This is a genomic window from Stenotrophomonas sp. 2619, assembly GCF_040548725.1.
GTDB classification, from domain to species: Bacteria; Pseudomonadota; Gammaproteobacteria; order Xanthomonadales; family Xanthomonadaceae; genus Stenotrophomonas; species Stenotrophomonas maltophilia_AP.
In genome coordinates this window covers 57,672-115,342 of sequence record NZ_JBEPSF010000002.1, presented here as the reverse complement: position 1 = coordinate 115,342, position 57,671 = coordinate 57,672, and the positions used below count along the sequence as shown (strand labels likewise).

Here is a 57,671-nt window from a genome sequence, read left to right as displayed (position 1 = left end):
CATGCTCTCGCCCACGCTGATCTTGCCGATCGCGGTACCGATGAACAGCACCGAGCCCACCGGCGGCGTCACCAGGCCCAGGCCACCGGTCAGCACCAGCACCAGGCCGAAGTGGATCGGATCGATGCCATAGGCCTTGGCCACCGGCAGGAAAATCGGCGTGCAGATCAGGATCATCGGTGCCAGGTCCATGAAGGTGCCCAGCAGCAACAGCATCACCACGATCATCAGCAGCACCATGAACTGGCTGTGCGCGAAGGACTGCAGGAAGTCCACCGCCGCCGCCGGCACTTCCAGGTACGCCAGCAGCCAGCCGAATACCGCCGCGGTGGCGATCACGAACAGGATCACGCCGGTGCTGCGCGCCGCATGGGTCACCGTGCCCATGAACTCGCGCCAGTTGAGCTGGCGGTACAGCACGGTGGTCACCAGCAGCGCGTAGACCACGGCGATGGCCGCGCTTTCCACCGCGGTGAAGATACCGGCGCGGATACCGATGAAGATCAGCGCCACCAGGCCCAGGCCGGGCAGGGCCGACACCAGCCGCAGCAGCACCGCACGCCAGCCGGGGAAGATTTCCACGCCATAGCCGCGACGGCGCGCGACCACGTAACCGGTGATCATCAGCGCCACGGTCATCAATAGCGCCGGTACGATGCCGGCCGCGAACAGGTCGGCGATCGACAGCCCGCCTCCGGCCGCGGCCGAAAACAGGATCAGGTTGTGCGACGGCGGCACCAGCAGCGCCACCAGCGCGGCGGTGATGCTCACGTTGACCGCGAAGTCGCGGTCGTAGCCGCGCTTGACCATCTGCGGGATCATCGTGCCGCCCACTGCCGAGACGTCGGCGATGGCCGAACCGGACACGCCACCGAAGAACAGCGAGGACAGGATCGACACCTGGCCCAGGCCACCGCGCATGCGCCCCACCAGCGAGGAGGCCAGCGAGATCAGGCGCTCGGAGATGCCGCCGCGCATCATGATTTCACCGGCGAAGATGAACAGCGGGATGGCGATCAGCGAGGCCGAGCCGGTACCGGCCGAGATCTGCTGGACCAGCACCAGGGTAGGCAGGTCCAGGTACCACAGCGTGGCCAGGGCGGCCGCGGCCAACGCGTAGGCCACTGGCACGCCCAGCAGCAGCAGTACCGCAAAAACGGTAAACAGGATCGTGATACCCATGGCTCAGCGGTCTCCCTCGGCAACGGTGTCGGCGTCGACGGGCAGCACGGCCTGCACCATCTGGTTCACGGCGAAGATCGCCATCAGTGCGCCGCCAATGGACAGCGGCAGGTAGTTGATGCTCTGCGGCAGGTTGGCGCCGGCGGTCTTGATGTCCAGGCCGTCCAGCAGCAGCACCGCGGCCCACCAGGCAATCACCGCACCAAGCACGGCCACCACCATCGCGGCGAACACGTCCACCGCGCGGCGCAGGCCCGGGCCCATGTGCGCGGCCAGCAGGAAGAAGCCGAAGTGGCGGCGGGTATGCACGCCGGTGGCCGCGCCCAGGCTCATCGCGGTGGCCAGCAGCAGCAGCGTGACCGGCTCGGTCCAGCTGGGCGAATCGTTGATGACGTAGCGCGCGAACACCTGCCAGCCCTGCACCACCACCAGCCCGAGCAGGGCGATGACGGCGATATGGATGGCCACGTCGGCGATCACGTTGAGCACGCGCTGCGGCGCGCTGACGATGACGGGGGTTTCGGAAGTCGGGTCGGACATCGCGTCGGGGCCTCAGGCGAAGTCGCGGATGCGACGGGTAAGCGCGGCCAGCGCCGGCTGCTGCAGGTACTGCTGCAGCAGCGGGTCGGCGGCCTTGCGGAAGGCCGGCATGTCCACGGCGTTGAATGTGATGCCGAAGTCGGCCACGGCCTGCCGGGCGGTGTTCTCCGAGGCATCCCACTGCTCGCGCATCACCGTGACCGATTCACGCGCGGTCTCGATCACCAGCGCGCGGTCGGCCGGGGTGAGCGCCTCCAGGCTCTGCCGCGACATCAGCAGCACGTCCGGCGCGTAGGAATGGTCGCTCTGCGACCAGTAATGGGCGGCCTCGAAATGACGGCTGGAATGGAAGCTGCGCATGTTGTTTTCCGCACCGTCGATCATGTGCGTTTCCATGCCCGAGAAGGTGTCGCCCAGCGACATCGGGGTCGGGTTGGCGCCCAGCAGGCGCATCAGCTGGATGAAGATGTCCGAGGACGCCACGCGCAGCTTCAGGCCGTGCAGGTCCTTGGGCTCCACGATGGGGTGCTTGGTGTTGTAGAAGCAGCGCGCGCCGGAATCGTAGATGGCCAGGCCGACCAGGTCGCGGGTCTCGAAGCCCTTCAGCACCGCGTCGGCGATGCCGCCGTCCAGCGCGCGACGCATGTGCGCCACCGACTCGAACACGTAAGGCAGGCACAGTGCCTGGGTCAGCGGAAAGGCGTTGTTGAGCGCACCGGAGTAGACCCGGGTGATGTCGATGGCACCGAAGCGCGCCATGTCGATCGCCTCGGACTCACGACCGAGCTGGCCGGAGTGGTACTGGCGCAGCTTCAGGCGGCCGCCGGTCTTGTGCTCCAGCTGCTGGCCGATCCACTTCACCGCGGTCACGGTGGGGTAGTCGGCGACGTGGACGTCGGTGGCGGTCAGCAGCTGCGCACCGGCCGGCGCGTTGCTGGTTGACCGCGAACAGGCTGCCAGCGCAGGCACGGCAAGCGCGCCCAGACCGGTGCCAAGGAAATTTCTGCGAGTGAACATCTGCGCCCTCCCAAGCGGACTGTCCATGGCTGCGCGGTTACCCGGCAGCGATGGCCCTGCAGGTAATGTCGCCGTAACCGGCGAAACGGATCAGTGCCTGTTGGCCTACGGCAATGTCGTGGATGCCGGTGGCGTTGCCGCTGGCGATCAGGTCGCCGGCCTTCAACGGCCGGCCGCGCTGCGCCGACCGGCCCAGGGCGAAGGCATAGGCGGTACGCAGGCCACCGGGCAGCAGGGTGGCACCGCCGGTACCGACCACCTCGCCGTCGATGCGGGTTTCCGCACGCAGGTCGGCATCGTCCAGCCGGGTCCAGTCGGCGATCTCGGTACCCAGCACCAGGCCGTTGTTGTTGCCGAAATCGGACACCACCACGCGCGGGCCGAGTTTGTTGATGGTGGCCAGCGGGCTGCTGGCCACTTCCACGCCGATGAACAGCCTGGCGGCCAGCGCCTCGGCTTCTTCGGGCGTCCAGTGCAGCTTGTCGGCCGGGGCGTCTTCCTGCAGCTGGATCACGTACTCGGCCTCGACCGCGCCGAAGCCGCCGACGAACACCGGAATGTCCACTGTTCCACCGGTAGCATTTTGCAGATTGCGCGAGAAAATCGGGCCCAGCAGACGGTCATCGCCCGAGGCATCGCGGCGCTCGGCGGCGATGTAGCCCACTTTCCAGCCCACCACCTGGTCGTCCCACAGCGCGATGGCGTGGTCCTGCACCTGGTAGGCGGTCACCAGGTCGGCGGGGATCGTGCCCGGGAAATCCGGCAGGGATCGGCCGTGTTGGCGGGCGCCGACGAAGTGGCGGGCGATCTCACCCAAACCGTGGTCTGGCAGGTCCTGTTTGCCGTTGTCGTTGCTCAAGCGGGTCTCCCGGAGAAATGGTGCACTGCCAATCGACAGTGGCTGGATGAGCTGTATATGGTAAACCGGTGTCATTGGCAATGTGCAGCGCATCAGAGGCGCCATCGTCAGGCACGATCCGGGGTGTACCCCAACTGGAAAGGACCGATGCGAATGCGCCGCCCCCTGTTGCTGCCGTTGTTGATGGTGCTGTTGCTTGCCAGTTCGCTGGCCCTGGCCCGCGCGGCCGAACGCCCGGTGCCGGCGACCGAACCGGTGGCCGGTGCGCCGGACCGCATCGATCTGTGGCCGCAGGGACAGGTCCCCGGCGAGACCGGCCCGGCCAGCGTGCCCAACGTGATCGAACGCAGCACCGACCCCGCGCTGCCGGACCGCTACATCGACAACGTCAGCGCGCCCTACCTGGTGGTCTACCGGCCAGCGCGCCCCAATGGCAGCGCGCTGCTGGTGGTGCCCGGTGGCGGGTACCAGCGCATCGTGCTGGACAAGGAAGGTACCGCCCTGGTGCCGGCGTTCGTCGCGCAGGGCGGGGTGACCCTGTTCGTGCTGCGTTACCGGCTGCCCGCCGGTCGCAGCGATCGCCAAGCGGCGCTGGCCGATGCACAGCGCGCGATGCGGGTGATCCGCGCCGGGGCCGCGCGCTGGCAGCTGGATCCGGCGCGCATCGGGGTGATGGGGTTCTCGGCCGGCGGGCATGTCGCCGCGCGGCTGAGCAACGGCTTCGATACGCCGGTGTACCCGCATCGCGATGCCACCGATGCGCTCAGCGCACGCCCGGATGTCGCGCTGCTGATCTACCCGGTGATCGACATGGGCGCCCATGCCCATACCGGCTCGCGTGCGCGCCTGCTCGGCCCGCACCCCGACAGCGCGCTGCAGCAGCAGTTCTCGATGCAGGACCAGGTCCGCGCCGATACCCCACCTACGTTCCTGGTGCATGCACAGGACGACAACGTGGTGTCGGTGCACAACAGCCTGGTCTATTACCAGGCGCTGCTGCGGGCCGGCGTGTCCACCGAAATGCACCTGTTCCCGCAGGGCGGCCACGGCTTCGGCGTGCGCATCCCGCCCGGTTTGACCGTTGCGCAGTGGCCGGAACTGGCCCTGCGCTGGATCCCTTCGCGCCACACGGAGCCCGCGCGCCATGAGTGAGTCCCCCGCCGACCTGCAGCGTCGACGTTTCCTGCGCGACAGCGCGCGCTATGCCCTGATGCTGGGTGCCACCAGCCTGCCGTTGTTGCCGGCCTTTGCCGGTGTACCCGGCCCGCGCCACGATGCCGCGCCGCTGGCGCGTGTGCGCAGTGGACGGTTGCGCGGCCAGCTCGAGCAGGGCGTGAATGTGTTCCGCGGCATTCCCTACGGTGCCGACACCGCGCCCCGGCGCTTCCAGCCGGCGCTGCCCGAGCTGGCCTGGCGCGGTGTGCGCGATGCGCTGGACTACGGCAATGCCGCCCCGCAGACCGGCACGGAAGGGCCGGGCAGCGAAGATTGCCTGTACCTCAACGTGTGGACCCCGGCGCTGCGCGACGGCGGCAAGCGGCCCATCGTGTTCTACATCCACGGCGGCGCGTACAACAACGGCTCCGGCAGTGACCCGCTGTACGACGGCAGCGCACTGTGCCGGCGCGGCGACGTGGTGGTGGTCACGGTCAACCATCGGCTCAACGTGTTCGGTTATCTATATCTGGCGCAGCTGGGCGATGCGCGCTTTGCCGACTCGGGCAACGTCGGCCAGCTCGACCTGGTGCAGGCACTGCACTGGCTACGCCAGCATGCCGCCGAGTTCGGGGGCGATGCCGGCAACATCACCGTGGTCGGGCAGTCCGGCGGCGGCGCCAAGATCGCCACGCTGATGGCCATGCCGGCCGCGCGCGGCCTGTTCCAGCGCGCTTGGACCATGAGCGGGCAACAGGTCACCGCCGCCGGCCCGCGTGCGGCCACCCAGCGCGCGCAGATCGCGCTGCAGGCGGTGGGCGCGGCTGATGCCGAGGCGCTGCGCACGATGCCAATGGAAGCGCTGCTGGCCGCTACCCGTGCGCGCGATCCGTCGCGGGTGGAGAACAGCAGCCTGTACGTGGGTCCGGTGCTGGACGGTCGTTCGTTGCCGGTGCATCCGTTCTGGCCGGAGGCGCCGGCACAGTCCGCCGGTATCCCGATGGTGATTGGCAACACCCACGATGAAACCCGCGCCTTCCTCGGCAACGACCCGGCCAACTTCGCCCTCACCTGGGACACGCTGCCGGCCAAGCTGGAAAAAGAGCAGTACGTGGACCTGCTGCCGTCGGTGGTGATTGACGGGTACCGCCGCCTGTATCCGCACTACACGCCCACGGAGGTGTTCTTTGCGGCCACCACCGCCGGTCGTTCGTGGCGCGGTGCGGTGGAGGAACTGGAGGCGCGTGCGCGCCAGGGCGCGCCCACCTGGGCCTATCAACTTGATTGGGGCTCGCCGCTGGACGGCGGCAAATTCGGTGCGTTCCACACCCTGGATATTCCGTTGGTGCTGGACACCACCGACCGCCCCGGCTCGCGCACCGGTGACGGCGAGGACGCCACGCGCGTGGCCGCCACCATGAGCGAGGCCTTGATCGCCTTCGCCCGCCATGGCGATCCGAATCATGGCGGACTGCCACGCTGGCAGACCTACTCGCTCGCCCGCCGCGAAACGATGCTGTTCGATACCACCTCGCAGCAGGCCAACGATCCGCGCGGTGGCGAGCGTCGTCTGTACCAGCAGGCGCCCTTCATCCAGCGCGGTACGTTCTGATGCGCGCGTCGGCCTGGCTGCTGGGAAGCCTGTGGTTGGGTGCATTGGGCGCGGCACACGCCGCCGGTGATCCGGCGGTGCTGGATCGCCCGCCACCGACCCCGATCCGCGCCAGCAAGATCGTGCTGGTCGGCGATTCCACCACGGCCGTGCAGGGCGGCTGGGGGCCGGCGTTCTGCGCACGCCACGTGACCTCGTTCCTGACCTGCACCAACCTGGCCCGCGGCGGGCGCAGCACCTACAACTACCGCGCCGAGGGTTCCTGGGCGTTAGCCCAGGCCGAGATGCGCACACCGGGCTACGCGCGCACCTGGGTGCTGGTGCAGTTCGGCCACAACGACCAGCCCGGCAAGCCGGGCCGCTCCACCGACCTGCAGCGCGAGTTCCCGGACAACCTGCGCCGCTACGTGCGCGAGATCCGCGCGGCGGGCGCGCAACCAGTGCTGCTGACCCCATTGACCCGCCGCCAGTTCGCCGACGGCGTGCTGATCGACGACCTGGCGCCCTGGGCCGAGGCCGTGCGCAGCGTGGCGCGCGAGATGGACGTGCCGCTGGTCGACCTGCACGCGCGCAGCCGTGCGGTGGTGCAGGCGCTGGGCCCGGTGGCGGCCATGCCGCTGGCGCAGGCGGCGGCGGCCCCGGCGCAGGTCAGCGCGGCGCTGGGCGGCACCACGGTGGGGGCGGCGCCCGTTGCGGGGGCACCGACCGCACAGGACAACGCCGTTACCGAGCCGATGGGCCAGGCCAAGGTCGCGTTCGATTACACCCACCTGGGCCCGGAGGGCGCGGCGCTGTTTGCCACGCTGGTGACCGAGGAACTGGCCCGGCAGGTGCCGGCCTTGCGGCCGCTGCTGATCCCCTGATGGATAGGCATATCCCACGATTTTCTTCGAATGGATGGGTATTTCGGTGATCGTGGGGCGATTGGATGTGATTCAGATCAAACACGACATTCACCGCGATGGCCTAGACTCAGGGCATGCAAGACCAACGCAATCTTTTCCCGCCGTTCCATGGCCGTGATCGACTGATCTCGGCCATCGATCACGCGGTGCAGCACGAGAGCCCGCAGCAGATCGCCGCCACCCTGCGCAGTGCGCTGCGCGAGGCCATCGCCGACAGCCGCATCCAGCTGCCGGCCTGCGTGCACCACCCCATCGAAGACCACTACGCCCGCCGCGAGCTGTACCGCAGCGCGGCGCACGGCTACAGCATCGTGGCAATGAGCTGGGGGCCGGGGCAGGGCACGCCGCTGCATGACCACAGCGGGCTGTGGTGCGTGGAGGGGGTGTGGCTGGGCCAGCTGGAAATCACCCAGTACCGGCTGCTCGAACGCGACGGCGAGCGCTTCCGCTTCCGCGCCGAACCGGCGGTACTGGGCGACTGCGGCAGTGCCGGCAGCCTGATCCCGCCGCACGAGTACCACACCATCCGCAATACCAGCGATAAAGACCTGGCCATTTCGGTGCATGTGTACGAAGGCGAGATGACCCGCAGCGCGATCTTCGAACCCGCAGCGGGCGACTGGTACCAGCGCCGCGTGCAGGTGATGGAAACCGACGCGGCCTAGTGCCGCGCTCGACCCGCGGCCTGCGCCGCGCGCATCATCCGGTTCCCGCCTTTCGATGTGCCGCCATGCGTTCGTTTCCGTTCCAGCAGGTCAATGTGTTCAGCCAGGATCCCCTGCGGGGCAATCCGCTGGCCGTGGTGCTCGATGCCGAGGGCATCGACGACGCGCGCATGGCCGCGTTCGCGCACTGGACCAACCTGAGCGAAACCACCTTCCTGCTGCCGCCCACCGATCCGCAGGCGGATTACCGCGTGCGCATCTTCACCACACTGGAAGAGCTGCCGTTTGCCGGGCATCCCACCCTGGGCAGCTGCCATGCCTGGCTGGCCCACGGCGGCGTACCCAAGAGCGAGGAGATCGTGCAGGAGTGCGGGATCGGGCTGGTGCGGATCCGCCGCAGCGACGCCGGCCTGGCCTTCCTGGCGCCGCCGTTGCTGCGCGGTGAGGCGTTGGCGGCGGACCTGCGCGAGCGGGTGCGGCGTGGCTTGGGCGTGGCGGCCGAGGACGTGGTGGACGCACGCTGGGCGGACAACGGCACCGGCTGGCTCGCGCTGCGCCTACGCGATCGTGCCGCGGTGCTGGCGGTCCAACCGGACTATGCGCAGCTGATGGGCCTGAAGGTGGGCGTATTCGGGCCGTGGCTGTCCAGCGAAGGCAGCGAGGCCCAGTACGAGAGCCGCGCCTTCATTGCCGGCGATGGCGCACCGGAGGACCCGGCCACGGGTAGCCTCAATGCCGGCATCGCGCGCTGGCTGCTGGCCACCGGCGAAGCGCCGGACCGCTATGTGATCAGCCAGGGCACGGCGATCGGGCGTGCCGGGCGGCTGCGCGTGGAGCGGGTGGGCGATGCGCTGTGGATCGGGGGCGACTGCGTGACCTGCATCGAGGGCAGGGTCACGCTGTAAGCCATCGCAGCCATGCAGGGCACGGGCACTACCGATCCAGCGTCACCACGTTGTTGCGCTGGGTCACCTCGGCCGTGCCGTCGGCCTGCATCACGCGCACCCGCCAGCCGCTACGGTTGCCGGCCGGCAACGGCAGGCGCACCGTGGCGGTCTTCGGCAGCAGGTCGGTCGGTGCAGCCAGCGCGGGAATGTCCGCCCGTGCCAGTTCGCGGCCCTTGGCATCCTCCAGCACCGCCACGCCCGCGCCCGTGGCCACGTGGCCCAGGCTGTGCACGGTCACGTGCAGTTGTTGCCCGTCCACGCGCACATCGCCGCGGCCGATGCCGAGGTCGGCGCGCTGTTCGACCGGCGTGCCGGCCTGCACCAACGCGAACTCGAACACCTGGCTCTGGCCCGGTGCGAAGCGCAGCGTGGTCGAGGCACTGCGTTCCAGGGTGAGGTCATGCGTGGTCGCCTTGCCGTCGATGGTGTCGTCGCCGTCGCGGTCCACGCCGCTGGTCATCCGCCATTGCCCGGCGGTGACGTTCCAGGTGCTCATCTCCGCGTCCACCGCGCGCGTGCCCAGGTTGTAGGCGATCACCTTGAAGCGGTCCGGCGAAGGCGCGTGCACCAGCAGCGCCACCTGTTCGGCCGCGTCGGGCTGGGCGAAGCGCCAGCTCACGGTGTGGCCCGGCCAGCTCTGGTTGCGCTTGAGCGCGATGCCGCCCAGCCGCGCACGCTGCAGGAATTCGCTGGGCGCCTCGACACGGTCGGACCACCAGTGGCCCTCGGTGTTCATGTACTCCCGCTGCGCCTTGGCCTGGATGCCATCGGCGTGCAGCGCCGCCAGGTACCTTTTGTCGCCGGTGGCCTGCCACGCCATCAGGCTGGAGAAGCCGGTATTGCCGGCGTCGGCGTCGCTGATGAAACGTGGGTTCCACTCGGCGCCGCGCCCCAGTGCGTCCACGTAGTTCTCGCCCAGGTTGGACAGCGCCCCCGGGCCACCGCGCTCAACGCGGTAGTCCAGCGCCTTGAGGTATTTGTCATCGCCGGTCCAGCGCCATGCCGCCCAGAAGGTGTGCATGATGTCGCCGCTGCCCGAGCCGTTGTTGAGCTCGCCGCCACGGGTCTTGCCGGTGGCCCAGTGGATCTCGTTCGGCAGCGCCCAGCGGCCCTTGTCGTCGGTGTAGGCGTGGGCCAGGTAGCTGTCGGCCAGCCCGGTGACCAGCTTGCGGCCGGTCGGGTCGGCGTTGTACTGGCCCATCAGGAAGGCCGGGTGCAGCACCGGGAAGGAGTACGGCTTCTGCCACTGCCAGTTCGGTTCGCGGTAGACCTTGTTGCCGCCGAACCAGTTGCTGGAGAACAGCAGGTGGCCCTGCGGGTTGGGCAGGATGATGCGCTCGTCGAAGGCCTTCACCGTTTCCATCAGGCGCTCGACGGTGAGCGGGTCGCCCCAGTTGAGGTAGAGCATCGCGCTGTTGGTGTTGATGCCTTCCTCGTAGGCATGCAGCTCGTCGGTCTCGATGGTGCTCAAGCCGTTGCTGAACATGCCATTGCGGTACACCGCGTCGGACAGTGCGGTGAGCGAGGCGTTGAGCTTGTCCGGCTGCACACCCACCAGCGCCAGCCCCGGCCACTGCTGGGTCAGGTCGGAGTCGTCGGAGATGCCGCCGCCGAAGTCGCCATAGGCGATCTGGCGGTTGTCGATCCACCAGTCGATGAAGCGGCGCACGTATTTGAGGTCTTCGGTCTGCGCGAACGCCCACTGCGGCACGCCCTTGGGCGCCTGCGGCTGGGTGAACGGCGGTTTGCCCTGGCTGTTGTAGCTGATGTAGTTCCAGTACAGGCGGCCGTTGACGTGGTCCGGATCAACCCGCAGCAGGTCGCTCAGGTCGGCGTAGACGCGCGCGTACAGGCGCTGCCGCTTGGACGTGGTGTGTTCTTCCACCAGGAAGCCCCAGTTGTCGCGCGCCTGGTTGAAGCGGTCGGCGATGTGTTCCTTCTTCGCCTCCTCGCGGTCCTTGTAGACCATGCGGATCTCCGCTCCGTCCAGCGAGGCGGCGTTGAAGCCGGGCGCGGCCGAGGCGATGGAGATCCACAGGCTGTCGGCAGTGAGAATGCGGTCGCGCAGGTCCAGCCACAGGGTGCGCTTCTGACCCGGTTTCACCGACACCGACACGTCGATCATGTCGCGCGCCGGCCAGATCGGGTCCTTGATGCGGATGTTGAGCGGGATCAGCCCATCGTGGGTGGCGGGCAGGTCCAGCGCGGGCAGGTCGATGGCCACGCCATCCAGGCCGTCGTGCATGTTCTCCCAGCTATGCGCCCAGCTGCGGATCAGCGGCTGCGCGGCCGGTGCATCGCTGACGCCGGAGGGAATCAGCACGTGCACGATCGGCAGCGGTTGCGCGGGCAGCGTGTCGGCGCTGCGCCTGCGTGCGCCGGCGCCCTTGGGCAACGCCATTACCGTGCTGCGTTCGGCGGCCGGGTAGCGGCCGTCGATGTAGTCGCGCAGCGCGGCGAGGTTGGTGTAGTCCGGCAGCGCCTGGCTGTCGATGAGGTAGCGCTGCGTGACCGTGCCTTCCGGCTCGGCCGCGTCGCTGACCTGGTAGGCCCAGATTTCCTGGATCGGGGTTTCCTGTTCGGTGTTGCGGAAGTGCAGTACACCGCCGGTCTGTGCGGCAATGGTGTTCACGCTGCGCACCACGCCCTGCGGGCGCTGGAACAGGGTCTGCGGCGGCTGGCCATCGGCGCTGTGGCTGAGCCCGCCGAAGGCGGCGCCACGCACTTCGATGCGGTTGACGGTTTCACCGGCTGGCAGGGTCAGGTCCAGCTGCTGGCCGCCCTCGACGTAGGTGTTCCAGTCGGGCAGCTGGAAGTAATCGTTGCGGCCGGGCAGGCGCGAGCGGTTGTACACGCCCGGCCAGGTGGTTTCGGCGATGCCGTCGGTGGCCTTCCACATCCACTGTTTGTGGTCCTTGGTATCGGCAAACTCCACCTTGCGGATCGTCGTGGTCGCGGCGGTCAGCGCCGGCGGCGGGCTGGCATCCCAGCCATGGCGGTGGCGCCAGGCGCGCATCGGGTCCGGCGCGGCTACCGCTGTGGTGGGGGCGGCATTGCGCGCCAGCGCGGCCATGCCGGCTGGATCGAGCAGGCGGTCGTAGACGCGGATCTCGTCAACGTCGCTGCCGCGCAGGAAGTTGTAGCGGCTCTGTACCTGATAGGGCGCCATCACGCGGGCCGCCAGGCCGAGCTGGTCGAGCGCGGCGTCATAGTCGGCGGTGGTCTCCTGGCGGGCGACCTCCTTGCCATCCACGTACAGGCGCACGCCGTGGTTTTCGTCCCAGCCGAAGGCGATGTGCTGCCACTGCTGCGGCGAGGGGTTCTGGTCGAGCGTGAACGACACGCGCGTGCGCGCCAGGTTGGCATCGGTGACGAAGGCATCGAAGCCGTGGCCGTTCCAGTCGATGCGCAGCCAGGCCATGTCCCAGCTGCTGTGGTCGGCATAGCCGACCCGGAAGATCACGAACGGCGCGTCACCCACCGCGTAGCGGGAGCGCCAGAAGAAGCCGAGCGTGCCGCGCTGGGCCTGGATGTTGCCCGGCGCGTTCCACGACAGTACGCCGTCGTCGGCCCATTCGATGGCGCTGCCGTGCGCCCCGTTCGGCACCCGCTTCACCTTGTCCACGAAGTTCGGTACCGGGTCACCCGCGGCGGTGTCGGCCTGCAGGCCCTGGTCGGCCGAGACGTGGAACAGCAGCTGTGGGGCGGCCTGCGCCCAGGCGGTGCCGCTGCCGGCAAGCAGCAGCGCCAGCAGGCTGGCCGACAGGCGGGACGGACGGAGCGAGGGGGCGACAGGGCGATGCATGGGACCTTCCTTTCGACAGCAGAAACAGTACAGCGGAACCACCGGCGGAGCGTCAGCCGCTCACGGTGGCCTCCCGCCCCGGCACCGCGCCCGCCATCCCGGAGAGAAGGACGGGGACGGACGCGGTACAGGTGGCGGAAGGCGCGGCACGGTCAGAACTTGTAGCGCAGGCCGAGGTAATACTGGCGGCCGGTGTGGGTGTAGCGGTCCGGCAACGACAGCGCCGAATCGACGTAGCGCTCATCGGCGGTGTCGAGCAGGTTGATCGCTTCGAAGGTCAGCGAGAGGTTCTTGTTGACCTTGTAGGACATGTTGAAGTCCACGTTCTCCACGCTGTACTTGCCCTGCACGTCGGCAGTGGCGAGCGGGTTGCCGTCCAGGTCCCACACGTTTTCCTGCGACAGGATGGTGCTGATGTACGCGTCGCGGTAGCTGGTGGACACCCGGGCGCTGAAGCGGCCGTCGTCGTAGTACAGGGTGGCGTTGTACGAGTTCGGCGACAGGTTCAGCAGGTCGTTCTCGGTGTAGGTGGTGACGATGGTGCTGCCGGTGCCCGAGCTGAACATGTACTTGATCTTCGACTCGACGTGCGTGTAGTTGAGCTGCACGCCGAAGTTGCGCCAGAAGCCGGGCAGGAAGCTGAAGGGCTGCTGGTAGGACACTTCATAGCCCTTGAGCGGGCCGCCCGGGGTATTGAAGTAGCTCTGCACGTTGAACACGGTGTCCGCGCTGAAGCCGGTGGGCAGCAGATCCAGCGAATAGCCCATGTCAGCCCAGGTGGTCATCAGGCGGGTGCGCTGCACGTAACTGTCGATGTCCTTGTAGAACACCGCCGCCGACAGCAGCGCGCCCTCGTCGAAGTACCACTCCGCGCTGAGGTCGTAGTTGGTCGAGCGGAACGGGTCCAGCTTGGGGTTGCCCAGGTTGATCGAGTACGCGCGGTCATCGTCGAAGTACGCGGTGGGCCCGCCGCTGACGCTTGGGGACAGGTTGGACAGGGTCGGGCGGGCCATGGTCTTGGCCGCGCCGAAGCGCAGCACGACGGTGTCGGTCAGGTCCCAGGCCAGATTCAGCGAGGGCAGCCAGTCGTCGTACTTGTGGCCCACACGGGTGGCCACCTGCAGGCGCTCGCCGGGATCGGCGGTGGCGCTGGCCACGCCGAAGAACGGCGCGCAGGCCGAGGACAGGTCGTTGGCACTGGCGGCCGTGCATGGCGCATAGCCATCGGCGGTAATGCGGGTCTGCACGTAGCGCACGCCAAGGTTGCCGCGGAACGCACGACCCAGCAGGTCGGTGTTGAAGTCCAGCTGCAGGTAGCTGCCGTAACTCTTTTCGTTGACGTCGAAATTGTTGTTGGACGCGCCGAAGTGGCCGACGCTGGCCAGCCGGTAGTCACCGCCCAGGGTGCCGGTGTTGCAGTTGCAGTAGATGTCCAGCAGGTTGGCGATCTGCTTGAAGTCCGGCACCAGCCACGCGTTGGGCAGGCTGCCGTCCATGCCCTTGCCGAACCCGCTCAGCGAGCTGCTGAGGTCACCCACGGTGACGCCGTCCGGCAGCGCCTGCGACAACCGGCCGTAACTGATGTTGCGGTACTCCTGCGTGCTCATGTCGTAGTCCTTGTAGGCCAGACCGCCGCGCAGGGTGAAGGTGGGATTGATGAGGAAGGTGAGGTCCACCTTGGCCGTGTCGAAGGCGTTGTCGACGTACTGCGGGTTCAGCCGCACTTCGCTGATGTTGCCGCCGCGTGCGGTGCCGTTGGCGTTGACCGGCGTGCTGCCGTAGCCCAGCCACTGCCAGTTGTCCACGGCGCTCAGGTCGAACGGGAAGGACATCGCCGGCACCTTGCCGTTGCGCATGTCCAGCACGAAGCCGTCCAGGTTGCTGTTGTCGAAGCTGACCATCGAGAACACCGGCCGTTCGTAGTTCGACGCGGAATGACCCACCACCGCGTCCAGCCGCACCGCGTCGTTGAAGCGGTGTTCCAGGTTCAGGCTGAACTGCTTGAACTCTGTACTTTCTTCGATCGCGGTGGATTCGGTGCGGAAGTCCACGTTGTCGAACACGCCGTAGGTGAGGCGGTTCTGCGCATCGGCCTGCGCCTCGCGCACCACGATCTGGGTCTTGCCGCCGTACTGCGCGGTGCGGTGCAGGTTGGCGCCGATGGAGTCTTCGCGCACGTCCTTGTCGAGCTTGGAATACAACATGTCCAGGTTCAACTGGGTGTCATCGCTGACCTTGAACTGCAGCGCGCCGGTCACGCCCAGGCGTTCGATCTCGTGTTCGGTGCGCACATAGCGCGGGTAGCGCGGGATCCACGCGTTGGTCGCGGTTTCGTAGGCGGCGATGGTGTCCGCCGTGGCGGCGGGCCGGTCCAGGCCGGGGCCGCAGTGGGTGGCATCGATCCCGTAGCTGCCCCAGCCGTTGCTGCGCGCCTGGTTGGCCGCGCTGCCCACGCCGGCGGCGGTTTCATTGGCCAGCGGGTTGCGCGGGGTCTGCGGGTCGTAGCCGGCCGGGCTGCAGAAGCCGTACGTGCCGTTGTTGGCCGCGGTGCTCTGGTTGGAGTTGCGGTAGTTGCCGTGCTCCCAGCGGACCGGGTTGTAGCCTTCTTCAAAGATGGTGCGCTTGCTGTAGGCCACCGACATCAGCGCACCGAAGCGACCGTCGGCCCAGGTGTTGCTGATCAGCCCGGAGATGCGCGGGTCTTTGTTCTTGGACAGCTCGTTGTAGCCGTACTGGCCGCCGAGCGATGCCTGGAAACCCTCGAAGTCGAACGGGCGCGAACCGCGCAGGTCGACGGTGGCGCCCAGCGAGCCTTCGTCGGTCTGCGCCGACTGGGTCTTGCTGATCTTGACCCGGCTGAACAGCTCGGAGGCGAAGGTGTTGAAGTCGAAGCCGCGGCTGCGGTTGACCCCGGTGGTGCCGCTGCCGGCGGTGGACAGCGCTTCCAGCCCGTTGATGCGCACGCGGGTGAAGTCCGAGCCCAGGCCGCGCACGGAGATCTGCTGGCCTTCGCCGCCTTCGCGGTCGATCGACACACCGGCAATGCGCTGCATCGACTCGGCCAGGTTCAGATCGGGAAATTTGCCGATGTCTTCGGCGTAGATCGCATCGACCTGCTCGACGCTGTAGCGCTTCTCATCCAGCGACTGCTGCAGGCTTTCGCGGTAGGTGGCCTTGACCTCGACCTTGTCCAGGTCGACCGCATCGAGTGCAGCCGCCGCTTCGGGCGTCTGCTGGGCTGCGGCGATGCCGGCGGTGCCCTGCAGCGCGAACGCAATGGCCAGCGCAAGCAAGGTAACCGGTGTCTTTTTACGGGGGAACGATCGATCCATCGTGTGTTTCCTTCCAGGGTGCGCCGCCATGCGAGCGTGATGGTGATGAGTCATGGACGTCCGGCCTCCCCCGGAGCGTCTGTCGCGCATGTGCCGCTGTGACACCGTTGGTCATCCGAAACGTAACAAACCCTTCACGCGGCGGCATCTTGCGCCGCAGCAGCGAGGCTGCATGCGATCAGGGCGTGGATGGCAACGACGGCGGCGCGCGCAGCCGGCGGCGTGATCGCTCACGCCGCCGCTGGGTCCTGCCGGTGAATCAGAACTTGTAGCGCACGCCGAGCAGGAACTGGCGGCCACTTTCGGTGTACTGCAGCGGCAGCTCGCCGGTGCTCGGCGAGTACACCCACTCGTCGGACGCCTCGTTGGTGAGGTTGATGCCTTCCAGGCTCAGTTCCAGCTGGTCGCTGATGCGGTAGCGCAGGGAGGCGTCCAGCACGGTGGTGCCGGTCATGCCGTGGTAACCGTTCTCGTTGAAGCCGGTTTCCTGGCCCGGGGCCTGGGTGAGGTAGTCGCTGCGGTTGGTTGCCGATACCCGGCCCGACCACACCTCACCTTCGTAGAACAGCGTGGCGTTCCAGGCGTTCTTCGAGGTACCGGTAAGCTGGTTCTTCATCACCGGCACACCGGCGCCGTTGACGTACTGGATGCTGGTGTCCACCCAGGTGTAGTTCAACTGCACGCCCAGGTTGGACCACTTGCCCGGCAGGAAGGTGAAGGGCTGGGTGTAGTTGGCCTCGACGCCGTACAGTTCGCCGCCCGGGGTGTTGAGCGGAATGGTGAAGGTGAAGTCATCGTTGACCGACGCACCGGTGCCGTCGAGCAGGCTGGCCGGCAGGCCGCTGCTGGAGTACGGACGTACTTCGCGGGTGGTCTGCACGAACGATTCGATGTCCTTGTAGAACAGGCCGATGCCGGCCATGGCGCCTTCGTTGAAGTACCACTCGAAGCTCATGTCCACGTTGGTGGCGCGGAACGGATCCAGGTTCGGGTTGCCACCGGCCACGGTCCGTGCGCCACCCGCCACCGCCACGGTGACGCCCGGCGTCAGGTTGCCCAGCCCGGGACGGCTCATCACCTTGGCCGCGCCCAGGCGGATCAGGAAGTCCGGGGCGACTTCCGCCACCAGGTTGAACGAGGGCAGGGTGTCGTTGTACTTGCGGTTGGTGGTGGCCTGTACCAGCGCGCCGGCCACGGTGGCCGCGCCACTGGAGGTCTGCTCGGTCTGCACGTAGCGCACGCCGAAGTTGCCCGACAGCGGAATGGACCCCAGGTCGGTGGAGAACTCCCCCATCAGCCAGATGCCGCGGTCCTTCTCTTCCACGCTGCGGCTGTTGTTGGCGCGGGGCGCAACGGCGAAGGTGCCGGTGTTGCTGTAGATGTCCAGCGCGTCGGCAATGGCATCCAGGTTGGGCACCACCCAGTTGGACGGCGAACCGGAGATGCCCTTCAGACCGGCCTGGCTGGTCAGGTCCGGCGACACGATGCGGGTGCCGTCGGCAAAGGTTGGCACGGCCACTTCGCTGTTGCGACGCAGCTCCACCGTGCTGAAGGTGTAGTTCTTGGCCAGCACGCCGCCCTTGAGGCGGAAACCGGGGCTGATGTTCCAGTTGAAGTTGACTTCGGCGGTGTCGAAATCGTTGTCCACGTACTGCGGGCGCAGACGGATTTCGGCCAGCTCCCAGCCGTTGGGATCGGTCGGGTTGATCCCGTAGTTCAGGATCGGCGCACGGCTGTTGCCACGGTAGTCGTAGCTGTACCCGTCAACGTCGTACTTGTCCATGATGATGGTGGTCTGCACGGGGTTTTCGTGCGCCGAGCGCGAGGCGCCCACCCTGCCGTTGATCGAGAACGCGTCGCTGAAACGATGATCGAAGTTGAGGCTGGCCTGCTTGAACTCGGTGCTCCACTCGTCGTGGCGGTTCTCGGTGCGGATGTCGACGTTGTCGAACTCACCGTAGACCAGCGCGTTGTTGCGGATCTCGCCGTTGCGCACCACCATCGCCGGCTTGCCGTCGCGCTCGGGGCGCCGCGGAGTGCCGGTATCACGGTTGCGGCTGAAGGAAATGGCTTCGATGTAGTGCTCGTCGCGGGTGGCGTCGATCTTGGAATACAGCGCGTCCAGCGAGATCTCGGTGGCGTCACTGGGCTTCCACTGCAGCGAGCCGGTGATGCCCAGACGTTCCTGCTGGTGTTCCAGCTGCACATAGCGCGGGAAGCGCGGGTGGTAGACGTCGGCACTGCGCGCGGCCGGGAAGGCCGGGCTGAGGGCGAAGTTACCGTTGCTGGGGCCATTGGCCCAGCGCCCGGTGTTGGAGCCTTCTTCCAGCGCCTGGCGCTCGGAATAGGCCACCGACAGCAACGCACCGAAGGTGCCATCGGCAAAGGTGTTGGAGATCAGGGCCGCCAGTCGCGGGTCGGCCTTTTCGGCCATGGCGTTGTAGCCGGCCTGGCCGCTGGCGGCGAAGGTGAAGCCGTCGTAGTCGAACGGGCGCGCGGTGCGCAGGTCCACGGTGGCGCCCAGCGACCCTTCCTCGACGTCGGCCGAGGCGGTCTTGCGCACCACCATCTGCGAGAACAGGTCCGAGGCGAACACGTTGAAGTCGAAACCGCGGCCGCGGTTGGTGCCGCCGCTCTGGTCGCCGGCGCCGACGGTGGTCAGCGCTTCCATGCCGTTGATGCGCACGCGGGTGAAGTCCGGCCCCAGGCCACGCACGGAAATGTTGCGACCTTCACCGGCTTCACGGGTGATGACCACGCCCGGAATGCGCTGCAGCGACTCGGCCAGGTTGAGGTCCGGGAACTTGCCGATATCCTCGGCGACGATGGCATCCACCACGCCGGCTTCGCCGCGCTTGATGTCCAGCGCCTTCTCGACGCTGGCGCGGTAGCCGGTCACGGTGACGGTGTCCAGGTCGGTAGGGGCTTCCTGGGCCAGCGCGGTACCACTCAGCGCCAGGCCGATCGACAGGGCAAGCAAGGTAACCGGTGTCTTTTTCTGGATGTTTCGAGATTGCATGTTTTCCCTCTCCCAAGGTGCTACATGAAACAGCTATCCGGCGACATGTCAGTGCAATGACACCGCTGGTCAGGGCGGACGTTAACAGCCCGTTCCAGAAGGAGCATCTTGCAGCGCAACAGATTTTCAATGTCCCCCGGAGGCTTGCGGGACAATGCTTTCGACATTCGGCGCGGTAGACGCACGGCCGTCCATGGCTAGAATGACACCGCTAGCCATTCCATCCGGGTGCCGCCCACGCGCCCTCGCTTTCACAAGGATCCACCGCCATGAGTCGTGTTGTCTGTTTCGGAGAGTTGCTGCTGCGCATGAGCGCACCGGGCCGCGAGCTGCTGCTGCAGAGCGCGCAGCTGGCGGTGCATCCTGGCGGCGCGGAGGCCAACGTGGGGGTGTCGCTGGCCCACCTGGGCCATGCGGTGGCGATGGTCAGCACGTTGCCGGACAACCCGTTGGGCCGGTTCGTCAGCGGCGAGCTGCGCCGGCATGGCGTGGACACCGGCCACGTGCAGGTCCGGCCCGGTCGCATGGGCCTGTACTTCCTCACCACCGGCGCGGTGCAGCGCGCCAGTGAAGTGGTCTACGACCGCGCCGACTCGGCGTTCGCCAGCGGCACCGCCGCCGACTACGACTGGGACGCGCTGCTGGAGGGCGCCGACTGGCTGCACCTGTCCGGGGTCAGCCCGGCGCTGAATCCGGCCATGGCCCAGGCCACGCTGGCTGCGGCACAGGCGGCCTGCGCGCGTGGCGTACGGGTGTCCTTCGATGGCAACTTCCGGCCGTCGCTGTGGGCACGCTGGCAGGGCGATGCGCCGGCCATCCTGCGCGCGCTGTTCGCCTGCGCCGACGTGCTGTTTGCCGACTACCGCGACATCGGCGTGGTGCTGGGCGGAGAGTTTCCGCACCCGGACCCCGCCGATCGCGTGGACGCTGCGGCCGCGCAGGCCTTCGCCGCGTTCCCGCGGCTGCAGTGGATGGCCTGCACCCAGCGCACCCCGCACAGCGTGGACAACCACGCGCTGGGCGCGATGCTGCTCGGCCGCGACGGCACGCGCGCGGTGGCCCCGACCCGCGAAATGGTGGGCATCGTGGACCGCATCGGCGGTGGCGATGCCTTCGCCGCCGGCATCCTGCATGGCATGATGCGCGGCTTCGCACCGGAGGCGATCGTGCGCTTCGGCCTGGCTGCGGCCTGCCTCAAGCACTCGATCCCGGGCGACTTCAACCCTGTCAGCGAGGCTGACGTGATGGCCCTGACGGGCGAGGAGCGATTCGATGTCCGGCGCTGATCCACGTGTACGTGCAGTCCTGAAACTGGCCCCGGTGATTCCGGTGTTCACCCCGGAGAACATCGACGATGCCGTTGACGTGGCGCGCGCCCTGTTCAACGGCGGCCTGCCGGTGATCGAGGTGACCCTGCGCACCCCCGTGGCGATGGAGGCGATCAAGGCCATGGTCGAGGCCGTGCCCGATGCCGTGGTGGGCGCCGGCACCGTGCTGACCGCCGCGCAGATGGAGCAGGTCAAGCAGGTGGGCGGCCGGTTTGCGGTGTCACCCGGTGCTACCCCGCGCCTGTACGCCGCTGCGCGCGACACCGACCTGCCGTTCCTGCCTGGCGTGGCCACCTCCTCGGAGCTGATGCTGGGCCTGGAGCACGGCCTGGATACCTTCAAGTTCTTCCCGGCGGTGCAGGCCGGTGGCGCAGCGATGCTGTCGGCGTGGAACGGGCCGTTCGGTGACGTGCGCTTCTGCCCCACGGGCGGGATCAGCGCGCAGACCGCCTCGCAGTTCCTGCACTTGCCCAACGTGTTGTGCGTGGGCGGGTCATGGCTGACCACGCGCGCCTTGCTGCAGGCCAGGGATTGGGCTGGCATCGAACAGCTGGCGCAGCAGGCGTCGGTGCTGGCCGGATAGGCCAACCATGGCACCACCTGTGCGATTTCCGCACAGGTGGTGTCTGCGCGCGCGGCTGTTTGCGAGGCAACCGCGCTCCTACAGTGGCCCCTCCTCAACCGAGCCGGGAACCACACCATGATCCTGACCCATCGCCTTGCCCTTGCCGCCCTGATCACCCTCACCGGCAACGCCTGCGCCGCCAGCCCGACGCCCCCCACTACCGGTGCCGATCCACTGGTATCGCTGCCTTCGGACCAGCTGCACTGGCAGGACGTGCCGGGCACGCAGGGCGCGGTCCGCTACGCCAACACCCAGGGCAACATCCTCAGCGACGGCGAGGGCTTCTATTCGGCATTCGTGCGTTTCAAGGCCGGCACCGACAACGGCCTGCACACGCACAGCCAGACCCTGCCCACCGTCGTGCTCAGCGGCACGTTCTACGCGCGCATCGACGGAAAGGAAGTGCTCTACCCGGCCGGGTCCTACTACAGCCTGCCGGCCAACCTGGTGCATGAGAGCGGCTGCAAGGCCGGCACCGACTGCCTGCTGTTCCAGTACCAGGCCAACAACTTCGACCTGGTCCCGGCCTCGCGCTGACGCTCAGCGGGCCGGACGCCCCAGCCTGCGGTACAGGGTGCTGCGGCTGATCCCCAACCGCCGCGCCGCCTGCGCCACGTTGCCACCGGCATTGGCCAGGGCGGCGCGCATCGCGGCTTCGGCGATGGTGTCGAGGGCGCCGGCATCGGCGGGCGGGGCGGGAGCCTGTGCGCTCAGCGGCACGCGCAGGTAGGTCGGCAAGGCATCACGGGCGATCACCTCGCCCGGTTCACTCAAGGCCACCAGCGTGCGCAGGCACGCGCACAGCTGACGCAGATTGCCCGGCCAGACATACGCAGCCAGCGCGGCGAACGCGTCGTCGGCCAGCGAGCGGCCCTGGCCCAGCCGCTGCCACAGGCCGCGCAGCAGCTCGGCCCGATCAGGATGGTCACGCAGCGCCGGCAGTGGCACCGCATGGTCGGCGATGCGGTAGTACAGGTCGCTGCGGAAGTCGCCCGCCTGCATGGCCAGGTCCAGGTCGCGGTGGGTGGCACAGATCAGCGCGAAATCCAGCTGCACCGGCTTGCCGCCGCCCAGCGGCGACAGCGTGCGTTCCTGCAGCACGCGCAGCAGCCGCGGCTGCAGGGCCAACGGCATGTCGCCGATCTCGTCCAGGAACAGCACGCCGCCCTGCGCCTGGCGCAGCAGGCCGGTACTGCCCTGGCGCCGCGCACCGGTGAACGCGCCCTCTTCATAGCCAAACAGCTCGGCCTCGATGAGGCCCTCCGGCAAGGCCGCGCAGTTGACCGCGACGAAGGGTTTGTCGGCGCGCAGGCTGCGCCGGTGCAGTTCGCGGGCGAAGACCTCCTTGCCCGTGCCCGTTTCACCCTGCAGCAGCACCGGCAACTGCGCATCCAGCACGCGGCAGGCGCGTTCCAGCGCGCGCTGCTGGGCCGCATCGAACAGTGGCGTGGCATCGGCCACCGTGGCCGCCGGCCGGCGTGACCCCAACGGCAGCGCGGCGGCCCGCGTCTCCGCACGGCCCCGCACCGGGGCGCGCTGGCCGTCGCCCAGCCGCCCGTACAGCGCGCGTCCCTGGCGGTCGATCAGCGCGCCGTCGTCATGCAGGCGCGCCAACGGCCCATCGAACAGCGCGGCATAGGGCGCATGGCCGATGTCGGCATGCTCCAGCCCGAACAGCGCAAGGCCGGTGCGGTTGGCAGCCACCAGGCGGCCGCCGCGGAAGCCCAGGATGCCTTCGCGCGGGGTGCCCAGCAGGGTGGCGTCGTGGTGCAGCCGCACCAGCTCGCAGTCGGCCAGGCCCGCGTCGAAGTAGCGGTGCTCGATGTGCGCCACCGCCTGCCGCGCCAGTACCCGCGCGTGCAGGTGCTGCAATCGGGCATCGCCGGAGATGTCCAGCACGCCCACGCGCTGGCCGTAAGGGTCGAAGATCGGCGTGGCCGAGCAGGTCAGGATGCCGTGCGGGGCGAAGTAGTGCTCGCCGCCGCGCACTTCCACCGAACGCCCTTCGACCATCGCGGTGCCGATGGCGTTGGTACCCACCGTGGTCTCGTCCCAGCGCACGCCCGGCATCAACGCTACGCGGCCGGCCTTGTCGAGGAAGCCCGGGCTGCCTTCGGCATCCAGGATCCAGCCGTCTTCATCGGTGAGCAGCACGATGCTGCCGGCGGCGGCGATGTCGGCGGCCAGACCGTCCAGCTCGGGGCGGGCCAGCCGCCACAGCTTCTGCTGACGCTCGCGCAGTTCGCGCAGGCGTGCGTCCGGCAACGGCTCCACGTCCGGCTGCGCATCCACCGACAACCCACCCCGCAGGCAGCGCTGCCACGACTGCAGGATGGTGTCGGGCACGATGCCGATCGGCGTCGCGCCGCGCTCGAAGAACGAGCGACGCGCATTGCCGACGCGGTGCAGGAGCGGCTGCTGGGACACCTGTTTCTCCAGTGTCGCATTCTGCGACAGTTGTAGCGGGACCTGTTTCGATAAACAGCACAGCCGGCGTTACCGCGCAATGACCTTCGCTGCTGCACCGCCGCAGATCACGGTCATGCCGCGTGGCTGGCTGCGGTCGGACGGCGTGCCGCAGCGCAGCAGGCCAGAGTTGGCATCGTCCTTGCGGCAGGGAAGGACCCTTACGGGCCTTTCCCTATCTGCTGGAGATGCACCCCGATGAACGCCGTCACGTCCGCCAAGCCGCACGCCACCGACCCGCAGTCCATCTTCAAGCCGCGCTATGGCAACTTCATCGGCGGCCAGTGGGTGGCGCCCCGCAGCGGCCAGTACTTCGAGAACACCACGCCGGTCACCGGCAAGGTCTTCACCGAGGTAGCCCGCTCCAACGCCGAGGACATCGAAGCGGCACTGGACGCGGCGCATGCCGCCAAGCGCGCCTGGGCCGAAACCTCCACCACTGAACGCGCCAACCTCCTCAACAAGATCGCCGACCGCATCGAGGAGAACCTCGAGCTGCTCGCGCATGCCGAGACGTGGGACAACGGCAAGCCGATCCGCGAAACGCTCAACGCCGACATCCCGCTGATGGCCGACCACTTCCGCTACTTCGCCGGCGCGGTGCGCGCGCAGGAAGGCAGCCTGTCGGAGATCGACAAGGACACCATCGCCTACCACTTCCACGAGCCGCTCGGCGTGGTCGGGCAGATCATTCCGTGGAACTTCCCGATGCTGATGGCCGCCTGGAAGCTGGCGCCGGCGCTGGCGGCCGGCAACTGCGTGGTGCTCAAGCCGGCTGAACAGACCCCCGCCTCGATTCTGGTGCTGATGGAGGTGATCGGCGACCTGCTCCCGGCCGGCGTGCTCAACGTGGTCAATGGTTTCGGCGTGGAGGCGGGCAAGCCGCTGGCGTCCAACCCGCGCATCGCCAAGATCGCCTTCACCGGTGAAACCACCACCGGCCGGCTGATCATGCAGTACGCCAGCCAGAACCTGATTCCGGTGACGTTGGAACTGGGGGGCAAGTCGCCCAACATCTTCTTCGCCGATGTGATGGCCGAGGACGACGATTTCCTGGACAAGGCCATCGAAGGCTTCGTGCTGTTCGCCTTCAACCAGGGCGAAGTGTGTACCTGTCCGTCGCGCGCGCTGATCCAGGAATCGATCTACGACAGGTTCATGGAGCGCGCGCTCAAGCGCGTGGCCGCGATCAAGCAGGGCAACCCGCTGGACCCCAACACGATGGTCGGCGCGCAGGCGTCGTCCGAGCAGTTGGAAAAGATCCTGTCCTACTTCGACATCGGCAGGCAGGAAGGCGCGCAGGTGCTGATCGGCGGCGAGCAGGCCAGCCTCGATGGCGACCTGGCCGGGGGCTTCTACGTGAAGCCCACCGTGTTCAAGGGCCACAACAAGATGCGCGTGTTCCAGGAAGAAATCTTCGGGCCGGTGGTGTCGGTGACCACCTTCAAGACCGAGGAAGAAGCGCTGGAGATCGCCAACGACACGCTGTACGGCCTGGGTGCGGGTGTGTGGAGCCGCGATGCCTCGCGTCTGTACCGCATGGGCCGCGGCATCCAGGCCGGTCGAGTGTGGACCAACTGCTATCACGCCTATCCGGCGCATGCCGCGTTCGGTGGCTACAAGCAGTCCGGCATCGGCCGCGAGAACCACAAGATGATGCTCGACCACTACCAGCAGACCAAGAACCTGCTGGTGAGCTACTCGCCGAAGAAGCTGGGCTTCTTCTGAGCCCGCGCCCTGCTTGATCACGATCAAGGCGCCGGCATGAGGCCGGCGCCACAGTGCTGTCATTGGCAATCCACGGAGATCCACGCATGAACAAGACCATGAAGGCCGCTGTCGTCCGCGAATTCGGCAAGCCGTTGCGCATCGAGGAAGTGGAGGTACCGCGGCCCGGCCCCGGCGACATCCTGGTGAAGATCGAGGCCTGTGGTGTCTGCCACACCGACCTGCATGCGGTGGAGGGCGACTGGCCGGTCAAGCCCAACCCGCCGTTCATTCCCGGGCACGAAGGGGTGGGCCACGTGGTCGCGGTGGGTGCGGGTGTCAGCCATATCCGCGAAGGCGACCGCGTCGGCATCCCGTGGCTGTACTCGGCCTGCGGCCATTGCGAGCACTGCATGGGCGGCTGGGAAACGCTGTGCGAAGCGCAGCAGAACACCGGCTACTCGGTCAACGGCGGCTTCGCCGAGTACGCGTTGGCCAATGCCAACTACGTGGGCCTGCTGCCCAAGGGCGTGGGCTTCATCGAGGTCGCGCCGATCCTGTGCGCCGGCGTGACGGTGTACAAGGGCCTGAAGGTTACCGACACCCGTCCTGGCCAGTGGGTGGTGATCTCCGGCATCGGTGGGCTGGGCCACATGGCGGTGCAGTACGCCAAGGCGATGGGCTTGAACGTGGCCGCCGTGGACATCGACGACGGCAAGCTCGCCCTGGCCGAGCGCCTCGGTGCCACGATCACCGTCAACGCGCGCACTACCGACCCGGCTGCGTTCCTGAAGAAGGAAATCGGCGGCGCGCACGGTGCGTTGGTCACGGCGGTATCGCCGAAGGCGTTCGAACAGGCGCTGGGCATGGTCCGCCGCGGTGGCACGGTGTCGTTGAACGGGCTGCCGCCGGGCAACTTCCCGCTGGACATCTTCGGCATGGTGCTCAACGGCATCACCGTGCGCGGCTCGATCGTCGGCACCCGCCTGGACCTGCAGGAATCGCTGGAATTCGCCGAGCAGGGCAAGGTCGCCGCCACGGTCACCAGCGATTCGCTGGAGAACATCAACGACATCTTCGCGCGCATGCACGCCGGCAAAATCGAAGGCCGCGTGGTGCTGGACCTCAACGCCTGACGCACAAGGCAGGCCGCACCCCGCACCGGTAGTGCCGGCCGCTGGCCGGCGCCCAGGACCCCCCAACGATGAACACCCCACCACCCCAGGTAACCGCCACCCTGGCCGCGCTACAGCTGATCCACACGCTGCACGCCCGCCACGGACCGCTGTTGTTCCACCAGTCCGGCGGCTGCTGCGACGGCTCTTCGCCGATGTGCTTCGCCCAGGGCGATTTCATCGTGGGCGACCGCGACGTGCAGCTGGGCGAGATCGGCGGTGCGCCGTTCTACATCAGCGCGCCGCAGTTCGCGTACTGGAAGCACACCCAGCTGATCATCGACGTGGTGCCGGGGCGCGGCGGCATGTTCTCGCTGGAAAACGGCGAGGGCGTGCGCTGCCTGGTGCGCTCGCGGCTGTTCAGCGATGACGAGTTCGCGCAGCTGAAGGAAGCCGGCAAGGTCTGAGCCCGCGCACGCGTCCATAATGGGCACCGTCCCGTTGCCCTGGATCGCCATGTCCGCGTTGTCGCTTGCCAAGACCGTCGTGCTGTCCGTGCTGTGCGTGGTGGTGGCGCTGTTCGTGCTGGGCATGGTCAGCGGTGCCGCCGGCTGGATCGCGCCGTGGATCGGCCTGGGCGATGGTGGGCAGCCGCGCCTGGCCTGGGACCTGGGCTGGACCATCCTCGGCGGGCTGGCCGCCACCGCGTTCGCCGCGCGCTACGCGCCGACGCTGCCTTACGTTCACGGCGGCGTGGTGTGGGCGGTGATCACCGCCGCCTCGGCCTACGCCGCCTGGGACCTGGGCAGCGACTTCCCGTTCTGGTTCGTGCTGGTGCTGCTGCTCTCGCTGCCGCTGCAGGCCGTCGGCATCTGGCTGGGCGCGCGCTATCGCCCGCAGTAGGGCGACCGGCCGTTGGCGCGCGCCTTGCGGCGTCACGCCCCCGGCAGCACCTGCTTCACCGCGTCGATCCCGTCCCACGGATCCTGCTTCAGGCGCTGTGCCCGCTGCAGCGCCTTGGCCATGGGGAACGCATCGGCGGCAGTGATGCGGCCCAGCTCTTCCCAGCGCAGCGGCACCGCCACGCCTGCACCCGGTCGCGCGCGCAGCGACCACGAACTGACACTGGTGGCGCCCCGCGCGTTGCGCAGCCAGTCGATGAAGATCACCCCGGTGCGCTTGGCCTTGCTCATCGTGGCCACGTAGCGGTCCGGCGCATGTTCGGCCATGGCCTGCGCGAACGCCTCGCAGAAGTCCTTGGCCTGGGCCCAGTCGGCCTTGGGCTGCAACGGCACCACCACATGCACGCCCTTGCCCCCGGACAACCGCACGAAGCTCTGCAGGCCGGTGTCCAGCAGCCGGTCGCGCACATCGCGTGCGGCCGACTTCACCTGCGCCCAACTCACCCCGTCGCCGGGGTCCAGGTCGAACACCAGCCGGTCCGGATGCTCCGGATCGGCCACGGTGGCGCCCCAAGGATGCAGCTCCAGGGTGTTCATCTGCACCAGTTGCAGCAGCCCGGCCACGTCCTCGATGTACAGGTAGTCTTCGCGCCCGCTCTTCTGTTCCAGCGGTATCGCGCGCACCGCCTCGCCCAGCCCGGTACCGTGGTGTTTCTGGAAGAAGCAGGGCTTGTCCACGCCGTCCGGGCAACGCAGCACCGACAGCGGCCGCCGCGCCACTTCAGGCAGCACCCAGCGCGCCATCTGCCGGTAGTAGTCAGCCACCTCGCCCTTGGTAATCTTCGCCTTGGCGAACACCACCCGCTCGGGATGGCTGATGCTGACGCCATCGGGGGCGTCGCCTGCCGTCTGTGCACCGGCCTTGGCCTTGCGCGTTGTCTTGTTCATGCCCCTGGCCTTCTCCGTCGCCTGGCCTGCCGCGCCCAGGTCGCCGGCAGACTTGTCCTCGCGCAGCCGCTTGAAGCTGGCCTGGCGCAGCAGCCCTTCCTTGGCCCAGCCGCGGAACGCCACCTCGGCCACCAGCACCGGTTTCACCCAGTGCACGCTGCGCGCCTTGAACGGCACGTGCGCGGGCAGTTCCACCCCCGCGTCGGCTACGGCCAGCGGCTTCAGCTGCCGGGTGAGCGCGCCCAGCAGCGCATCATCGAACCCGGTGCCAACCCGCCCCACGTAGCGCAGGCCGCCCTTGTCCGGGGTGGCCATCAACAGCGAGCCGAAGCCGCTGCGCGCGCCCTTGGGGTCGGTGTAGCCCACGATCAGGAATTCGTCGGTGCTCTCGTGCTTGATCTTGATCCACGCCGGCGAGCGCGCGTTGACGTAGGGCGCGTCCACGCGCTTGCTGATGATGCCCTCGAACCCGGCCTCACCACTGGCGGTAAACACCGCCGGTCCATGGTCAAGCACGTGGTCGCTGTAGGCCAGCGTGCCCGGCCCCGGACCGATCAGCTCCTTGAGCAATGCCTTGCGCTGCAGCAGCGCGCAGCGGCTGATATCCACCCCGGCGATGCCGGGCATGTCGAACACCACGTAGCGCAGCGGCTGTTTGGCGGTGCCGTCGATGACCTTCTGCAAGGCGGTGAAATCGCTGCGGCCCTGCGCATCAAGCACCACCAGTTCGCCGTCCAGGCGCAGGTCGCGCACCGGCAACGCGGCGATGGCCTGCACCACTTCGGGAAAATCGTCGGTCCAGTTCAGGCCGCCACGCGAGCGCAGCGCTACCACCCCGTCGTTGACCTCGGCCAGCAGGCGGTAGCCGTCCCATTTGATCTCGTGCAGCCAGCCGTCGCCGTCCGGTGCGGTTGCGCGGTGGTCGGTGAGCTGGGGCTTGAAGCCGGGCGGGTAAGGGGCGTCGCGCGCGCCATCCAGCGCCAGCGCGCGGGTGCGCCAGCGCGCATCGGCCTTGCGCGCGGGCGTGGCCGTGCGTTTGCCGGCCTTGGCGGCGGCGGGTGCGCGCTTGGTCGCTGCCGCACGCGTGCGGGCGGCGCCACGTGGCGGCGGTGTGTCCAGCATGTCATCGGCCTCTGCGTCGCGTGCCTGCGCATCGTCGCGCTTGATCAGCAGCCACTGGTGCTGCTTGCCCTTCATCGCCGTGCGCACCAGCTTCCAGCCGCCGTTGAGGCGCTCACCGTGCAGCACGAAGTCGAGCTTGCCGGCGGCAATCGCCTCCAGCGGGTCGCCGTCGCAGGCCCAGGTGCCATGGTCGTACACGTCCACATGCCCGGCGCCGTAGTGACCGGCAGGAATATCGCCTTCGAAACCCGCATAGGACAGCGGGTGGTCCTCCACCTCCACCGCCAGGCGCTTTTCGCCCGCGCGCAGCGACGGCCCTTTGGGTACCGCCCAGCTCTTGAGCACGCCATCGGCTTCCAGCCGGAAATCGTAGTGGCGCGAACTGGCATGGTGCAGCTGCACCACGAAGATCGGGCGCCGCGCCGGCGCACCGCGGCGGTCGGCGTCCGGCTCGGGGGTGCCGTCGAAACGACGCTTGCGGCGGTATTCCTGCAGCGACATCGGCGTTTACCCGGCCTTGCGCGCAGGGGTGGCGCGCTTGGTCGGGGATTTCTTCGCGGCCTTGGCCACCTTGGCGGCTGCCTTCGCCGGTGCCTTGGCTTTCTTCGCCACCGCCTTCTTCGGTGCCGCCGTCACCGCGGTCTTCCTGGCCGGTGTGCGCTTCTTGGCGTCCAGGCTCTTCTGCAGCAGCGACATGAAGTCGACCACGTTGGTGGCGTCGTCCTCGCGCGGCGTCGGCTCTTCGTCCACCTTGGTGGTGCCGCCCTTGGCCTTGATCCGCTTCTTCAACAGCGTCTGCAGCCGCTCGCGGAATTCGTCGTGGTAATCATCGGGTTTCCACTCGCCGGACATCGACTCGATCAGCTGTTCGGCCATGGCCGTTTCCTTGCTGTTGATCCGGTAGTCGGCCAGTGACCCGGCGGGCAATTTATAGTCTTCCGGGTCCACCAGTTCCTGTGGATAACGCAGGATCATCAGCACCAGCGCGTCGCCGTGCGGCATCACCGCGCACAGGTACTCGCGGGTGCGCACCACCACCCGGGCAATGCCCACCTTGTCGGTCTTCCGCAGGGTTTCGCGCAGCAGTACATAGCCCTTCTCGGCCTTCTTGGCCGGCACCAGCAGGTAGGGCTTCTCGTAGTAGCGCGGGTCGATCGTGCTGGCATCGACGAAGGTCTCCACCTCGACCGCCTCATGGCTTTCCGGGGCCGCCGAGCGGATGTCGTCCTCCTCCAGCACCACGTAGCTGCCCTTGTCGTACTCGTAGGCCTTGACGATGTCCTTCCACGGCACTTCTTCACCGGTGTCGGCGTTGACCCGCTCGAAGCGGATCGGCTTGCGGTCGCGTGAATCGAGCATACGGAACTGCAGGTCGACCTTGCGCTCGCCGGACATCAGCGACACCGGGACATTGAGCAGGCCGAACGAGAGGGTACCGGTCCAGATCGGTCGGGCCATGGCGGGGCCACTCCAACGCTACAGGGGGAGGGCAGCTGTACCGCGACACACGTGAAACGCCCGTGTCCGCGCCGTGCAGGGGCCCTTTACGGGCTACTGCAGCAGGCCGTGCACCGCCGCCGGTGGCATGTGGTCCAGCGCCAGCCAGGCATCCTCGACGATGCCGCGGGCCTGCCCCCAGCCCAGCCGCGACTGCCCGCGCATCTGTTCCCAGTGCTCGGCCAGCTCGCCGTCGGTGTCGTCGTCGTTGCCGCGTGGCCAGGCCGCATAGTGCGTGGTCAGGGCGAACGCATACGCCGGGTACAGATCACGCCAGCTGCGGTGGCCATGCCCGCGGCGGCGCTCGTAGTCGTTGCGCATGTACTGCAGGTAGTCCTGCGCCACCGCCTGGGCTTCCTCGGTGCGCTCGCGGCGCACGCGGCGCGTGTTGCGGGTCGGCTGCAGGTAGGCGTTGAACAGCGCGGGGACGGCGCGACGGTCCAGGCGGGGCATGGCACGACTCCGGCGGTACGGGGCAGGCAGGAATAGTCCCGCCGCCGTTAGCCAGCCGTGACAGATCCGTTCACGGCAGGCGATTCGCAGGGACTTCACCCGCCAAGCGCTGTAGTGGAGTTCCCCCCGTTCCGGAGTGATTCCCATGCCACGCGATCCTCTGCGCGAAGCCAGCACCCCGGTGCCTGGCGAACAGCACGCCAAACATGACAACCAGGACGCCGAAGACCGCGGCGCCGGGATGTCTCCCCCGACCGAAGCGGACCACCTGCCGGTGGTCTCCGGCCCCAGCCACGGCTACCGCGACCGCAAGGACCCCACCGGCGTGCCGCACCCGGGCGGGCGGGAAAACCAGGAACAGCGCCAGGCGCGCAAGGAACACGCCAGCGACAACCAGGATGAAGCCCTGGACGAAACCTTCCCGGCCAGCGACCCGACCTCGCCGTTCGTGCCGGCCAAGATCCCGCGGTAAGCGTCAAGCGGTGGCCGGTGACCGCCAAGCGGCCATCGGCCCGCTGATCACGGCGCCCACTGCCACTGCAGGCCCACGCCCACCCGACGGTCCGGGCCGGGCTCGAAGTACCGCTGGTTGCCGTCGTTGACGATCACCGAGCCGATGTAGCGCTGGTCCAGCACGTTGTCGATGCGCGCGAAGGCCCGCAGCGTGCCCTGCGCAGTCTTCCAGCGCCGCGCCGCTTCCAGATTCAGCAGTGCATACCCGGCCGCCTTCTCGGTGGCCAGGTCGTTCACCACCGTGTCGCTGGAGGCCACCAGTTCGGCGGCCCACTGCCACGGCCCGGGCGTGTACTGCATCCGCGCGTTCCACTGCTGCCGGGGTACGCCGGGCAGGCGCGCGCCGGCCGGCACCGTGTTGCAGCCGGCCGTACCGCAGAGCGGGTACGCATCGCGCACCGTGGCTTCGATCCAGGTGTAGGCCACGGCCAGCTCGGTCTGTGCGCCCAGGGGCTGCACGTAGCTGGCTTCGGCGCCCTGCCGCCGGGTACGGCCGATGTTGCGGTAGGTGGCACGCCCGCCGCTGTTGCTGGCCACCGCCAGTTCGTCATCGGTGTCCGCCCGGAACAGGGCCGCCTCCAGCCGCGCGCCGCTCTGTGCGTGCCATTTGCTGCCCACTTCCAGGTTGCGGCTGCGCGCGGCCGACAGGTCCAGCGCCAGCCCGGCCTGGCCATCGGCGCGGTAGCCCAGCTCGTTGAACGTGGGCGTTTCAAAGCCCCGCCCCGCCGAGGCGTACAGCCGCCAGGCATCACTGGCGCGGAACACCACCCCGGCCACCGGCGTGGTGGCTTCATAGCGGCGCGCACCGCTGTCATCGGGGTTGCGGGCGGTGATGTAGTGGTCGTTGGAGCGGAACCGCACGGTGCTGTGGCGCAGGCCCAGCAGCAGCGACCAGCGCGGAGCCCATTGCCACCACGCCTGGGCGAACTGATCAAGGTTCTCGACCCGGTCGGCCTGGTCGCGGCGCAGGCGGCCCTTGACGCCCAGCTCGTCGCCCACGAAGTTCTCGTAACCGCGGCGATCCTGCAGCTGACGGTCGGCATTGGCGCCGATCACCAGGTCCAGCGGCCGCCCGGCCCAGTCGCCGTGCCAGCTCCAGCGCGCGTCCACGCCGCCGTAATCGCCGTCCAGGTCGATCACCCCGCCGGCATGCAGCGGGCTGGCCTGCGGCCCGGGGGGAATGGCCAGGTACTGTTCCACGCTGCGTTGCCCGGCATAGCCCATCGCCCGCCAGGTATGGGCGCCGTCGGTGCGGGTGAAGACCAGCCCGGCCTGGGCCTGGCGCACCGATTTGCGGGTGTTGTACTGGGTGGCCACGGCGGTGGCCTGGCGCGGATCGGCATTGACCTGGGCCCGGCTCAGGCCGAGCGGGTCCTGCGCGTCGGGCGAATCGAAGTAGTTCAGCACCAGGTCCAGCTGGCCGCCGCCCACATCGGTGCCCAGCCGCGCATTGACCGACTCGCGGCGGGCCGCGCTGTGGTCGCGCCAGCCATCGGTGCGGAAGTGGTTGGCGGCCACGTTGTAGCGGATCGGTCCCTGCTGGCCGCGCAGCTGCGCGCCGGCGCTGAGGGTGTTGTCGCTGCCCGTGTCCAGGCGCAGTCGCCACGGGTCGCCCGGCGCGCCGTCGGCGCTGAACACCTGCACCACGCCACCGGAAGAGTTGCCGTACAGCGCCGAGAACGGCCCGCGCAGCACGTCCACCCGCTGCGCCGAGAGCAGGCTCGCATGGGAAAGTTGGCCCTGGCCGTCGGGCATGGTGGCCGGCACGCCGTCCACCAGCACGCGTACCCCGCGCACCCCGAAGGTGGACCGTGCGCCGAAGCCCCGGATCGACAGCTGGGTGTCCTGTGCATAGTTCTGGCGGTCGCGCGCCACCACGCCGGGGATGCCGCCCAGCGCTTCGGAGATCTGGGCCAGGGTTCCATTGGCATCGTCATCCAGCCAGACCGTGCTGATCGAGGCCGGCAGGTCCGCATCGTCTACCTGCTGCACGCGCGCCGCCTGCACCTGAACCGTGGGCAGGCGCTCGATCGGCGGGGTTTCGGCCGGGGCAGGCGCGGCCTGTGCCGGGTTCGGCAGCAGCGCCGCCGAAAGCAGCGCGGAGGGGACGACAAACGCGGAAAAACGCAGCATACGGGCAGGGGTCCTCAGCGGCAGGGCACGCCGCACGCCATGGTACGGAAGATGACGTGACGGCGGCTGCCGCGCCCACGGCGCGGCTTTGTTAGGATGGCTTGGTTTTGGCTGATTCTGCCGCAACCTGCGTCGCGCCAACCTCCCCCCTTCCGTCATCCGAATGAGTACCGCCGTGTCCTTCTTTGCAAATGTGGAACTGGTCCCAGGCGACCCGATCCTGGGCCTGACCGAGGCTTACAACGCCGACAGCCGCTCGACCAAGGTCAACCTGGGCGTGGGCATCTACTACGACGAAAGCGGCCGCATTCCGCTGCTCCGCGCCGTCAAACAGATCGAACAGCAGCTTGCCGATGAAGCCAAACCGCGCGGCTACCTGCCGATCGACGGCCTGCCGGCCTACAACCAGGCCACCCGCGAACTGGTGTTCGGCAAGGACTCGCCGCTGCTGGCCGCCGGCCGCGTGGCCACCTCGCAGACCATCGGTGGCAGCGGTGCGCTGCGCGTGGGTGCCGACCTGCTGCACCGCCTGCTGCCGCACGCCACCATCGCCATCAGCAATCCCAGCTGGGAAAACCACCGCGCGGTGTTCGGCGCCGCCGGTTTCGAGGTCGTGGAATACAGCTACTTCGACCCGACCACCCACGGCGTGGATTTCGACGCCATGCTGGCCGATCTGGGCAAGCTGCAGCCGGGTACCGTGGTGCTGCTGCACGCCTGCTGCCACAACCCGACCGGCGCCGACCTCACCGTCGCGCAGTGGAAGCAGGTGGCCGAGCTGTTGAAGGACCGCCAGCTGTTCCCGTTCATCGACATGGCCTACCAGGGCTTTGACAAGGGCATCAGCGAAGACGGCGCCGCGGTGCGCATCATCGCCGAGGCCGGCATCGACAGCTTCGTGGTCGCCAACTCGTACTCCAAGTCGTTCTCGCTGTATGGCGAACGCATTGGCGCGCTGTCGGTGGTGGCCCCGGACGCGGCCTCGGCCAAGGCCGTGCAGTCGCAGGTCAAGCGCATCATCCGCACCATCTATTCCAGCCCGTCCAACCACGGCGCTGCGCTGGTGGCCGGCGTGCTCAACAGCGTTGAGCTGCGCCAGGTGTGGGAAGCGGACCTGACCGAGATGCGCGAGCGCATCCACGCCCTGCGCCACGGCCTGGTGGAGAACCTGGTCGCCGCCGGCGCGCCGCAGTTCGCCTTCATCAACGACCAGGCCGGCATGTTCTCGTACTCGGGCCTGACCCGCCCGCAGGTGGACCGCCTGCGCGACGAGTTCGGCATCTACGCCGTCGGCACCGGCCGCATCTGCGTGGCCGCGCTGAACCAGGGCAACCTGGCGTACGTGGCCAAGGCCGTGGCGACCGTCGCCAAGGGCTGATCGGCGCGCGCTGCAGCACCCCAGGAACGGCCGCCCAGTGCGGCCGTTCCTGTGTCCGGGTCCCTGCGGCCTGTGCGGCCCTGACTTCCTGACCTGACGCGCTGTCCTGCGCCTGCCTCGTAATGCCCGCGGCAACGGGCGACAATACGGCCCCCAAATGTCTTTGGCAGCCATTCCATGTCCCGTACGTCGCTTACCCGGTACCTGATCGAAGAGCAGCATGCCGGCCGCATCAACGCCGACCTGCGCCAGCTGATCGCCGTCGTCGCCCGCGCCTGCACCAGCATCTCCATCGCGGTCAGCAAGGGCGCGCTCGGTGGCGTGCTGGGCGAGGCCGGCACCGGCAACGTGCAGGGCGAAGCGCAGAAGAAGCTGGACGTCATCAGCAACGAGATCCTGCTCGAGGCCAACGCCTGGGGCGGTCACCTTGCCGCCTGCGCCTCGGAGGAAATGGACCACTGCCAGCCCGTGCCGGACACCTACCCGCGCGGTGACTTCCTGCTGCTGTTCGATCCCCTCGATGGCAGCTCCAACATCGACGTCAACGTCTCGGTCGGCACCATCTTCTCGGTGCTGCGCTGCCCGCCCGGCACCGAACAGCCCAACGACGCCAGCTTCCTGCAGCCGGGCACCGCGCAGGTTGCCGCCGGTTATTGCATCTACGGCCCCAGCACGCAGATGGTGCTCACCGTGGGCCACGGCACCCATGCCTTCACCCTGGACCGCGAGAAGGGCGAGTTCGTGCTGACCACGCCGGACATGCAGATTCCCGCCGACACCCAGGAATTTGCCATCAACATGTCCAACCAGCGCCATTGGGAAGCCCCCATGCAGGGCTACGTGCAGGACCTGCTGGCCGGCAAGGAAGGCACGCGCGGCAAGAACTTCAACATGCGCTGGATCGCCAGCATGGTGGCCGACGTGCACCGCATCCTTACCCGCGGCGGCATCTTCATCTACCCGTGGGACAAGAAGGACCCGTCCAAGGCCGGCAAGCTGCGCCTGATGTACGAAGCCAACCCGATGGGCCTGCTGGTGGAACAGGCTGGTGGCGCGGCCACCACCGGCCGCGAGCGCATCCTGGACATCCAGCCCGACCAGCTGCACCAGCGCGTGCCGGTGTTCCTTGGCTCGCGCAATGAAGTGGCCGAAGCCACCCGCTATCACCGCGAGCACGACAGCGCGCAGGGCTGATCGCAACGCACGGGGCCGGCCCGCCGCCGGCCCTGTGCGTGCCATGGAAAAACCTTACGTGGCAACGGCGTGACATCGGCCAGCGCAGCGGTCACCATCGGGGCCAGATGCCCACGGATGACCCCATGACGGCCGATACGCAGCACGACTTCATCGAAGTAATCCACAACGCCATCCCCGCCGATGTGTGTGCCGCCATCCAGGCCAGGATGCGAACCAGTGCGCAGTTGCGGCCCGGCGAAGTGGGCAGCGGCGTGTTCCCGGAACTCAAGCACAGCAAGGATCTGCGCATCAGCGGCGACGCGGCGTGGCGCGATGTGGACATGCTGTTGCAGCAGGCGGTGTTTCGCGGTGTTTTGAGTTATCTACGGCGTTATCCACAGGCACTGATCTCGCCGCTGATGTTGCAGATCCAAGACAGCGAAGGCAAACCGCGCCGCCTGGCAGCCGACGATTTCCCTGGCATGGACGATGCAACGTTGTCGGATCTGGCCCGTACGTGCCTGCGACCCGGTGCCATCAATCTGCAATGGTATGCAGCGGGCGAGGGTGGCTATCCCTATTGGCATTGCGAGCTGTACCCGCGCGATCCCGCCGGCGAAACGCTGCACCGCCACCTGCTGTGGACGCTCTACCTCAACGACGATTTCGAGCAGGGCGAAACCGAGTTCCTGTTCCAGCAGCGCAAGATCGCCCCGCGCACCGGCAGCCTGCTGATCGCCCCGACGGCGTTCACCCACACCCACCGCGGCAACCGCCCGCAGGGTGGGGACAAGTTCATCGCCACCAGCTGGGTGCTGTTCCAGAGTGCGCAGAAGCTGTTCGCAGGCAACTGACGGCGACACCACGCAAGCCCCGGTAGTGCCGGCCGCTGGCCGGCTCCCGACACACCTACCGCAGACCCGTCGCCATCACGGCAACGCGTCCGCAGTGCAGGTTCCCATGCATCCCGTCGTCCCGCGACGCTCTAGAACAACGACCCCTGCGGCGACTCCACCCGCGGCGGCAACGGTCGGACGAACTTGTCGCAGTCCAACTTCGGCCAGTGGCTGTTCTGCGCGTCGAACCCCAATCGCCTGCGTGCAAGCTTGAAGCGGCTCGACAATAGATCGGCATACACACCTTCGCCGCGCATGCGGCTGCCGAACTCGCTGTTGTAGTCCTTGCCACCGCGCAGCTGGTTGATGGTGCTCATCACGTGCGCGGCGCGGTCGGGGTGGTGGGTATCGAGCCAGTCGCGGAACAACGGAGCCACTTCGAGCGGCAGGCGCAGCAGTACATAGCCCGCGGTGGATGCGCCGGCATCGCGCGCGGCTTCCAGCACCGCTTCCAGTTCGGCGTCGTTGATCCACGGGATCACCGGGGCCACCATTACCCCGACCGGGATACCCGCGTCGTGCAGGCGGCGCATCGCGCGCAGGCGGGCGTGCGGTGCCGACGCGCGCGGTTCCAGCTTGGCCGACAGGTGCGGGTCGAGCGAGGTCACCGAGAAGTGCACGCTCACCAGGTTCTGTTCGGCGAGCGGCGCCAGCAGATCGATATCGCGTTCGACCAGGGCGTTCTTGGTGATCAGCGAAAACGGGTGCCGCGTTTCCAGCATGACTTCGATCAGCTGGCGGGTGAGTTTCAGCTTGCGCTCGATCGGCTGGTAGGCGTCGGTGTTGATGCCCAGCGCAATCGGCTGCGGCACATAACCGGGGCGCGAGAACTCCTTGCGCAGCAGCTGCGGTGCGTTGGTCTTGGCGAACAGTTTGGTTTCGAAGTCCAACCCGGGCGACAGGTTGAGGTAGGCATGCGACGGCCGCGCGAAGCAGTACGAGCAGCCGTGCTCGCAGCCGCGGTACGGGTTCACCGATTGGCTGAAGCCCACGTCCGGCGACTTGTTGCGGCTGATGATGCTGCGCGCGGTCTGGGCCCGCACTTCGGTGCGCAGGCGCGGCGCGAGAAACTCCTCGCTCTCCCCGGCGTCCCAGCCATCGTGCACGGCTTCGCTGACGGTGACCTCGAAGCGGCCCGCCAGGTGGGTGGTGGAACCTCGGCCTTTGATCGCGATACCCATCGATCGAGGTTATCGCCGTGGTGTCTCAGTGGCTGCGACGGCAGGGTGGGGAAGCATGTGCGGTAACCCACGGATCGGGATTAGTAGTATTGCTAACCACAGCCCTATGTCAACCGGCAAAGCCTTGCAGCCATTGGGTTCTGGCCGAAATCGGGGGAATTGGTCCCCATACTTGTCCACAGGCCAGAATCGGACATCGCTGCTGGCCCGGCATCGGCCATTACAGGGCCGTCAGGGGGCCAATTGCGCCAGGTAGCCCTTCACCGTGGCGTCCAGCCCGGCGTACAGGGCCTCGCTGATCAGCGCGTGTCCGATGGACACTTCCAGAACGTCCGGCACCGCCGCCAGGAAGGCGCGCAGGTTGTCCTGCGAGAGGTCGTGCCCGGCATTCACGCCCAGGCCTGCGGCCTGCGCACGGCGGGCAGCGTCGGCGAACAGGGCCAGCATGGCCCCGGCATCGCCGGCCGCGTGTGCTTCGGCGTAGGGGCCGGTGTAGAGCTCGATGCGGTCGGCACCGATCACGGCGGCCTGGGCCATGTCCGGATTACCGGCATCCACGAACAGGCTGACCCGGCAGCCATGGGATTTCAGTTCGGCGATCAGCGGGCGCAGCCGCTCTGCATCGCGGTCGAAGTCGAAGCCGTGGTCGGAGGTGAGCTGCCCGTCGCCATCGGGCACCAGGGTGGCCTGCGCCGGACGGGTCTGCGCGCACAGCGGCAGCAGCCCCGGGTAGCCCTCGCGTGGCGGCGCGAACGGGTTGCCCTCGATGTTGAATTCCACGCCACGTGCCGTGGTCAGCGCCGACAGCGCCAGCACGTCCTCGGCATGGATGTGGCGGCGGTCCGGGCGCGGGTGCACGGTGATGCCATGCGCGCCGGCGTCCAGGCAGGCACGGGCGGCCTGCAGCACGTCCGGGTCGGTGCCGCCGCGCGAGTTGCGCAGGACGGCGATCTTGTTGACGTTGACGCTGAGCTGGGTCATGGCACTACAGGGGGTCGGAGTCTTCTTCGACGAGCTGGCGACGGGCCTGGGCCTGTTCGCGCAGCCGGCGCAGTTCGGTGGGATCGATCACGCTGGAGATGTCGCGCTGGAGGTTGCCGAAGCGCGCCACGTACAGCCCGCGCACCCACGCCAGCAGGAACACCAGCGCACCGAACAGGGCGAGCAGCATCAGCGACATCTGGGGCACCTTCAGTGCCAGGGCGAAGCAGCCCAGCGCAAGCAGCAGGAACAGCCAATGCATCGTCATTCTCCCCGTTGACCGCGCCAGTGTAGCGCCGCCGGCCCATGCGGTTCCACGTGCGCGGTCACAACAGCGGCGAGGCCAGCCGCGCGAATGCTTCCGGTACCCGGTGCCGCCAGAGGGAGCGGCTGCGGTCGTTGTGCACCCGCACCGAGGCGTCGAACTCGGCCGCCAGGATGCGCTCCAGCGCCGCCACCCGGTCTTCGTCCACCAGCATCATCGACAGCTCGAAGTTGAGCCGGAAGCTGCGGTGGTCGAAGTTGGCGCTGCCCACGATGCAGACGTTGTGGTCGGCAATGAAGGCCTTGGTGTGCAGCATGCGCGGGCCGTATTCGTAGATCTTCACCCCGGCCTGCAGCAGTTCGTCGAAGTAGGAGCGCGCGGCCTGGGTGACGAACCAGGAATCGCTCATCTTCGGCACCAGCAGGCGCACGTCCAGGCCACCCAGTGCGGCCGAGGTCAGCGCCATGCGCGCGGCCTCGCCGGGCACGAAGTAGGGCGTCACCAGCCAGACCCGTTCGCGCGCCTCGTGGATGGCGGCGACCTGCAGACGGTGGATGGTTTCCCAGGCCGAGTCGGGGCCGGACACCAGCACCTGCGCATCGATGCGGCCGTCGGCGCGGCTGGGCATGTCGTTGGGCCACAGCTGGGCGATGGCGAAGCGCTCGGGCGGCTGCGCGGTGGCGTAGATCCAGTCTTCGATGAAGACCAGCTGCAGGCTGCGCACGACGTGGCCGGTCAGCCGCATGTGCAGGTCGCGGTAGGCATCGGGACGACGGCGTTCGTCTTCTTCGTCGGTGATGTTGATCCCGCCGGTGAAAGCTGTGCGCCCATCGATCACCACCAGCTTGCGGTGGGTGCGCATGTTCAACCACGGGCGCTTGAACGGCTTGAGCAGCTGACGCGGATGGAACCACGCTACTTCGCCACCGGCATCCAGCAGCGGCTGCAGGAAGCGCCTGCGGAGTGCCGAGGACCCCACCGCATCCAACAGCAGCCGCACCCGCACGCCCTCGCGGGCGCGCTCGACCAGGGCGTCGCGCAACGCGGTGCCGGCATGGTCGGGGTTGAAGATGTAGTACTCCACGTGCACGTGGTCGCGTGCCTGCGCGATGGCGGCCAACAGCGCGGTGTAGGTGGCGCCGCCGTCCACCAGCCACTCCACCTCGGTGGCCGAGGTGGGCGCCAGGCCGGTCGTGGCCTGGGCGATCTTGGCCAGCTCGGTGCAGTCCGCGTCGGGCGGGCACACGCTGCTGTAGTGCTCCATGCCCGAGCGCGCGCGACCGCGGCGCAGGCGCTGCCGCTTCACCTTCTGCGGGCCCAGCAGGTAGTAGATGAACAACCCCAGGTAGGGCAGGGCGGCCAGCGACAGGATCCAGCTCAGCGTGGCCACCGGCTCGCGTTTCTGCAGCATGATCCAGCCGGTCAGCCACAGCAGGTAGAGGATGTAGGCCGCCACCAGCAGGGGACGGAGGTGCGGGATGGCGTCGAGCCAGGCCGCAAGGGCAGGGTAGGTGGCGAGCATGGGCGGATGATAGCGGGCCGCGTGCGTTGCGCGCGTACCCGGCGCGGCGGTCAGCGGCCGCCCATAAAAAAAACGCCCCTGTCTCCAGGGGCGTTTTCCAGTCGCGTCATGACTGCGTCGTGCGATTTACTGCTGTACGAAGCCGATCTTCTTCATCTGAGCGTTCTTCGCGGCGGCCAATACCTTGGCCATCACGTCGTACTCAGAGTCCGGGCTGGCGTCGATGCGCAGTTCCGGCTGGTTCGTCGGGTCCTTCTGGACCTCCTGTTCCATCCGCTGCTGCAGCTCGCCGGTCGCTACCGGGCTGTTGTTCCACGAGACCTGGTTGCTGGCGTCGATCTTGAGTTCGATCGGCGGCGGCGGCTCGACCAGCTGCGGCGGTGGGTTGAGCACGCGCTGCGGCAGGTCCACGGCGATCGGGTACGTCATGATCGGCGCGGTGACGATGAAGATGATCAGCAGCACCAGCATCACGTCCACGAGGGGCGTGACGTTGATGTCGGCCATGGGGCCCTTGTTACCACCAGTACTGAACGCCATGGCTTACTGCCCCTTCTCTTTGGTGGCAACGAAGCCAACGTCGAGCATGCCCTGCTCCTGCGCAATCTTGGTCATCTCGTTGATGACACGCATCTTGGTGGTGCGGTCACCACGCAGATTGAGCGGGGGCTGCGGGGTCTGCTGGGCGGCGGTCGACAAGCGCGACTCGAGCGTCTGCTTGTTGATTTCCTCGTCGTTCCAGTAGATCGAGCCGTCTTCCTTGACTGCCAGGGTGATCGGGCCCGAACGCTTCTCAGCGTCTTCCGGGTTCTGCACCAGGTTGGCCTCCGGCAGATCCACCTTGACCTTGTGGGACATCAGGGGCGCCGTGATGATGAAGATGATCAGCAGCACCAGCATCACGTCCACGAGGGGCGTAACGTTGATGTCGGCCATGGGGCCGCCGCTGTTACCACTACTGAAAGCCATAACGGGCTCCGTCTAGATCGTGTTGACTACGTTCTCGCCAGGTAAAGCGCGTCGCAATTAGCGAACGCGCGAACCGGTGGCGAAGAAGTCGTGCAGGTCGTGAGCGAACGTATCGAACTTGCTGATCGTGGCGCTGTTGATCTTGCTGAAGAAGTTGAAGGCGAACACGGCCGGGATAGCCACGAACAGACCGATGGCGGTCATGATCAGTGCTTCACCCACCGGGCCTGCAACGGCGTCGATCGAGGCGGAACCGGTGGCACCGATCTTGATCAGCGCGCCGTAGATGCCCCACACGGTACCCAGCAGACCGACGAACGGAGCGGTTGCACCGACGGTGGCCAGCAGGGTCATGCCCGACTGCAGGTTGTTGCTTTCGCGGGTCACGGCCTGACGCAGGGCGCGATCGACGAACTCCGAACGGCTCAGGTTCTCACCCAGGCCACCGGTTGCGCCGCCTTCGGCACGCTGGTGGTGGGCAGCTGCCTGGGCAGCGTCCAGAGCGATCTTGGAGAACGGCTCGGAAGCCGGCTGCTCTTCCATCGCACGGATGGCGTCCTGGGCGTTCGGGGTATCCCAGAACAGGCTCACGACCTTGTCGGCAGCGCTCTTCAGGCGGGTAGCACGGAAGATGTTGATGACGGTCCAGTACCAGGACATGGCCGACATGATGATCAGGGTCAGCAGCACGACCCAGGAGACGGCGAAATCACCCGGCTTGGTGGTCATTTCGTGGATCAGATGCTCGAAGCCCATCTGCGAGAGGGCATTCGACGGGTTGCCCCCGGCAGCAGCGGCGATGAAGAGTTCCTGCAGCATGACGCTTACCTTTGTTGTGTGTGGTGATGAATGGTGTAGCTGTAAACGACCGACGGAGCGGTGGCCGGCGGGCCACCGGCGACCATCAGTTCAGCGCAAAGTTGACCGGGACGCGAACGCGACCTGCGACCTTCTTCCCGCCCGACTCCGCAGAACGGAAGCTCCACTTGCGAGCTGCGTCCATTGCGGCGCGGTCGAGGTCACGGTTACGGCTGGACCGTTCGACCGACACATTGGTGACGTTGCCATTGGCGTCGACATCAATGATCAGGATGACTTCACCCTGGATACCTGCACGGAATGCGGCCGGCGGGTAACGCGGGGGGTTCATGTTCTTCGAGGAGATATCGACACTGGCCTCGATCGTGCTCGGCGGCGCGGGCGGCGACGGCGGGCTCGGCGGGGTGACGATGTCGTTGGCGCGCGGTTCCGGCACGTCGACCACGGGGGCCTGCGGCGGTGGCGGCACCGGCGAGGGCTTCGGCGGCGACAGGTTCTTCACCGGCGGCGGCGGGGTGTCCGTCGGCGGCGGCGGCGGCGGCGGCGGTGGGGGCGGCGGCGGAGCGTCGACCAGGGTCACCATGATGTTGCGTTCTTTCTCCGCAGCGGCCTTGGGAGCCACGGCCGGGATCAGAAGCATCATGAAGGCGGCGAGATGCAGTGCGATTACAAAAGCGATACCCACGATTCGCGGCCAGCTTAAGCCGGTGTCATCGCGTTGTTCGTACCTGTGAACGACTAGTTGTTCCGTCATGCGCCAAGAGCTCATTAGTGGGGCCGGGATACCCGGGGACAGGTAGCCCATGATCAGCGGTGCATGACACCGCAGGAACCTCCAAGCTTATACCAATCCTGAGCGCCTGCGCATCACTGTGGCAGGCGTTCAGGCGTTATTCCTACTTACTTCAGGTTGATGATTTTCTTGGCATCGGCCTGATTCTTCACACCCTTGGCCAAGGCCTGCTGGGCAGCCTGCTTGGCTTCGGGGATGCGACCTTCGGCATGCAAAACGCGTGCCAGATTCAAGTAGGTTTCACCGTCCTTGGAGAGCGGAGCGGCCTTCTGCCACGCTTCGATCGCCTTCGGCACCTCGTCGGAATAGTAGTAGGACTGGGCCAGGGCCAGGTAAACCTGGTAATCCGGCTTCAGGATGCCCTTCTGCAATCCCTCGTTGATGACCGCGATGACGTCCTTTTCCTTGTTCTCGGTATTGGCGTAGATCGAGTACAGCTGCTTGTACTCGCGCTCTTCGGTGAGCTGGCCGGCTGCACGCAGCTTGTCCATCACCGCGGCGGCCTTGTCCATCTGATCGGCCTGCATGTACATGCTGGCCAGGTTCAGCTGGGCTTTCTTGTCGTTCGGGTTGCGCGCGACGATGGCTTCGGCCTGCTTGACCGCTTCACCGGTCTGGCCGGCTTCGGCCATGGCCGCCATCAGCAGCTGGTTCCAGTTGTCCTTGGGCTCGGCGGCGCCCGCGATGGCCTGCTGCAGCACCGGGATGGCCTCGGCGTAGCGCTGGGTCTGGTACAGGGCCTGGCCCTTGATCACCAGTTCTTCGGGCTTGGTCGACTTGGTTTCGGCGAAGTACTTGTCCAGGGTGGCCAGGCCGGCAACGGTCTCGTCGTCCTGCAGCTGGAGCTGGGCCAGCATCAGGAGCGACTGGTAGTGGCCGTTGTTGTCCAGGCCGTTGAACTGGAGCACCTGCTGCAGGTACTTCTTGGCCGCGACGTTGTCTTCGGTCTGGTAGGCCGCCTGCGAGGCCAGCTGCGCGGCCAGGGACTTGTCATAGTCGTTGGCGGCGCTGTTGGCCAGGATTTCATCGGCCAGCGTGCGGGTCTCGGGGAACTTCTGGTCGTTGTAGGTGTCAATCAGCTTCTGCAGCTTGCTGCCAAGCTTGGCCGAGGACTTGCCATCCGGCTCCTGGCGGGTCGCCTGCGGATACAGCGGCTCGGCCTTGGCGGCCTTGTTCTTGCCACCGCGGCGCTCGTTGTTGCGCTCAGCCGAACGGGACTGGGCAAACGCATCGGTGACCATGACGCCACCGATGGCGGTCGCGATGAGGACGGAAAGGACGGCGTGCTTTGAGTTGCTGAAAATCATCTTTCACCTCGATCGAACCGCCGCAGCGGCATCAAAACGGACTGTCAGAAAAATCTGAGCCGCCAAACGTATCAGAAACTCATGGCGTGAGAAATCGTTTCCGATGCTGCAATACAGCATCTTTTGGTCGCATCAGCCGCACTTCGGCCTGCGACCTGCGGCCTGGGCCTGTTGGTATACCCCACTCAGGGCCGGCGCGTCACGCTGCAGTTCGCGGATGCGGTTGGCCGGATCGGGATGGGTAGACAGCCATTGCGGGGATCGCCCGCCGCTGGCGGCCATCATGTTCTGCCACAGATTGACCGCCTGGCCCGGATCAAAGCCGGCCTCGGCCATCAGCCGCTGGCCCACCACGTCGGCCTCGCTTTCCTGGGTACGGGACCCCGGCAGCAGGAAGGCCGTCTGCGCGGTCATGCCGCCCAGCTGGTTGACCGTGCCGGCGGCGCCATCGCCGTAGGCAGCGCCGGCCAGCGCGCCAAGCACGGCCAGGCCGGTCTGTGCGCCCATCTGGCGCGTCAGGCGCTCTTCGTGGTGCCGCGAGATGACATGGCCGATCTCGTGGCCGATCACGGCCGCCAGCTGGTCCTGGTTCTTGGCCACGGTGAAGATGCCGGTGTTCACGCCGACCTTGCCGCCGGGCAGGGCAAAGGCATTGGGTTCGGCGTCGACGAAGACGGCGGTTTCCCACCGTACGCCCCGGTACTGTGGCGGCAACTGCGCGACCAGCGCATTGACCACGCACTGCACGTAGCCATTCTGCCGACCGTCGGTACTGACCTTTTCCTTCTGCTTGGTCTCGTTGAATGCCTGCGCGCCCAACTGATCCAGTTCGGCCTGCGACACACCGCCCACCATCTGCCGGCGGCCGGTGGGTGAGGTGGTGGTGGCGCATGCGCTGACCAGCAGCGCCAAGGCGACCCCGAACAGCACTGGTTTCATCGAAGCTCCCCCGTGTTCATGTGCCCAGTGTGGAACTGCACGCCGTAAATTTTCGTCAAGCGAAGCGGTGGATCAGTGAAGGCCCAGAAACACCAGCGCCGCCAGGGCGATGGCGTTGTTCAGGCCGTGCGCCACGATCGGCGCCCACAGGGTGCCGGTGCGCTGGTACAGCCACGCAAAGGCGGCGCCCATGCCGCCGTACACCAGCCACAGCTGCGCGATTTCCAGCGGGCCGTTGGCGCTGGTGCCGGGAATTTCATGCACCAGCGCGAAGGCCAGGCTGCTCAACAGCACGCCCAGCCAGATCCGGCCGGCCTTCCACAAGCGCCCGAACAGCACGCGGCGGAACAGCAGTTCTTCGTAGGCGGGGGCGAGCACGATGGCGAACACGGCCAGGAACCACGGGAAACGGCTGAGCGCCTGTTCCATCAAGGCCAGGTTGGTGGGAACCGGTTCAATGCCGGCCTGCTTGGCGAGATAGGCGATCAGGTTGCTGCCGATCACCACGCCGGTGGCCACCAGCAGGGTCCAGCCCCAGGTCGCGGGACGGCGTGCGGCCTGCATCGAGGCATGCCGTTCGGCGGCATCGGCCCGACGTCGCAGGAAATACAGCAGAAGGGCAGCGCCGCCGGTGGCGATCAACGCCATCAGGATCTGCGCCAGGGCGCCGGGTTGGCCCAGTTGCTGGGACAACGCGCCAGGATCGAGCGTGCTGCCATCGCGTGCCGCCTGTGCGCCGACGACGGCACCGCGATACAGGCCCCAGGCCAGTCCACTGATCAGGCTGAGCCCGAACAGCGCGACCACGGCGATACCCAGGTCGATGAAGAAGCCGGCAACGGGGGAACCGCGCTTGCCGCCGGAGGCCGACGGCGAGGCAGGGGGCAACGGGGGCGTGGCGGTGGACGCCGGTGCGGTAGCAGACATCGGATTCCTGGCAGCAGAAGGCGTTGGCCGGCCCGCCTGCAGTGCGCAGGCGGCCGGCCGTGCCCCGATTGTGTCAGATATCCAGGTTGGCGACCTTCAACGCGTTGTCTTCGATGAAGTCGCGGCGGGGCTCCACCACATCGCCCATCAAGGTGCTGAAGATCTGGTCGGCCGCAACGGCGTCTTCGATCCGCACCTGCAGCAGGCGGCGGGTGTCCGGGTTGACCGTGGTGTCCCACAGCTGTTCCGGGTTCATTTCACCCAGGCCCTTGAAGCGCTGGATCTGGCGGCCCTTCTTGCCTTCCTCGAGCAGCCATTCGCGCGCCTGTGCGAAGCTCTCGATCTCGGCCGACTTGGCGCCGCGGCTGATCTTCGCACCGGGGCGGACCAGGCCGTGCAGCAGCAGCGAGGACTGGTGCAGCGCACGCAGTTCACCGGTTTCGAAGGCCGACAACGGCAGCACCTGGATCAACGCTTCGCCCATGTGGCGGCGCGTGACCAGCAGCGCGGCTGGACGCTCCTCGGTGGGTTCCTGCAGTTCCAGGCTGAAACGCGGCGAGCCCAGGCTGCTGCGGTTGAGGCGCGTCGCCAGCGCGGCCAGGCCCTCATCGGCACCGGCCTTGCGCAGGTGTTCCAGGTCCATCGGGGTGAAGTCGATCAGGGCCTCAAGGACCTGGCGATCGTACCGGTGGGCGTTGCGGCTGATCGCTTCCTGCGCCGAGGCGTAGGAGAGCAGCAGCTTTTCCAGGGCCAGGCCTTCAATGCCCGGTTCGCCATCGGCCGGAATCAGCGAGGCGTTTTCCACCGCGCTGCTGGCCAGGTACGCATCCAGCGCCGGGTCGTCCTTCAGGTACAGCTCCTGCTTGCCCTGCTTGATCTTGTACAGCGGCGGCAGGCCGATGTAGATGTGGCCGCGCTCGATCAGCTCCGGCATCTGCCGGTAGAAGAAGGTCAACAGCAGCGTACGGATGTGCGCGCCGTCGACGTCGGCGTCGGTCATGATGATGATGCGGTGGTAGCGCAGCTTGTCCGGGTTGTACTCGTCCCGACCGATACCGGTGCCCAGCGCTGTGATCAGCGTACCGACCTGGTCCGAGGCCAGCATGCGATCGAAGCGGGCACGTTCCACGTTGAGGATCTTGCCGCGCAGCGGCAGCACCGCCTGGTTCTTGCGGTTGCGCCCCTGCTTGGCCGAACCACCTGCCGAGTCACCCTCGACGATGAACAGTTCGGACAGCGCCGGATCTTTTTCCTGGCAGTCGGCCAGCTTGCCGGGCAGGCCGGCGATATCCAGCGCGCCCTTGCGGCGGGTCAGATCGCGCGCCTTGCGGGCCGCTTCGCGGGCACGCGCAGCGTCGACGATCTTGCCGGCGATCGCCTTGGCTTCGTTCGGGTTTTCCTGCAGGAATTCTTCCAGGCGCTGGCCGAAGGCACTTTCCACGGCCGGGCGCACGTCCGAGCTGACCAGCTTTTCCTTGGTCTGGCTGGAGAAGCTCGGGTCCGGCACCTTGACCGACAGCACGGCGATCATGCCTTCGCGCATGTCATCGCCGGTCAGGTTGATCTTGGCCTGCTTGGCGATGCCGTTCTGCTCGATGTAGTTGTTGAGCACGCGGGTCAGCGCACCACGGAAGCCGGCGAGGTGGGTACCGCCGTCCTTCTGCGGAATGTTGTTGGTGAAGCAGTACATCGTTTCCTGGTAGGAATCGGTCCACTGCAGCGCCACGTCCACGGTGATGCCGTTGGACTCGCCGGTTACCGAGATCACGTTCGGGTGCAGCGGCGTCTTCAACTGCGCCAGATGCTCCACGAAGCTGCGGATGCCGCCTTCGTAATGGAAGTCGTCGCGGCGGCCATCGCCGCGCTCGTCCGCCAGCACGATCTTGACGCCGGAATTGAGGAAGGACAGCTCACGCAGGCGACGGGCCAGGATGTCGTAGTGGAATTCCACGTTGTCGTGGAACGCCTTCAGCGACGGCCAGAAGCGCAGGGTGGTGCCGCGCTTGGTGCTGGCCGCAACCTGCTTCAGGGGGTGCAATGCCGCACCGTCGGCGTATTCCTGCTGGTAGTGGAAGCCGCCCTGGTAGATGTCCAGGACCAGCTTCTGCGACAGCGCGTTGACCACGCTGACGCCCACGCCGTGCAGGCCGCCGGACACCTTGTAGCTGTTGTCGTCGAACTTGCCGCCGGCATGCAGCACCGTCATGACCACTTCGGCGGCAGACACGTCGCGGTCGAGCTTCTTGCTCATCTGCTCGTGCTTGCCGGTCGGGATACCGCGGCCGTTGTCGGAGACGGAGACCGAGCCATCGGCGTGAATCATCACAGACACGTGGTCGGCGTGGCCGGCCAAGGCTTCATCGATGGAGTTGTCGACGACCTCGAACACCATGTGGTGCAGACCGGTGCCGTCATGGACGTCGCCGATGTACATACCAGGACGCTTGCGGACAGCTTCCAGCCCTTCCAGGGCGGTGATGCTGTTGGCGTCGTAGTTGCCGCTGTTTGCCGGGGTGTTCTGTTCTTCAGTCATTGCGCTTGCCGTAGGCTCCGCAGGTCGGGCCGCCGCTTGACGCGGGGCACCGTGGGTAAGGGGTTGCAACAGCAATTATACCAGCCGGGCGCATGCGCCCTCCCGACCACTATGGCACAGGCTGGACCTGCCCATGTTCCACGTGGAACCGGGTGATGTCGGTTGCGTCGTTCAGCGCCGCCGGGGTCTCGGTGGCGGTGATGAAGATCTGCGCAGGCCCGGACCTCAGACGGTCCAGAACCCGGGCCTGGTGATTGCGATCCAGCTCGGAGGACAGATCGTCCAGCGCGATCACCGGCCATTCGCCGCGCTGCTCGGCGTAGTCCTCGGCCTGTGCCAGCAGGCAAGTCAGGGCGGTGAGCTTGGCCTGGCCGCGCGACAGGGCGTCGCGGCCCGGAATGCTGGCAAAGCCCACGCTCCAGTCCGCACGGTGCGGGCCGACGGAGGTGTAGCCGGCCATGCGGTCGCGATCCCGCGCCAGCAACAGGGCATCCGACAAGGACACCTCCTGTTTGCGCCAGCCCGGACTCAGCGTCATCGACTGTACCCCAAGATTGGGCGCCAGCACCTGGGCCAACGCAATGGCCCGATCCTGCAGCCGCTCCAGGTAGTGCTGGCGGCGCGTGGTCAGCGGTTCGCCGGCTTCGGCCAGCTCGTGGTCCCACGCGTCCAACGCATGGGCGTTGCCCCCTTGCTTCAGCAGGGCGTTGCGCTGCTTCAAGGCCCGCGAGTAGCGCCGCCACAGTGCCAGGAAGTCTGGTTCCACGTGGAACAAGCCCCAATCGAGGAAGCGACGACGCGGTTCGCCGCCACCGCTGACCAGGGCGTGGCTGCCCGGCTCGAAGGTTACAACGGCCAACGCTGCGCACAGGTTTCCCAGCTGTGCGACGTCTTCACCATCCAGCCGGCCCTTCCATTCCTGCCCACTGTGCCTCAGCCCGGCCTTGCGGCGCGTGGAACTTGGGGCGCCTTCGCGGCATTCGTCCCATTCCACGAACACTTCCAGCGCATCCTGACCTTCGCGCACCAGACCGTCGCGCACGCGGCCGCGGAAACTGCGTCCATACGCCATTACATGCAGGGCCTCCAGCACGCTGGTCTTGCCGGCACCGTTGTCACCGGTAATCAGGTTGATGCCCGGCTCGGGGGCCAGTTCCACGCGGTCAAAGCGGCGAACCTGGTGCAGGGACAAGCGGCGGATGTGCATGCAGTCGATCACGGCCGCGCAGGGGCGGCAGTCGGGTAGGGGTAATCGATCAGCTTACTGCATCGGGTGTGTTTCACGTGGGCCAGCGGGTGAACGCGCCACCTGCGGCGCGATCCGCCCTGGTCCACCAAGTCCAAGCGCGAACCAAGCCATCGGGGTGCCGCGCAGCACCGTGAATTTCTTGAAATCTGACAGCCGGGCAGGGCTGCAGGCCTGCAGATTTCAAGAAAATCGACGCAATTTCCCCGGTCGCTGGCGCCGGCGGATGCCGATGCCGGGTCCATTCCTTCAAATCTGCTGCGCTGGACCCGGCATGCGTATTCAGATCTGGCCGAATACGCGGCGTACGGATTTCGCTGTCCACAGGCACCCTGTATGACTTATGCACAACCCATGTACGAGCTGTGGATAAAAACGCACTCAGATACGGGCCTGAAAGATATCCACAGGATCACCCCCAGCCTCAGGGGGCCTTTTACAGGGGGTTTCAGACCCAATATTCCCTTTGATTTCAATCAGATAAGGTACTTTTCAACCAAATCTGGCCCTACCACCACCACCTAGCTTTAGATTTATATACAGTTTTTAAAGCATAGAGCAGTGATCCAGGGACTCAAACGAGCCGCCGCCCTGGAACCTGAAACCAACGCGTTGAAGAGCCGCAACATCTGCAAAGTGCGCGGGGTCGACCAACATCGACGCACGCATCGAACACCGCAGACGCCCGCCCTTGGTCAACGCGCTGCCAGCACCGCACACGGATCCAAACGGCTTCGCATTACCCGGCTGCCGCAATGCTCCACGTGGAACAAAAAAAAGCCCGGCGCGTGGCCGGGCTTCTTCGACAGGTCGGTTCCACGTGGAACCAAGCGTCAGGTCACAGACGCAGCGGCATCACCACATGACGCGACTTCTCGCTGCTGGCCTCACGGACCAGGGCAGATGAGTTCGAATCGCGCAGCTGGATGACCACGTGCTCATCGCGCAGGGCGGACAACGCGTCCAGCAGGTAGTTCACGTTGAAGCCAATGGCCAGATCGCTCACCGTGGTGTCGGCTTCGATCTCTTCCTGGGCTTCTTCCTGCTCCGGGTTGTGCGCGCTGATCTTCAGGTTGCCCGGCGAGACTTCCACGCGGATGCCGCGGTACTTCTCGTTGGACAGAATCGCGGCGCGCTGCAGCGAGGCACGCAATGCTTCGCGGTCGACCTTCACTTCGCGGTCGGCGCCGATCGGGATCACCGCTTCGTAATCCGGGAATCGGCCATCGATCAGCTTCGAGGTAAAGGTCACATCGTCGCGCTTGACCCGCACGTGGCTGCGGCCGACTTCCAGCTCGATCTCGCGATCGCCGCTTTCCAGCAGACGCTGCAGTTCGGTCACGCCCTTGCGCGGCACGATGATCTGACGCTTGGCGCCGCTGGCTTTTTCCAGTTCGGTTTCGCACAGCGCCAGACGGTGTCCGTCGGTGGCGACGGTCCGCAGGGCATCGCCGCGCAGATCGAACAGCAGGCCGTTGAGGTAGTAGCGCACGTCCTGCTGGGCCATCGCGAACGCAGTGCGCTCGATCAGTTCCTTCAGGGTGGCTTCGCCGATGGCCACGCGCTCGGTGGCTTCCACTTCGTCCACCGACGGGAAGTCGTTGGCCGGCAGGGTTGCCAGGGTGAAGCGGCTGCGGCCTGCCTGCACGGTGATCTTGTCACCGGTCTGCGAGACGGTGATCCGGCTGCCATCGGGCAGGGCGCGGATGATCTCGAACAGCTTGCGGGCGGGGATGGTGGTCTCGCCGTCCTGGGCATCTTCCACCGCGATCCGCGACACCATTTCCACTTCCAGGTCCGTACCGGTCAGCGACAGCTGCCCGTTCTGCACCTGGACCAGGAAATTTGCCAGAACCGGCAAGGTCTGGCGGCGTTCGACCACGTTGACGACTTGTGCCAACGGCTTGAGAAAGGCTTCGCGCTGCAGTGTGAAACGCATGTGGTTCCGTGCCCCTATGCTTTAAAAAAATATGGAATAAATCAAAAGCTTGGTGGTGATGGTAGGAACAGAATCGCTGGAAAACACAGCTAAGTCTTTGTAAACAAAGAGGTTTCAGACGTTGAAACCCTCTGCACTACTAACCCTCGGGGGGAGGGCGAACCTGTGGATAAATCCTCCGGGAAATTTACCCGATTTCTTATCCACACCCTGTCCCCTGCTTGCTACCGGATTCTGCACCGTTTTATGCGATGACGCCTGTGCGGCGTGCATGCATCATTCGCTCAACTTCCGGATCAGCTTGTCCCAGTCTTCCCGCAACTTGCCGTCGGCTTCCATCAACGTCCGGATCTGACGGCAGGCATGCAGCACCGTGGTGTGGTCCCGGCCGGCAAAGGCATCGCCGATTTCCGGCAGGCTGTGCTCGGTGAGTTCCTTGGTCAGCGCCATGGCTACTTGGCGCGGACGGGCCAGCGACCGGGTCCGACGCTTGGACAGCAGATCCTTGATCTGCAGCCCGTAGTAGTCGGCCACGGTTTTCTGGATGTTGGGAATGCTGATCGCCTGCTGCTGGGCGCGCAGCAGGTCGCGCAGGGTTTCCTGCGCAAAATCAGTGGTGATCGCACGGCCGGTGAAGTTGGCGCGTGCGGCCAGGGTATTCAGCGCACCCTCGAGGTCGCGGACATTGGAGCGCATCTTCTTGGCAATCAGAAACGCCACATCGTCGGGAATCTCGGTGCCACGCTCACGTGCCTTGGCCAGCACGATCGCGGCGCGGGTCTCGAAGTCCGGCGGTTCGATGGCCACCGACAGGCCCCAGGCCAGGCGCGACTTGAGCCGTGCTTCCAGGCCCTCGACTTCGCGCGGGTACCGGTCGCAGGTCAGGATGATCTGCTGCTTGCCGTCGAACAGGGCATTGAACGTATGGAAGAACTCTTCCTGGGTACGGTCCTTGCCGGCGAAGAACTGGATGTCATCGATCAGCAGCGCGTCCACCTGCTGGAACTGGCGCTTGAACTGATCCATGGTTTTTTCCTGCAACGCCCGGATCATCGCGCTGAAGAACTGTTCCGAGCGCAGGTACAGGACCTTGGCAGCCGGATTGGCCTGGCGCATCGCATTGCCGGCCGCGAACATCAGGTGGGTCTTGCCCAGGCCGGTGCCGCCGTACAGCAGCAGCGGGTTGTGCGCCCGGTCACCCGGTTTCTGCGCCGCCTGGAACGCCGCGGCCAGGCCCAGCTGGTTGCTGCGGCCCTCCACGAAGTTGGCGAAGGTGTAGTGCGAATCCAGGTTGCCGGCGAACGGCACCAGCGGTTCGGCCGCCACGGCAGGCGTGCTGAAGCCCGGATTCGGCGCAATCTGCGCCTCCACGGCCCGCGGACGCGAGCCGATTTCAAGAAAAACGTCGCCGAAACCGGCGAAGTGCGCCAGCAGTTCCTTGATGCGCGGCAGGTACAGCTCGCGCACCTGGTCGACAATGAAGGCGTTTGGCGCATAAAGCACCAGGCTGTCCACGCGCAGATCGGCCTGCAGTGGCTTCAACCAGGTGTGAACATCCTCGGGCGGGAACTCCGCTTCAAGGCGTTCGAGACAACGGGACCAGGCATCCATCGGCAATAATCGTCTGGGGCCAGCGTACAGGCGTAGGAAACCGCCGCACCGCAGGCCGGAAGGAGGGAAGAATGGATGGCGCAGACTACCACCGACGAGGGGGGCCGGGAATGGTTGTCCCAAAGTTATTCACAAAATGATCCACAGCTATTGCACAGCCCGATGAAATCCCGTAGTGCCAGACACTTGACGGCACCTTGGTCAGGTCTATAGAATTTCCGGTTCTTTCCGTCCCCTTCATATAGAGGCCCGCATGGCCACCAAGCGCACTTTCCAACCCAGCAACCTCAAGCGTAAGCGCGACCATGGCTTCCGTGCCCGTATGAAGACCGCTGACGGCCGCAAGATCCTGTCGCGTCGCCGCGCCAAGGGCCGTAAAGTCCTGAGCGCTTGATTGCAATGCCGCTTCCTGCGGCAGACGCAATCCTGACTGTGAGCAGTTCCGACCCGCGCAAGCGATTTCCTCGCTCTGCGCGGGTTCGTACGCGTGCCGAATATACAACGGTCTTCAACGGCGCCCGCCGTGTGTCCGATCCGCTGATGACCCTGCACTGGCTGAAGAGCGATACGCCAGCCAGGTTGGGTCTCGCCGTGTCGCGCAAAGTCGATCCCCGAGCCGTGGGTCGCAACCGAGTGAAGCGTGTGCTGCGCGATGCCACACGCCACCTACGGCCGTGGATGAGTGCCGGCGATTTTGTCGTCGTTGCCCGTAGCGCCGCCCGTACCGCCAGCAATGCAGACATCCGTCAGGCCTTCGAACGCCTGCTGCGCCGCCTTGGCGCATTGCCCATGCCGGGCGCGGACGGCACAATGCCGCCGCCCCTGGGCGTTGCACCCCTTTCCCAGTCCGAGCCGGCCTCACCTGCCGGCCCCGTCGAGCCTGCCCGCTGATGAACCAGACCCGCGTTTTCCTGATTTTTGCCTGGCTGATGGTGGCCGTGTTGCTGTGGATGGAGTGGGGCCGCGACAAGGCCGCGCCGGCCACCCCGACCGTGGCTGCCCAGACCCAGGCGACCGTGCCGGGTGCCGCCGGGTCGGTCCCGGGTGCGACGGTGCCGCAGGCCCCGGGCAGCGCACCGGCCAACCAGCCGGCCGCCCAGGCCCAGGCCGGCGCCGCCCGCGTGACCGTCACCACCGACGTCCTGCGCCTGGTGCTGGACGGTGGCACGGTGCTGGACGCCGAGCTGCTGCAGTTCCCGCAGACCAAGGCTGACGGCAGCCCGCCGGTACGCCTGCTGACCGAAGAGAGCACCCACCCGTATCGCGCGGTGAGCGGCTGGACCAGTCAGGACAAGAGCATGCCGGTGCCGGAAGCCAATGGCTTCAAGCTCGTCGGCGACAACCATGCGTTCGTGCTGGGCAAGGGCCAGAAGGAACTGCAGATCCCGTTCGTGTGGAACGGTCCCAACGGCGTGACCATCCGCCGCACCTACACCCTGGGCCGCAACGAGTACGCGATCAAGGTGAAGGACGAAGTGGTCAACGGCAGCACCGCGCCGTGGAACGGCTACGTGTACCGCACGCTGGACCGCACCCCGACCATCCTGTCGCGCAGCATGACCAACCCGGACTCGTTCAGCTTCAACGGCGCGACCTGGTTCAGCCCGCAGGACGGCTATGAGCGTCGCGCGTTCAAGGATTACCTGGACGACGGCAACCTCAACCGCACCATCACCGGCGGCTGGCTGGCGATGCTGCAGCACCACTTCTTCACCGCGTGGATCCCGCAGCCGGACCAGGCCGCCAACTACGTGCTGTCCCAGCATGACGGTCGCGACCAGATCCAGGCTACCGGCCCGGCCTTCACCGTGGCCGCCGGCCAGCAGGCCAGCACCGAAGCGCGCCTGTGGGTGGGCCCGAAGCTGGTCAACCTGATTGCCAAGGAAGACGTGAAGGGCCTGGACCGCGTGGTCGACTACAGCCGCTTCTCGCTGATGGCCATCATCGGCCAGGGCCTGTTCTGGGTGTTGAACCAGGTCCACAAAGTGGTCAACAACTGGGGCTGGGCCATCGTCGGCCTGGTGGTGCTGCTGAAGCTGGTGCTGTATCCGCTGTCGGCGGTGCAGTACAAGAGCGGCGCCAAGATGCGTCGCTTCCAGCCGCGCATCGCGCAGCTCAAGGAACGCTATGGCGATGACCGCCAGAAGTTCCAGACCGCGATGATGGAGCTGTACAAGAAGGAAAAGATCAACCCGATGGGCGGCTGCCTGCCGATCCTGATCCAGATGCCGATCTTCTTCGCCCTGTACTGGGTGCTGGTGGAGTCGGTGGAACTGCGCCAGGCGCCGTGGCTGGGCTGGATCCAGGATCTGACCGCACGCGACCCGTACTTCATCCTGCCGGTGATCAACGTGGCGGTGATGTGGGCCACGCAGAAGCTGACCCCGGCGCCGGGCATGGACCCGATGCAGGCCAAGATGATGCAGATGATGCCGCTGGTGTTCGGCGTCATGATGGCCTTCATGCCGTCCGGTCTGGTGCTGTACTGGGTGGTCAACGGCGGCCTGGGCCTGCTGCAGCAGTGGTGGATGACCAAGCGCCACGGCAGCGATCCGGTGCCGGCCACCACCGCGCCGATCAAGAAGAAGTAAGACCGACCCTGGGTCGGTTGCCTGAAAAACCCGCCATCCGGCGGGTTTTTCTTTGGCGGCGATACAATCGCCGCCACCGTTGCCCCGTTTGCCCGAGCCACCCATGCCCCCTGCGTCGTCGCTGTTCCGTCTGCCCGTGCCCGTGCTGCTGCTCACCCTGGCGATGGCCGGCTGTGGCCGACAGGACGCGACCGATCGCCAGACGGCGACCGCGCCCAGCGCGCAGGCGGCCGCCGCCGCCGCGGATCCGGCGGCAGCGCCGCTGCTGGCGGCCGTGCAGAAGCAGCTCGACGGCCACCGCCGCATCATCGTGCTGCTGGCCGAAGAGGCGCAGCAGTCGCCGGCCGACCGCGCCACCTCCAGCCGCATCGGCCAGCAGCTGTTCCACGATGGCCTGACGCAGCGCGCCGCCATCGCCGCGCAGTTCGACACGCTGCTGCGCAGCCCGAACCCGCAACGCTTCGCCTCCCTGGGCACGGTGCTGGATTACATCGAATCGGCGCCGGACCTGTTCGATGCCGACCGCCTGGCCTTCCGCGAAGTGCTGCGCGACCTGCACGAGCGCGTGGGCAAGGATTCGTCGCTGCCGGCGGTGAAGCTGCACCAGCGGATCGGGGAAGACCTGGAGGCGCTGGATGAGATCGAGCGCAACTACAACCAGGAAATCACCCGCATCTTCAGCCGCTTCGACCGCACCCGGGCGATCGCGCTCAAGCGCGAGAAGTGGGACGACTACATCGCCCATCTGCAC

The 57,671-nt window shown here is 67.0% G+C and carries 47 protein-coding genes (2 of these 47 cut by a window edge); 20 read left to right on the top strand and 27 right to left on the bottom strand.

The features are described 5' to 3' along the window. The 4 genes in view from ABIA71_RS03185 to ABIA71_RS03170 are tightly spaced (at most 37 nt apart) and all read right to left on the bottom strand, a layout consistent with a single transcriptional unit that may run on beyond the window. Positions 1-1,182, bottom strand: partial view of a TRAP transporter large permease gene (locus ABIA71_RS03185; RefSeq protein ID WP_128095338.1) — the 5' portion only. Its footprint begins 102 nt before the window's first position; the window shows 1,182 of its 1,284 coding nt (coding positions 1-1,182); the start codon lies at positions 1,180-1,182; its stop codon lies off the left edge, out of view. 3 nt (positions 1,183-1,185) lie between these two features. Beyond that, positions 1,186-1,722 (bottom strand): TRAP transporter small permease, encoded by a 537-nt coding sequence (locus ABIA71_RS03180; RefSeq protein WP_354283074.1) that lies wholly within the window; start codon positions 1,720-1,722, stop codon positions 1,186-1,188. Positions 1,723-1,734: 12 nt separating this feature from the next. Further along, entirely contained in the window at positions 1,735-2,739 is a 1,005-nt protein-coding gene (locus ABIA71_RS03175) for a TRAP transporter substrate-binding protein (protein ID WP_354283072.1), read from the bottom strand. Positions 2,740-2,776: 37 nt separating this feature from the next. After that, complete coding sequence (locus tag ABIA71_RS03170; RefSeq protein WP_354283070.1) at positions 2,777-3,598, bottom strand: 2-keto-4-pentenoate hydratase; 822 nt, start codon at positions 3,596-3,598, stop codon at positions 2,777-2,779. A gap of 153 nt (positions 3,599-3,751) precedes the next feature. Here ABIA71_RS03170 and ABIA71_RS03165 point away from each other — a divergent pair, with 153 nt between their 5' ends. The 5 genes from ABIA71_RS03165 to ABIA71_RS03145 all read left to right on the top strand — a co-directional run bounded on the left by ABIA71_RS03165 (position 3,752) and on the right by ABIA71_RS03145 (position 8,840). Further along, positions 3,752-4,750, top strand: a complete 999-nt coding sequence (locus ABIA71_RS03165; protein WP_354283068.1) for an alpha/beta hydrolase — start codon at positions 3,752-3,754, stop codon at positions 4,748-4,750. Beyond that, a complete protein-coding gene (locus tag ABIA71_RS03160; RefSeq protein WP_354283066.1) occupies positions 4,743-6,365 on the top strand; it encodes a carboxylesterase/lipase family protein in 1,623 nt (540 codons plus the stop codon). Before ABIA71_RS03165 ends, ABIA71_RS03160 begins: the two co-directional genes overlap by 8 nt. Next, complete coding sequence (locus ABIA71_RS03155) at positions 6,365-7,228, top strand: rhamnogalacturonan acetylesterase (RefSeq protein ID WP_354283064.1); 864 nt, start codon at positions 6,365-6,367, stop codon at positions 7,226-7,228. The genes ABIA71_RS03160 and ABIA71_RS03155 overlap by 1 nt, the downstream gene beginning before the upstream one ends. A 116-nt stretch (positions 7,229-7,344) precedes the next feature. Continuing rightward, entirely contained in the window at positions 7,345-7,935 is a 591-nt protein-coding gene (locus ABIA71_RS03150; RefSeq protein ID WP_354283062.1) for a cysteine dioxygenase family protein, read from the top strand. 65 nt (positions 7,936-8,000) lie between these two features. Then, positions 8,001-8,840, top strand: coding sequence for a PhzF family phenazine biosynthesis protein (locus ABIA71_RS03145; RefSeq protein WP_354283060.1), 840 nt, complete (start codon positions 8,001-8,003; stop codon positions 8,838-8,840). A gap of 28 nt (positions 8,841-8,868) precedes the next feature. Here ABIA71_RS03145 and ABIA71_RS03140 read toward each other — a convergent pair whose 3' ends face one another. The 3 genes from ABIA71_RS03140 to ABIA71_RS03130 all read right to left on the bottom strand — a co-directional run bounded on the left by ABIA71_RS03140 (position 8,869) and on the right by ABIA71_RS03130 (position 19,038). Then, entirely contained in the window at positions 8,869-12,687 is a 3,819-nt protein-coding gene (locus ABIA71_RS03140) for a LamG-like jellyroll fold domain-containing protein (RefSeq protein ID WP_354283058.1), read from the bottom strand. Positions 12,688-12,839: 152 nt separating this feature from the next. Continuing rightward, entirely contained in the window at positions 12,840-16,019 is a 3,180-nt protein-coding gene (locus ABIA71_RS03135) for a TonB-dependent receptor (protein WP_354283056.1), read from the bottom strand. 259 nt (positions 16,020-16,278) lie between these two features. Next, positions 16,279-19,038 (bottom strand): TonB-dependent receptor, encoded by a 2,760-nt coding sequence (locus tag ABIA71_RS03130; protein ID WP_354283054.1) that lies wholly within the window; start codon positions 19,036-19,038, stop codon positions 16,279-16,281. 269 nt (positions 19,039-19,307) lie between these two features. On the opposite strand from ABIA71_RS03130, the gene ABIA71_RS03125 reads away from it, so the two are divergent. The 3 genes from ABIA71_RS03125 to ABIA71_RS03115 all read left to right on the top strand — a co-directional run bounded on the left by ABIA71_RS03125 (position 19,308) and on the right by ABIA71_RS03115 (position 21,528). Then, positions 19,308-20,324: a sugar kinase gene (locus ABIA71_RS03125; RefSeq protein WP_354283052.1), complete on the top strand. Its 1,017-nt coding sequence runs from the start codon at positions 19,308-19,310 to the stop codon at positions 20,322-20,324. Continuing rightward, positions 20,311-20,949, top strand: a complete 639-nt coding sequence (eda, locus tag ABIA71_RS03120; protein WP_354283051.1) for a bifunctional 4-hydroxy-2-oxoglutarate aldolase/2-dehydro-3-deoxy-phosphogluconate aldolase — start codon at positions 20,311-20,313, stop codon at positions 20,947-20,949. The genes ABIA71_RS03125 and eda overlap by 14 nt, the downstream gene beginning before the upstream one ends. 117 nt (positions 20,950-21,066) lie before the next feature. Continuing rightward, on the top strand, positions 21,067-21,528 hold the full coding sequence (locus ABIA71_RS03115) for a cupin domain-containing protein (RefSeq protein WP_354283049.1): 462 nt from the start codon (positions 21,067-21,069) through the stop codon (positions 21,526-21,528). Positions 21,529-21,531: 3 nt separating this feature from the next. Here the strand turns inward: ABIA71_RS03115 and ABIA71_RS03110 are convergent, their stop codons facing one another. Beyond that, a complete protein-coding gene (locus tag ABIA71_RS03110; RefSeq protein ID WP_354283047.1) occupies positions 21,532-23,418 on the bottom strand; it encodes a sigma-54-dependent Fis family transcriptional regulator in 1,887 nt (628 codons plus the stop codon). A gap of 237 nt (positions 23,419-23,655) precedes the next feature. Here ABIA71_RS03110 and adh point away from each other — a divergent pair, with 237 nt between their 5' ends. From adh to ABIA71_RS03090, 4 genes are all read left to right on the top strand, one after another. Next, complete coding sequence (gene adh, locus ABIA71_RS03105; protein ID WP_354283045.1) at positions 23,656-25,185, top strand: aldehyde dehydrogenase; 1,530 nt, start codon at positions 23,656-23,658, stop codon at positions 25,183-25,185. Positions 25,186-25,271: 86 nt separating this feature from the next. Next, positions 25,272-26,300, top strand: coding sequence for an alcohol dehydrogenase AdhP (gene adhP / locus ABIA71_RS03100; protein WP_354283043.1), 1,029 nt, complete (start codon positions 25,272-25,274; stop codon positions 26,298-26,300). A 68-nt stretch (positions 26,301-26,368) separates the two neighbouring features. After that, positions 26,369-26,746, top strand: coding sequence for a DUF779 domain-containing protein (locus ABIA71_RS03095; RefSeq protein WP_354283041.1), 378 nt, complete (start codon positions 26,369-26,371; stop codon positions 26,744-26,746). A gap of 49 nt (positions 26,747-26,795) precedes the next feature. Continuing rightward, positions 26,796-27,182: a hypothetical protein gene (locus tag ABIA71_RS03090; protein ID WP_354283039.1), complete on the top strand. Its 387-nt coding sequence runs from the start codon at positions 26,796-26,798 to the stop codon at positions 27,180-27,182. Between the two features lie 32 nt (positions 27,183-27,214). On the opposite strand, the gene ligD is transcribed toward ABIA71_RS03090, so the two are convergent. From ligD to ABIA71_RS03075, 3 genes are all read right to left on the bottom strand, one after another. Next, on the bottom strand, positions 27,215-29,752 hold the full coding sequence (ligD, locus tag ABIA71_RS03085) for a DNA ligase D (protein ID WP_354283037.1): 2,538 nt from the start codon (positions 29,750-29,752) through the stop codon (positions 27,215-27,217). A 6-nt stretch (positions 29,753-29,758) separates the two neighbouring features. Further along, the gene (gene ku / locus ABIA71_RS03080) at positions 29,759-30,709 is read right to left on the bottom strand and encodes a non-homologous end joining protein Ku (protein ID WP_354283035.1); all 951 of its coding nucleotides are present in this window, start codon (positions 30,707-30,709) and stop codon (positions 29,759-29,761) included. A gap of 93 nt (positions 30,710-30,802) precedes the next feature. Beyond that, positions 30,803-31,201: a hypothetical protein gene (locus ABIA71_RS03075; protein ID WP_354283033.1), complete on the bottom strand. Its 399-nt coding sequence runs from the start codon at positions 31,199-31,201 to the stop codon at positions 30,803-30,805. A 145-nt stretch (positions 31,202-31,346) separates the two neighbouring features. On the opposite strand from ABIA71_RS03075, the gene ABIA71_RS03070 reads away from it, so the two are divergent. Then, positions 31,347-31,673 carry a hypothetical protein gene (locus ABIA71_RS03070; RefSeq protein ID WP_128095312.1) on the top strand — a complete coding sequence of 109 codons (327 nt, stop codon included), beginning with the start codon at positions 31,347-31,349 and terminating at the stop codon, positions 31,671-31,673. Positions 31,674-31,720: 47 nt separating this feature from the next. Here the strand turns inward: ABIA71_RS03070 and ABIA71_RS03065 are convergent, their stop codons facing one another. After that, entirely contained in the window at positions 31,721-33,847 is a 2,127-nt protein-coding gene (locus tag ABIA71_RS03065) for a TonB-dependent receptor family protein (protein ID WP_354283031.1), read from the bottom strand. A gap of 175 nt (positions 33,848-34,022) precedes the next feature. On the opposite strand from ABIA71_RS03065, the gene ABIA71_RS03060 reads away from it, so the two are divergent. The 3 genes from ABIA71_RS03060 (at position 34,023) to ABIA71_RS03050 (ending at position 37,255) form a co-directional block, all read left to right on the top strand. Beyond that, the gene (locus ABIA71_RS03060) at positions 34,023-35,225 is read left to right on the top strand and encodes an amino acid aminotransferase (protein ID WP_354283029.1); all 1,203 of its coding nucleotides are present in this window, start codon (positions 34,023-34,025) and stop codon (positions 35,223-35,225) included. A gap of 177 nt (positions 35,226-35,402) precedes the next feature. Continuing rightward, on the top strand, positions 35,403-36,419 hold the full coding sequence (locus ABIA71_RS03055; protein WP_354283027.1) for a class 1 fructose-bisphosphatase: 1,017 nt from the start codon (positions 35,403-35,405) through the stop codon (positions 36,417-36,419). A 125-nt stretch (positions 36,420-36,544) separates the two neighbouring features. Next, the gene (locus ABIA71_RS03050; RefSeq protein WP_128095309.1) at positions 36,545-37,255 is read left to right on the top strand and encodes a 2OG-Fe(II) oxygenase; all 711 of its coding nucleotides are present in this window, start codon (positions 36,545-36,547) and stop codon (positions 37,253-37,255) included. A gap of 131 nt (positions 37,256-37,386) precedes the next feature. On the opposite strand, the gene ABIA71_RS03045 is transcribed toward ABIA71_RS03050, so the two are convergent. The 15 genes from ABIA71_RS03045 to dnaA form a co-directional block, all read right to left on the bottom strand. Next, positions 37,387-38,478, bottom strand: coding sequence for a PA0069 family radical SAM protein (locus ABIA71_RS03045; RefSeq protein ID WP_354283025.1), 1,092 nt, complete (start codon positions 38,476-38,478; stop codon positions 37,387-37,389). 231 nt (positions 38,479-38,709) lie between these two features. After that, positions 38,710-39,459, bottom strand: a complete 750-nt coding sequence (locus ABIA71_RS03040; RefSeq protein WP_354283023.1) for a pyridoxine 5'-phosphate synthase — start codon at positions 39,457-39,459, stop codon at positions 38,710-38,712. Positions 39,460-39,463: 4 nt separating this feature from the next. Then, positions 39,464-39,721: a hypothetical protein gene (locus ABIA71_RS03035; protein ID WP_354283021.1), complete on the bottom strand. Its 258-nt coding sequence runs from the start codon at positions 39,719-39,721 to the stop codon at positions 39,464-39,466. A gap of 64 nt (positions 39,722-39,785) precedes the next feature. Continuing rightward, on the bottom strand, positions 39,786-41,246 hold the full coding sequence (gene cls, locus ABIA71_RS03030) for a cardiolipin synthase (RefSeq protein WP_354283019.1): 1,461 nt from the start codon (positions 41,244-41,246) through the stop codon (positions 39,786-39,788). Positions 41,247-41,372: 126 nt separating this feature from the next. After that, a complete protein-coding gene (locus tag ABIA71_RS03025; RefSeq protein WP_038691524.1) occupies positions 41,373-41,786 on the bottom strand; it encodes an ExbD/TolR family protein in 414 nt (137 codons plus the stop codon). Between the two features lie 3 nt (positions 41,787-41,789). Next, positions 41,790-42,215 carry an ExbD/TolR family protein gene (locus ABIA71_RS03020; protein ID WP_038691526.1) on the bottom strand — a complete coding sequence of 142 codons (426 nt, stop codon included), beginning with the start codon at positions 42,213-42,215 and terminating at the stop codon, positions 41,790-41,792. A gap of 57 nt (positions 42,216-42,272) precedes the next feature. Further along, positions 42,273-43,034: a TonB-system energizer ExbB gene (gene exbB, locus ABIA71_RS03015; protein ID WP_038691528.1), complete on the bottom strand. Its 762-nt coding sequence runs from the start codon at positions 43,032-43,034 to the stop codon at positions 42,273-42,275. An 85-nt stretch (positions 43,035-43,119) separates the two neighbouring features. After that, positions 43,120-43,788, bottom strand: coding sequence for an energy transducer TonB (locus tag ABIA71_RS03010; RefSeq protein WP_038691530.1), 669 nt, complete (start codon positions 43,786-43,788; stop codon positions 43,120-43,122). A gap of 146 nt (positions 43,789-43,934) precedes the next feature. Beyond that, positions 43,935-45,134 (bottom strand): tetratricopeptide repeat protein, encoded by a 1,200-nt coding sequence (locus ABIA71_RS03005; RefSeq protein WP_354283016.1) that lies wholly within the window; start codon positions 45,132-45,134, stop codon positions 43,935-43,937. Positions 45,135-45,266: 132 nt separating this feature from the next. Further along, positions 45,267-46,073, bottom strand: coding sequence for a M48 family metallopeptidase (locus ABIA71_RS03000; RefSeq protein ID WP_159498599.1), 807 nt, complete (start codon positions 46,071-46,073; stop codon positions 45,267-45,269). Positions 46,074-46,145: 72 nt separating this feature from the next. After that, positions 46,146-47,000, bottom strand: a complete 855-nt coding sequence (locus ABIA71_RS02995) for a CPBP family intramembrane glutamic endopeptidase (protein WP_354283014.1) — start codon at positions 46,998-47,000, stop codon at positions 46,146-46,148. 73 nt (positions 47,001-47,073) lie between these two features. Further along, positions 47,074-49,533 carry a DNA topoisomerase (ATP-hydrolyzing) subunit B gene (gyrB, locus tag ABIA71_RS02990; RefSeq protein ID WP_354283012.1) on the bottom strand — a complete coding sequence of 820 codons (2,460 nt, stop codon included), beginning with the start codon at positions 49,531-49,533 and terminating at the stop codon, positions 47,074-47,076. A 109-nt stretch (positions 49,534-49,642) separates the two neighbouring features. Next, a complete protein-coding gene (gene recF, locus ABIA71_RS02985) occupies positions 49,643-50,740 on the bottom strand; it encodes a DNA replication/repair protein RecF (protein WP_354283010.1) in 1,098 nt (365 codons plus the stop codon). Positions 50,741-51,617: 877 nt separating this feature from the next. Beyond that, positions 51,618-52,718, bottom strand: a complete 1,101-nt coding sequence (dnaN, locus tag ABIA71_RS02980) for a DNA polymerase III subunit beta (RefSeq protein ID WP_019184048.1) — start codon at positions 52,716-52,718, stop codon at positions 51,618-51,620. Between the two features lie 276 nt (positions 52,719-52,994). Then, positions 52,995-54,329, bottom strand: a complete 1,335-nt coding sequence (gene dnaA / locus ABIA71_RS02975; protein ID WP_128095914.1) for a chromosomal replication initiator protein DnaA — start codon at positions 54,327-54,329, stop codon at positions 52,995-52,997. 253 nt (positions 54,330-54,582) lie between these two features. Here dnaA and rpmH point away from each other — a divergent pair, with 253 nt between their 5' ends. The 4 genes from rpmH to ABIA71_RS02955 form a co-directional block, all read left to right on the top strand. Next, positions 54,583-54,723: a 50S ribosomal protein L34 gene (rpmH, locus tag ABIA71_RS02970; RefSeq protein WP_006404565.1), complete on the top strand. Its 141-nt coding sequence runs from the start codon at positions 54,583-54,585 to the stop codon at positions 54,721-54,723. A gap of 5 nt (positions 54,724-54,728) precedes the next feature. Beyond that, on the top strand, positions 54,729-55,220 hold the full coding sequence (rnpA, locus tag ABIA71_RS02965; RefSeq protein ID WP_081797298.1) for a ribonuclease P protein component: 492 nt from the start codon (positions 54,729-54,731) through the stop codon (positions 55,218-55,220). Continuing rightward, complete coding sequence (gene yidC, locus ABIA71_RS02960) at positions 55,220-56,920, top strand: membrane protein insertase YidC (RefSeq protein ID WP_159498589.1); 1,701 nt, start codon at positions 55,220-55,222, stop codon at positions 56,918-56,920. Before rnpA ends, yidC begins: the two co-directional genes overlap by 1 nt. Positions 56,921-57,023: 103 nt before the next feature. Further along, positions 57,024-57,671, top strand: the beginning of a protein-coding gene (locus tag ABIA71_RS02955) for a polysaccharide deacetylase family protein (RefSeq protein ID WP_354283007.1). The gene runs 2,031 nt beyond the window's last position; 648 of the gene's 2,679 nt are visible here — the first part of the coding sequence; its start codon is at positions 57,024-57,026; its stop codon lies off the right edge, out of view.

Bases quoted from the DNA above. Each gene is read 5' to 3' on its own strand.
- ABIA71_RS03090 (WP_354283039.1), top strand. From the start codon at position 26,796: ATGTCCGCGTTGTCGCTTGCCAAGACCGTCGTGCTGTCCGTGCTGTGC.
- ABIA71_RS03135 (WP_354283056.1), bottom strand. From the start codon at position 16,019: ATGGATCGATCGTTCCCCCGTAAAAAGACACCGGTTACCTTGCTTGCG.
- ABIA71_RS03000 (WP_159498599.1), bottom strand. From the start codon at position 46,073: ATGAAACCAGTGCTGTTCGGGGTCGCCTTGGCGCTGCTGGTCAGCGCA.
- ABIA71_RS03165 (WP_354283068.1), top strand. From the start codon at position 3,752: ATGCGCCGCCCCCTGTTGCTGCCGTTGTTGATGGTGCTGTTGCTTGCC.
- ABIA71_RS03145 (WP_354283060.1), top strand. From the start codon at position 8,001: ATGCGTTCGTTTCCGTTCCAGCAGGTCAATGTGTTCAGCCAGGATCCC.
- ABIA71_RS03150 (WP_354283062.1), top strand. From the start codon at position 7,345: ATGCAAGACCAACGCAATCTTTTCCCGCCGTTCCATGGCCGTGATCGA.
- ABIA71_RS03070 (WP_128095312.1), top strand. From the start codon at position 31,347: ATGCCACGCGATCCTCTGCGCGAAGCCAGCACCCCGGTGCCTGGCGAA.
- dnaN (WP_019184048.1), bottom strand. From the start codon at position 52,718: ATGCGTTTCACACTGCAGCGCGAAGCCTTTCTCAAGCCGTTGGCACAA.
- ABIA71_RS03005 (WP_354283016.1), bottom strand. From the start codon at position 45,134: ATGATTTTCAGCAACTCAAAGCACGCCGTCCTTTCCGTCCTCATCGCG.
- ABIA71_RS03075 (WP_354283033.1), bottom strand. From the start codon at position 31,201: ATGCCCCGCCTGGACCGTCGCGCCGTCCCCGCGCTGTTCAACGCCTAC.
- exbB (WP_038691528.1), bottom strand. From the start codon at position 43,034: ATGCTGCAGGAACTCTTCATCGCCGCTGCTGCCGGGGGCAACCCGTCG.
- dnaA (WP_128095914.1), bottom strand. From the start codon at position 54,329: ATGGATGCCTGGTCCCGTTGTCTCGAACGCCTTGAAGCGGAGTTCCCG.
- ABIA71_RS03155 (WP_354283064.1), top strand. From the start codon at position 6,365: ATGCGCGCGTCGGCCTGGCTGCTGGGAAGCCTGTGGTTGGGTGCATTG.
- ABIA71_RS03035 (WP_354283021.1), bottom strand. From the start codon at position 39,721: ATGCATTGGCTGTTCCTGCTGCTTGCGCTGGGCTGCTTCGCCCTGGCA.
- ABIA71_RS03095 (WP_354283041.1), top strand. From the start codon at position 26,369: ATGAACACCCCACCACCCCAGGTAACCGCCACCCTGGCCGCGCTACAG.
- adh (WP_354283045.1), top strand. From the start codon at position 23,656: ATGAACGCCGTCACGTCCGCCAAGCCGCACGCCACCGACCCGCAGTCC.
- ABIA71_RS03010 (WP_038691530.1), bottom strand. From the start codon at position 43,788: ATGACGGAACAACTAGTCGTTCACAGGTACGAACAACGCGATGACACC.
- ABIA71_RS03055 (WP_354283027.1), top strand. From the start codon at position 35,403: ATGTCCCGTACGTCGCTTACCCGGTACCTGATCGAAGAGCAGCATGCC.
- rnpA (WP_081797298.1), top strand. From the start codon at position 54,729: ATGCCGCTTCCTGCGGCAGACGCAATCCTGACTGTGAGCAGTTCCGAC.
- recF (WP_354283010.1), bottom strand. From the start codon at position 50,740: ATGCACATCCGCCGCTTGTCCCTGCACCAGGTTCGCCGCTTTGACCGC.
- ABIA71_RS03020 (WP_038691526.1), bottom strand. From the start codon at position 42,215: ATGGCTTTCAGTAGTGGTAACAGCGGCGGCCCCATGGCCGACATCAAC.
- ABIA71_RS03180 (WP_354283074.1), bottom strand. From the start codon at position 1,722: ATGTCCGACCCGACTTCCGAAACCCCCGTCATCGTCAGCGCGCCGCAG.
- ABIA71_RS03040 (WP_354283023.1), bottom strand. From the start codon at position 39,459: ATGACCCAGCTCAGCGTCAACGTCAACAAGATCGCCGTCCTGCGCAAC.
- ligD (WP_354283037.1), bottom strand. From the start codon at position 29,752: ATGTCGCTGCAGGAATACCGCCGCAAGCGTCGTTTCGACGGCACCCCC.
- rpmH (WP_006404565.1), top strand. From the start codon at position 54,583: ATGGCCACCAAGCGCACTTTCCAACCCAGCAACCTCAAGCGTAAGCGC.
- adhP (WP_354283043.1), top strand. From the start codon at position 25,272: ATGAACAAGACCATGAAGGCCGCTGTCGTCCGCGAATTCGGCAAGCCG.
- ABIA71_RS03130 (WP_354283054.1), bottom strand. From the start codon at position 19,038: ATGCAATCTCGAAACATCCAGAAAAAGACACCGGTTACCTTGCTTGCC.
- ABIA71_RS03160 (WP_354283066.1), top strand. From the start codon at position 4,743: ATGAGTGAGTCCCCCGCCGACCTGCAGCGTCGACGTTTCCTGCGCGAC.
- gyrB (WP_354283012.1), bottom strand. From the start codon at position 49,533: ATGACTGAAGAACAGAACACCCCGGCAAACAGCGGCAACTACGACGCC.
- ABIA71_RS02995 (WP_354283014.1), bottom strand. From the start codon at position 47,000: ATGTCTGCTACCGCACCGGCGTCCACCGCCACGCCCCCGTTGCCCCCT.
- ABIA71_RS03045 (WP_354283025.1), bottom strand. From the start codon at position 38,478: ATGGGTATCGCGATCAAAGGCCGAGGTTCCACCACCCACCTGGCGGGC.
- yidC (WP_159498589.1), top strand. From the start codon at position 55,220: ATGAACCAGACCCGCGTTTTCCTGATTTTTGCCTGGCTGATGGTGGCC.
- ABIA71_RS03050 (WP_128095309.1), top strand. From the start codon at position 36,545: ATGACGGCCGATACGCAGCACGACTTCATCGAAGTAATCCACAACGCC.
- ABIA71_RS03140 (WP_354283058.1), bottom strand. From the start codon at position 12,687: ATGCATCGCCCTGTCGCCCCCTCGCTCCGTCCGTCCCGCCTGTCGGCC.
- ABIA71_RS03065 (WP_354283031.1), bottom strand. From the start codon at position 33,847: ATGCTGCGTTTTTCCGCGTTTGTCGTCCCCTCCGCGCTGCTTTCGGCG.
- ABIA71_RS03175 (WP_354283072.1), bottom strand. From the start codon at position 2,739: ATGTTCACTCGCAGAAATTTCCTTGGCACCGGTCTGGGCGCGCTTGCC.
- eda (WP_354283051.1), top strand. From the start codon at position 20,311: ATGTCCGGCGCTGATCCACGTGTACGTGCAGTCCTGAAACTGGCCCCG.
- ABIA71_RS03125 (WP_354283052.1), top strand. From the start codon at position 19,308: ATGAGTCGTGTTGTCTGTTTCGGAGAGTTGCTGCTGCGCATGAGCGCA.
- ABIA71_RS03115 (WP_354283049.1), top strand. From the start codon at position 21,067: ATGATCCTGACCCATCGCCTTGCCCTTGCCGCCCTGATCACCCTCACC.
- ABIA71_RS03025 (WP_038691524.1), bottom strand. From the start codon at position 41,786: ATGGCGTTCAGTACTGGTGGTAACAAGGGCCCCATGGCCGACATCAAC.
- ku (WP_354283035.1), bottom strand. From the start codon at position 30,709: ATGGCCCGACCGATCTGGACCGGTACCCTCTCGTTCGGCCTGCTCAAT.
- cls (WP_354283019.1), bottom strand. From the start codon at position 41,246: ATGCTCGCCACCTACCCTGCCCTTGCGGCCTGGCTCGACGCCATCCCG.